Raw genomic sequence first — 41,142 nt, 5'->3', positions numbered from 1 at the left:
CTGAGCCATGATCAAACTCTTCAATTTAAAAGTTTGATGCTCAAAGAATTAAACTTCGTAATGAATTACGTGTTCACTCTTGAGACTTGGTATTCATTTATCGTCTTGCGACGTTAAGAATCCGTATCTTCGAGTACCCACACAGATTGTCTGATAAATTGTTAAAGAGCAGTGCCGCTTCGCTTTTTCTCAGCGGCGCGGGGTGCGCATAATACGCTTTCCCGCTACAGAGTCAAGCATTTATTTTTGCTTTCTCTGTCGGAATTCTCAGGAGAACCCCGCTGACCCGGCGGCGTGTTTGCCGTTGTTCCGTGTCAGTGGTGGCGCATTATAGGGAGTTATTCCGGCCTGACAAGAGGAAATTTAAAATAATTTTCTGACCGCGCAACATTCAACCAAATCAGCCTAAAACTGCCAGTTTTTCGAGCGTTTCGAAGCCGTAACGCTGTAAAACGGGCAATAATTGTTCAGCTTCTGGCGTCATTGCCATACAAAAGGCAATATTCGCATCGGCAGATTTTGCATCCGGGGCTTCATGTTCTAACAACCAGGCCGTTCGGCGAGCAATCGCTGCGCCAGAATCCACTAGCCGGGTTCCCTCTGGCAGCACTTGTAACAGTTCTTCTTGTAGTAGAGGGAAATGGGTGCAACCCAATACAACGGTATCTGGCGGCTCTTTCATTCTTAACCACGGGCGTAGGATACGTTTTAGTGCATCCAGAGAAACATCTTCGCCATGTAGCTTCGCTTCAGCCAACTCAACCATCTCTGCCGAGCCCAGCATTTCTATCTGGCATTCATTAGCGAAACGCGCGATCAGCTCATGAGTATAGGAACGTTTAACTGTTCCGCGGGTTGCCAGTAATCCGACAATGCTATTTGCCGTCAGACGTGCAGCAGGTTTAATCGCCGGCACGACACCAACAACCGGAAAGTCGAACTTTTCGCGTAATGCAGGAAGTGAAACGGTACTGGCAGTGTTGCAAGCGACCACAGCCAGCGCAAGGGGATAACGTTCTTGCACCGCGGTGACAATTGCCACCACTCGCTCAACAATAAACGCTTCGCTTTTTTCGCCATACGGGAAAGCGACGTTATCGAAAGCATAAATGTAATGGAGATCCGGTAAGAGATGCCGGATCTCGTCATAGACCGACAACCCACCGACGCCGGAGTCAAACACCAGCACGGTGGGACGTGGTTCAGAAGGTGTAGCTGCCAGACAAGGTGTATTCCCGTCCTGCAGTTTGGTAGCCATAGACTGTCTCATAATCTTTGTCGAACAGGTTGGCTATTTTACCACGAACTGTCAGGTGAGAGGTGACCGGATACGCAACCGCAAGATCCCACAAGCTCACACCGCCCATTTTAACGGTTTGATAAGGATAAGATGAGTAATCCTTATCATAGCGAGTGCCTAAATACTGATAAGTAATACCCCAGTCGAAGTCATACAACTGCCAGTCGAGCTGGTATTTCACCTGCTGTTTAGCACGGCGTAACAACGGCGTGTCGGTAATCGCATTGCGCGCATCGACATAATCATAACTCACAGTATGCGTCAGTGGTCCGGTATCAAAATTGGCGGTCGCCTCGACGCCCTTAATCCGCGCTTTCCCTTCGTTGTAATATTTCAGGGTGTGATCATCATAATCGATCAAGTCACTGACATCGTTACGATATCCGGAAATACGCCAGTTCACCCCAGCGGTTAAGCCTTCAAACGCGCCTTCCCACTGTTTGCTTTTCTCCGGGTCCAGATTCGGATTTCCGTAGAAGCCATACAGTTGCCCCAAATTTGGTGCCTTATAAGATGTCCCGTAGGAAGCAATGAAGCGATAACCTTCGATGAATTCCCAACCGGCGCTGGTTTGCCAGGTTCCATGACGACCAAACTGTGAGTTATCGTCACTGCGTGCTGCGCCTTCAAAGGTAAAATCGCCGACTTGTTGCAGCCCGGTCAGATAGATGCCGGTATTACGTTGATCATATCCATCCTCAACATAACCTGTACCCGGCGTCGTAGTCTGTTTCTGCCAGTCGACACCCGCACCAATACTACCGTGACCAACGATGACATTGTTTGCCCACTGGACGGTGTATTGCTTCATCTCATCGAGCGTCGCCGACGAATCATAACGACCATAATGGGGATCGTAGTTGTAATCTTTGCTATGGCTATAGCTGGTAATGAGTTGTGATTTAATCAGTTCGCCGTTATAGCGCAGCCCGGCGTCCCAACTTTGGCTATAGAGTTTACGGGTATCGAGCAACGGTGAACCGGGAGAATAATACGCGTCATAATTGGTACGGTTATCATAGCCATAGCCGCGCACAAAGCCGCTCCAGGCATCAGTAAAGTTATGCTCCAGCGCGCCATAAAGCGTTTTACTTAAAAAACCATCGTTATCTGTCTGCGCTTGCGTTCCGGTATTACCATAGGCAACAACATCATAACCATGAGTATGGGCATAATCGCCCAACAGCGTTACCCGTGTCTTATCCCCCAGTTGTTGCTGCGTAGAGACATCATAGTTCTGATAACTATTGCTTCCCCACCCTGCTGAAATTTCCGTTCCGGGTTCATCGCGCGTCGTGATGATATTCACCACCCCGCCTATTGCATCGGAACCATAAACAGCGGAGCGCGGCCCACGGATATATTCAACACGCTGGACAAGCGCACGCAATAGGGAACTGGCTAAGGTCGGCAGAACCACTCACCCCCGCCAGATTCAGGCGTACGCCATCAATTAACACCAACACATGACTGGCATTTGTACCGCGAATAAAAATAGATGAGAGCTGACCTGAACCGCCGTTTTGGGTGATATCGACGCCCGGAAGACGGCGCAGCACATCATTGACCGAGGTCGACTGCCAGCGGTCGATATCCTGACGGGTCACAACGGTGGTTGGTGCAAGCACAGTGCTGCGCGGCTGTTCAAAACGGTTAGCAGTAACGACGAGAGTATCCGGGCTGGTATCCTGTGCCCAAGCGGAAAAGGCTGTGACAGAACACGCCGTCAGCAGCGAAGCTTTTTTAATCATTGTAAAGCATCCACAATAGAAGAAGGATGCCGCAGGTTTCATCAATATTACGCGATGATGAGACGTTGGCCGGCAGGTCTTCGGGCTTGGAGGGGTATCTAAGATACTAAGAGATGATGACTTCCCACCGGATGGCAGTGTCCGCATAACGCAATCATCGCACCTTTCCTTACCGCTGCGCGTCAGCTCCAGATTCGCACTGGATTCCCTATTAACTCACAGGACCGGCAAGTGGATGCTACAGGTTGTAACAAGTTACTGTCCAGACGTAGCTCACAAATAGGAATTCATCAAGATCTGGACATCTGATGAGCAATCCCTACAATCGCCGCGTACTTTAATTTTTCAGGATACATCATGACCCCCGAACACCTTCCAACAGAACAGTATGAAGCGCAGTTAGCCGAAAAAGTGGTACGTTTGCAAAGTATGATGGCACCGTTTTCTGACCTGGTTCCGGAAGTGTTTCGCTCGCCGGTCAGTCATTACCGGATGCGTGCGGAGTTCCGCATCTGGCACGATGGCGATGACCTGTATCACATCATTTTCGATCAACAAACCAAAAGCCGTATCCGCGTGGATAGCTTCCCCGCCGCCAGTGAACTTATCAACCAGTTGATGACGGCGATGATTGCGGGTGTGCGTAATAATCCCGTTCTGCGCCACAAGTTGTTCCAGATTGATTACCTCACCACGCTGAGTAATCAGGCGGTGGTTTCCCTGCTATACCATAAGAAGCTGGATGATGAGTGGCGTCAGGAAGCGGAGGCCCTGCGCGATGCACTGCGCGCGCAGAATCTGAATGTGCATCTGATTGGTCGGGCAACGAAAACCAAAATCGAGCTGGATCAAGATTACATCGACGAGCGTCTGCCGGTCGCAGGGAAAGAGATGATCTACCGTCAGGTAGAAAACAGCTTTACCCAGCCGAACGCGGCGATGAATATTCAGATGCTGGAATGGGCGCTGGACGTAACCAAAGGCTCAAAAGGCGATTTACTGGAGCTGTACTGCGGCAACGGTAACTTTTCATTAGCGCTGGCGCGCAATTTTGATCGGGTATTAGCCACCGAAATCGCTAAGCCGTCGGTTGCTGCTGCGCAATACAACATCGCAGCTAACCATATTGATAACGTACAAATTATTCGTATGGCGGCAGAAGAATTTACTCAGGCGATGAATGGTGTGCGCGAGTTTAACCGCCTGCAAGGGATCGACTTAAAGAGTTATCAGTGCGAAACCATTTTTGTCGACCCACCGCGCAGCGGTCTGGACAGTGAAACCGAGAAAATGGTGCAGGCGTATCCGTGTATTTTGTACATCTCCTGTAACCCGGAAACGTTATGCAAGAATCTGGAAACATTAAGCCAGACGCACAAGGTCGAACGTCTGGCTCTGTTTGATCAGTTCCCCTACACGCACCATATGGAGTGCGGCGTATTACTGACCGCGAAGTAAAACCCATGCCGATGCGCCAGCATCCGGCATAATACCGATTACTCAGCAACTTCCTGCTTACGGTTACGCATCTTCGCGCCAATCCAGAACACCATAATGACGGAGAGTACTGCCGGGAAGAAGTTAGAGCCGATATCCGGATATTCCGCACGAACTACCGTGCTGTACAGCAGTACGCCGAGAATAAAACAGGCAGCTGCCAGACCCGGCAAGCCTACCGGCATAGTGCGATTAAGATAACGTTGATGCAGGCAGTAAACCGTCAGCACCAGGGAAATAATCGGGAATACAGAAAATGGCACAATGGAGCTAAACAGCGCTGCGAAAGTACCATTAATCGATAAGCCAGCAACTAACGCCAGCAGCAGCGTACCTCTATCTTGATTTGCTTGTTTCATTACTCGTCCTTCACATTTCCCGGAATAATTGCGGTTTTCTCTTGTTCACGGCGATACCAGTAATAAGCCCCTTTCGAAATCATTCGCAGTTGCAGTACCAGTCGCTCTTCTAATTGCCGACGTTGTTCGACGCCGACGTCCAACGCCTCGGCACCCGCACTGAAGACAATTGTCACCATTGCTTCGGCTTGCGCTTCAGTAAACGCACGCGGCATATGGTTTTCGAGTTCCAGATAGTCCGCAAGTTCCGCAATGAAGTGCTGAATTTCACGCGCAACGGCGGCACGAAACGCAGCGGAGGTGCCGGAGCGTTCCCGCAATAATAACCGGAAGGCGTTAGGATTATTACCGATGAACTCCATAAATGTGGAGACCGAGGTGCGGATCACACTCCCGCCTTTGGCGATACGCTGACGCGCCTGGCGCATGAGTTGGCGTAGCATTAAACCGCTCTCATCAACCATGGTCAGACCCAGTTCGTCTACGTCGCGGAAATGCCGATAAAAAGAGGTGGGAGCAATGCCCGCTTCACGCGCCACTTCACGCAAACTCAGGCTGGCGAAGCTGCGTTCAGCACTTAATTGGCTAAATGCGGCTTCCACCAGCGAACGGCGGGTTTTTTCTTTTTGTTGCGCTCTTATGCCCATCACGATGTCTGAATCCTTGCCAAAAGTACTGCTGGCACTATACCAGAGAATGAACATACTGGATTGCTCCAGTATTGTGAATGAACGGTAACGCAATAAAACATATTTACTGGCCGGTTCTTTTACGTACAGCGGAAACCTGCCGCTTAAACGGAGAGTATCGTCGATAAAAATCCAATAAAACGTCAGGGCAAAAGTAAGAAACAGACAAAGCAAAGGCCGCTCAGGATATAGCCAGATAAATGACGGGGATCAATTGGCTTACCCGCGATAAAATGTTACCATTCTGTTGCTTTTATGTATAAGAACAGGTAAGCCCTACCATGCCACATTCCTACGATTACGATGCCATAGTAATAGGTTCCGGCCCCGGCGGCGAAGGCGCTGCAATGGGCCTGGTTAAGCAAGGTGCGCGCGTCGCAGTTATCGAGCGTTATCAAAATGTTGGCGGCGGTTGCACCCACTGGGGCACCATCCCGTCGAAAGCTCTCCGTCACGCCGTCAGCCGCATTATAGAATTCAATCAAAACCCACTATACAGCGACCATTCCCGACTGCTCCGCTCTTCTTTTGCCGATATCCTTAACCATGCCGATAACGTGATTAATCAACAAACGCGCATGCGTCAGGGATTTTACGAACGTAATCACTGTGAAATATTGCAGGGGAACGCTCGCTTTGTTGACGAGCATACGTTGGTGCTGGATTGCCCGGACGGCAGCGTCGAAACACTAACCGCTGAAAAATTTGTTATTGCCTGCGGCTCTCGTCCATATCATCCAACAGATGTTGATTTCACCCATCCACGCATTTACGACAGCGACTCAATTCTTAGCATGCACCACGAACCGCGCCATGTACTTATCTATGGTGCTGGAGTGATCGGCTGTGAATATGCGTCGATCTTCCGCGGTATGGATGTAAAAGTGGATCTGATCAACACCCGCGATCGCCTGCTGGCATTTCTCGATCAAGAGATGTCAGATTCTCTCTCCTATCACTTCTGGAACAGTGGCGTAGTGATTCGTCACAACGAAGAGTACGAGAAGATCGAAGGCTGTGACGATGGTGTGATCATGCATTTGAAGTCGGGTAAAAAACTGAAAGCTGACTGCCTGCTCTATGCCAACGGTCGCACCGGTAATACCGATTCGCTGGCGTTACAGAACATTGGGCTGGAAACTGACAGCCGCGGACAGCTGAAGGTCAACAGCATGTATCAGACCGCACAGCCGCACGTTTACGCGGTGGGCGACGTGATTGGTTATCCGAGCCTGGCATCAGCGGCCTATGACCAGGGGCGCATTGCCGCGCAGGCGCTGGTAAAAGGCGAAGCCACCGCACATCTGATTGAAGATATCCCTACCGGCATTTACACCATCCCGGAAATCAGCTCTGTGGGCAAAACCGAACAGCAGCTGACCGCAATGAAAGTGCCATATGAAGTGGGCCGCGCCCAGTTTAAACATCTGGCACGCGCACAAATCGTCGGCATGAACGTGGGCACGCTGAAAATTTTGTTCCATCGGGAAACAAAAGAGATTCTGGGTATTCACTGCTTTGGCGAGCGCGCTGCCGAAATTATTCATATCGGTCAGGCGATTATGGAACAGAAAGGTGGCGGCAACACTATTGAGTACTTCGTCAACACCACCTTTAACTACCCGACGATGGCAGAAGCCTATCGGGTAGCTGCGCTAAATGGCTTAAACCGCCTGTTTTAACACTTTATCGAAATGGCCATCCATTCTTGCGCGGATGGCCTCTGCCAGCTGCTCATAGCGGCTGCGCAGCGGTGAGCCAGGACGATAAACCAGGCCAATCGTGCGGCGAGGTTCCGGCTTAATACACGGCAAATAAACAACCCCATCGCGTTTGCGCTCCGGCGGCACAGCCAGCGCAGGCAGTAAAGTGATCCCGCTACCTGCCGCCACCATGTTACGCAGTGTCTCCAGGCTGGTCGCGCGGAAGTGTGTATCTTCATCCGCCCCGGCTTCAAAGCAGAAACCCATTGCCTGATCGCGCAAACAGTGACCATCTTCCAGCATCAGCAGTTTTTCCCCTGCCAGATCGGCCATCGGTACGCATTCGCGGTTCGCCCACGGGTGATCTTCATAGATAGCCAGCAACATTGGCTCATCAAACAACGGCACTTCAATGAATGCTTCGCTCTCTTTCACCAGCGCGAGGATCACGCAATCGAGTTTGCCGCTGTCCAGTTGCGCCAGTAACTGGTGGGTCTGTGCTTCATGCAGATACATTTCCAGCTTTGGAAATGTCTGGTGCAGCATCGGGATAATATGCGGCAGCAGGTACGGTCCAACCGTAGGAATCAAACCAATATGCAGCGGTCCGGACATCGTCTCGCCCTGCTGGCTTGCCATCTCTTTAAGGACTTTCACCTCACGCAGCACGGTACGCGCCTGATCCACCAGCAGCATTCCCGCCTGGGTGAACAACACTTTACGGCTGGTCCGCTCCAGCAACATCACGCCCAGCTCATCTTCCAGCTTACGAATTTGGCCGCTAAGCGTCGGCTGGCTAACGTGGCAGGAATCTGCCGCACGCCGAAAATGGCGGTGTTCAGCCAATGCCACCAGGTACTCAAGATCACGAATATTCATTATCCATCCTCCATCGCCACGATAGTTCATGGCGATAGGTAGAATAGCAATGAACGACTATCCCTATCAAGCATTCTGACTGATAATTGCTCACAGAAACGGAGCGGCACCTCTTTTAACCCTTGAAGTCACTGCCCGTTTCGAGAGTTTCTCAACTCGAATAACTAAAGCCAACGTGAACTTTTGCGGATCTCCAGGATCCGCTTTTTTTTGCCATAAAAAAGCCCGGCGATAAGCCAGGCTCAAATTTGTACATATAAATGTTCTTACCCCAACCGCGCCTGCGCAAAAGCAATCGCTTGGGCCACCTGCTGCGGTGAGACACCGCCTTTTGCCGCACGCTTGTCGAGGCACGATTGTAGCGACAGAATCGGATAGACATCTTCGCCAATCACGTGGCTGAATTTCTGCAACTCGTCGAGCGGCAGATCTTCCAGCGGTTTGCCCTGACGAATGGCTTCCACCACCGCTTCACCCACGATATGGTGCGCCTCGCGGAAAGGTACGCCTTTCGCCACCAGGTAATCCGCCAGTTCGGTGGCGTTGGCGTAACCCTGCTGAGCCGCTTCCTGGCAACGTGGACGTTTCACCTGAATGCCGTCCAGCACCAGCGCCGCCATATGCAGGCAGTCCAGCCAGGTATCGAGCGCGTCGAACAGACCTTCTTTGTCTTCCTGCATATCTTTGTTGTAAGCCAGCGGCAAACCTTTCAGCGTCATCATCATGCCGGTTAACGCACCCTGCACCCGACCGCATTTACCGCGAATCAGCTCCAGCGCATCCGGGTTTTTCTTCTGCGGCATTAATGATGAACCGGAAGTCACGCGGTCAGAAAGCTCCACAAACCCCGCTTCGCCGGTGTTAAAGAAAATCAGATCTTCAGCAAAACGCGACAGATGCACCATGCCGATAGCGGCAGCCGACAGCAGTTCCAACACATGGTCACGGTCAGAAACGCTGTCCAGACTGTTACGGGTCGCCGAAGCAAAGCCCAGCCAGCCTGCTAACTGTTCACGGTCGATTTCATAGGCCGTTCCCGCCAGCGCGCCACAGCCTAATGGGCTGACATCCAGACGCTTAAGCGCATCCTGCAAACGGCTTTCATCACGCGCCAGCATCTCAACATAGGCCAGGCACCAGTGCGCGAACGTCACCGGCTGGGCGCGTTGCAGGTGAGTGTAACCTGGCATTACCGCGTCCTGATTGTTTTGTGCGGTTTCCACCAGCGCCGATTGCAGCTGCCGGTTAGCCGTCAGTAACTCGCTAACGGTATCTTTGCACCACAGTTTCAGGTCAGTCGCTACCTGATCATTACGGCTACGCCCGGTATGCAGCTTTTTGCCTAACTGGCCCACTTTGTCGATCAGTTTGCCTTCCACCCAGCTATGGATATCTTCGGCGTCGCTTTCAAGGATTTGTTGTGGCCTGGCGCGAACATCTTCCAGCAACACGTTCAGCGCCTCTTCCAGTTGCGCCTGCTCTTCTGCGGTTAACACGCCGACCGTTACTAGGGCTTTGGACCAGGCCACAGAGCCAACAATATCCTGCTCCGCCAGACGGTAATCAAAGCGCAGTGAGTCGTTGAATTGTTTGAACCGTTGATCTGCTGCCTGGGTAAAACGCCCGCCCCAAAGTGCCATAACTCTGTTTCCTTATTTTGAAATTCAATGCCGGAAAGCTGCGCCTCCGGCTAACAAAACTTAAGCTAAAATCCGCGTACCCATCGGCATACCGTTAAACAGTGCCGGAAGCTGCTCCGCATGACGCCAGGAGGCGATATCTACCGGACGGCCCAGCGTGCGGGCCGCATCCAGCGCCGCGTTCACTTTCACTATCATGCCGTCAGTAATAATGCCCTGCTCAATCAGTTGTTCTGCTTTCGCGGCGGTCATTTCGGCAATGCGTTGCCCTTTGCCGTCGAGAATGCCGCTGACGTCGGAGAGCAAAATCAGATCCGCGCCCAGCGTTGCCGCCAGCGCCGTTGCCGCCTGGTCGGCATTGACGTTCATCAGTTGCCCTTCGTCTGTTACGCCAATGGAGCTGACCACCGGCAGATAACCGTTCTCCAGCAAGGAGTTGATAAGCTTAGGCGAACCTGGCTGCGCCAGTCCAACATGACCTAACTCTTCATCAAGCTGGGTCACTTTGACGCTGTCGCCATCACCGAGAAACAAACCTACGGCCGCAATCTGATGTTTCTTCGCCCATGCCAACAGGGTTTTATTTGCCGTTCCCGCCAGTGCTCCGGTGATAATGTCTATCTGATCAGCAGGCGTCACCCGCAGGCCGTTTTTCTTTTTCACCGGCAGATTCAGCCCTTTCATCAGCTCATCCACCACGCAACCGCCGCCGTGCACAATCACCAGCGGACGCTGATGTGACTCACGATAATTCACCAGTGCGCTAAACAGACGTTCCAGCGCCTCTTCACTATCCAGCAGTACGCCGCCCAGTTTGATAATTAATGGATTCATCATTGCACCCTTAAATAAGAGACTGCGTTTCCGCATAGCCGAAACGAATATTGGCGCACTGTACCGCTTGTGCCGCCGCGCCTTTCAGTAAGTTGTCTTCGGTCGCCACAATAATCAGATGCTCGCCCTGAACGGCAAACCCGATATCGCAAAATGGCAGCCCAACGACATTTTTCAGCGCCGGAACGCCTTTGTCATACAGCCGCACCAGCGGTTTATGGGCATACGCCTGCTGTAACACTTGCGCGACTTGCGCCTGGGTCACACCCGATTTCAGGCGGCAGGTAATGGTTTCGAGAATGCCGCGCGGGAAATTGCCCAGATGTGGGGTGAAGATAACGTCAGCACCGAGGTGTGTGGCGATCTCTGGTTGATGGCGATGAGTAAAGACGCCATACGGTTGCAGGCTAACTTCACAAAAACTATTTGAAATCGCTGCCTTACGTCCTGCACCGCTCACGCCGCTGGTGGCGTTGATCGCCGGCCACTGATTGAGGTCAAGAAGATCGGCATCAATCAACGGTTTCAGCGCCAGCTGTGCCGCCGTCGGATAACAGCCTGGCACCGCAATCAAATTCGCTTCTTTTAATTTATTACCGCACCACTCCGCCAGACCGTAGGCTGCCTGTTCCAGCTGTTCCGGGTATTGATGGGTAAAGCCGTAATATTTTTCATAGAAGGTGGCGTCGTTAACACGAAACGCGCCGGAAAGGTCGAACACCACGCAGCCCGCTTCAAGAAACTGCGGCGCTAAATCGTGGCTAACTTCATGGGCGGTGGCGAGAAACACTACGTCCACCCCTGGGCTAAACTCGCTGATATCCGACATCGGCTGCAACGGCAGCTCAACGATGCCTTTTAGCTGCGGATGCAAATCGGAGATTAACTTTCCCGCATCATTGCTTTGCGCTGAAACAGTCAAAGCGGTTATGTTCATATGCGGATGGCGATTTACATAGGTCACTAGCTCTGCGCCAGCGTAGCCGCTGGCACCCACAATCAGCGTATTCAACATCGGGGCTATTCACCTTCTTATGTCTGGTTGCCAGGTTAAACGTAAAACATTCACCTTACGGCTGGTGGGTTTTATTACGCTCAACGTTAGTGTATTTTTATTCATAAATACTGCATGAATATTGATACTATCATGACCAGAGGTGTGTCAACAATGAAAAACAAATTACCGCCATTTATCGAGATTTACCGCGCTCTGATTGCCACACCTTCAATAAGCGCTACGGAAGAGGCACTCGATCAAAGCAATGCAGATTTAATCACTCTGCTGGCGGACTGGTTTAAAGATTTGGGCTTCAATGTGGAAGTGCAGCCTGTTCCAGGAACTCGCAACAAATTCAATATGCTGGCAAGTATCGGACAGGGGGCTGGCGGCTTGTTGCTGGCGGGGCATACCGATACGGTGCCATTTGATGACGGTCGCTGGACGCGCGATCCGTTTACACTGACGGAGCATGACGGCAAGCTTTACGGCTTAGGCACCGCCGACATGAAAGGCTTTTTTGCGTTTATCCTTGATGCGCTACGCGATGTCGACGTCACGAAACTGAAAAAACCGCTCTACATTCTGGCGACTGCTGATGAAGAAACCAGTATGGCCGGAGCGCGTTATTTTGCCGAAACTACCGCCCTGCGCCCGGATTGCGCCATCATTGGCGAACCGACGTCACTACAACCGGTACGCGCACATAAAGGTCATATCTCTAACGCCATCCGTATTCAGGGCCAGTCGGGGCACTCCAGCGATCCAGCACGCGGAGTTAACGCTATCGAACTAATGCACGACGCCATCGGGCATATTTTGCAATTGCGCGATAACCTGAAAGAACGTTATCACTACGAAGCATTTACCGTGCCATACCCTACGCTCAACCTCGGGCATATTCACGGTGGCGACGCTTCTAACCGTATTTGCGCTTGCTGTGAGTTGCATATGGATATTCGTCCGCTGCCTGGCATGACATTCAATGAACTTAATGGTTTGCTCAACGATGCATTGGCTCCGGTGAGCGAACGCTGGCCGGGTCGTCTGACGGTCGACGAGCTGCATCCGCCGATCCCTGGCTATGAATGCCCTCCGAATCATCAACTGGTTGAAGTGGTTGAGAAATTGCTTGGAGCAAAAACCGAAGTGGTGAATTACTGTACCGAAGCGCCGTTTATTCAAACGTTATGCCCGACGCTGGTGCTCGGTCCGGGTTCCATCAATCAAGCTCATCAGCCTGATGAATATCTGGAGACGCGGTTTATTAAACCCACCCGTGAGTTGATTATCCAGGTAATTCACCATTTTTGCTGGCATTAAAACGTAGGCCGGATAAGGCGCTCGCGCCGCATCCGGCACCGTTGCCAAACTCCGGTGCCGCAATAATGTCGGATGCGATGCTTGCGCATCTTATCCGACCTACACCTTTGGTGTTATGTATGGCGATTTTTTAACATTTCCATAAGTTACGCTTATTTAAAGCGTCGTGAATTTAATGGCGTAAATTCCTGCTATTTATTCGTTTGCTGAAGCGATTTCGCAGCATTTGACGTCACCGCTTTTACGTGGCTTTATAAAAGACGACGAAAAGCAAAGCCCGAGCATATTCGCGCCAATGCGACGTGAAGGATACAGGGCTATCAAACGATAAGATGGGGTGTCTGGGGTAATATGAACGAACAATATTCCGCATTGCGTAGTAATGTCAGTATGCTCGGCAAAGTGCTGGGAGAAACCATCAAGGATGCGTTGGGAGAACACATTCTTGAACGCGTAGAAACTATCCGTAAGTTGTCCAAATCTTCACGCGCTGGCAATGATGCTAACCGCCAGGAGTTACTCACCACCTTACAAAATTTGTCGAACGACGAGCTGCTGCCCGTTGCGCGTGCGTTTAGTCAGTTCCTGAACCTAGCCAACACCGCCGAGCAATACCACAGCATTTCGCCGAAAGGCGAAGCTGCCAGCAACCCGGAAGTGATCGCCCGCACCCTGCGTAAACTGAAAAACCAGCCGGAACTGAGCGAAGACACCATCAAAAAAGCAGTGGAATCGCTGTCGCTGGAACTGGTCCTCACGGCTCACCCTACCGAAATTACCCGTCGTACACTGATCCACAAAATGGTGGAAGTGAACGCCTGCTTAAAACAGCTCGATAACAAAGATATCGCTGACTACGAACACAACCAGCTGATGCGTCGCCTGCGCCAGTTAATCGCCCAGTCATGGCATACCGATGAAATCCGTAAGCTGCGTCCAAGCCCGGTAGATGAAGCCAAATGGGGCTTTGCCGTAGTGGAAAACAGCCTGTGGCAAGGCGTACCAAATTACCTGCGCGAACTGAACGAACAACTGGAAGAGAACCTCGGCTACAAACTGCCCGTCGAATTTGTTCCGGTCCGTTTTACTTCGTGGATGGGCGGCGACCGCGACGGCAACCCGAACGTCACTGCCGATATCACCCGCCACGTCCTGCTACTCAGCCGCTGGAAAGCCACCGATTTGTTCCTGAAAGATATTCAGGTGCTGGTTTCTGAACTGTCGATGGTTGAAGCGACCCCTGAACTGCTGGCGCTGGTTGGCGAAGAAGGTGCCGCAGAACCGTATCGCTATCTGATGAAAAACCTGCGTTCTCGCCTGATGGCGACACAGGCATGGCTGGAAGCGCGCCTGAAAGGCGAAGAACTGCCAAAACCAGAAGGCCTGCTGACACAAAACGAAGAACTGTGGGAACCGCTCTACGCTTGCTACCAGTCACTTCAGGCGTGTGGCATGGGTATTATCGCCAACGGCGATCTGCTCGACACCCTGCGCCGCGTGAAATGTTTCGGCGTACCGCTGGTCCGTATTGATATCCGTCAGGAGAGCACCCGCCATACCGAAGCGCTGGGCGAGCTGACCCGCTACCTCGGTATCGGCGACTACGAAAGCTGGTCAGAGGCCGACAAACAGGCGTTCCTGATCCGCGAACTGAACTCCAAACGTCCGCTTCTGCCGCGCAACTGGCAACCAAGCGCCGAAACGCGCGAAGTGCTCGATACCTGCCAGGTGATTGCCGAAGCGCCGCAAGGCTCCATTGCCGCCTACGTGATCTCGATGGCGAAAACGCCGTCCGACGTACTGGCTGTCCACCTGCTGCTGAAAGAAGCGGGTATCGGGTTTGCGATGCCGGTTGCTCCGCTGTTTGAAACCCTCGATGACCTGAACAACGCCAACGATGTCATGACCCAGCTGCTCAATATCGACTGGTATCGCGGCCTGATTCAGGGCAAACAGATGGTGATGATTGGCTATTCCGACTCAGCAAAAGATGCGGGCGTGATGGCAGCGTCCTGGGCGCAATATCAGGCACAGGATGCATTAATCAAAACCTGCGAAAAAGCGGGTATTGAGCTGACGTTGTTCCACGGTCGCGGCGGTTCCATTGGTCGCGGCGGCGCACCTGCCCATGCGGCACTGCTGTCACAACCGCCAGGAAGCCTGAAAGGCGGCCTGCGCGTAACCGAACAGGGCGAGATGATCCGCTTTAAATATGGTCTGCCAGAAATCACCGTCAGCAGCCTGTCGCTTTATACCGGGGCGATTCTGGAAGCCAACCTGCTGCCACCGCCGGAGCCGAAAGAGAGCTGGCGTCGCATTATGGATGAACTGTCAGTCATCTCCTGCGATGTCTACCGCGGCTACGTACGTGAAAACAAAGATTTTGTGCCTTACTTCCGCTCCGCTACGCCGGAACAAGAACTGGGCAAACTGCCGTTGGGTTCACGTCCGGCGAAACGTCGCCCAACCGGCGGCGTCGAGTCACTACGCGCCATTCCGTGGATCTTCGCCTGGACGCAAAACCGTCTGATGCTCCCCGCCTGGCTGGGTGCAGGTACGGCGCTGCAAAAAGTGGTCGAAGACGGCAAACAGAGCGAGCTGGAGGCTATGTGCCGCGATTGGCCATTCTTCTCGACGCGTCTCGGCATGCTGGAGATGGTCTTCGCCAAAGCAGACCTGTGGCTGGCGGAATACTATGATCAACGCCTGGTAGACAAAGCACTGTGGCCGTTAGGTAAAGAGTTACGCAATCTGCAAGAAGAAGACATCAAAGTGGTGCTGGCGATTGCCAACGATTCCCATCTGATGGCCGATCTGCCGTGGATTGCAGAGTCTATTCAGCTACGGAATATTTACACCGACCCGCTGAACGTATTGCAGGCCGAGTTGCTGCACCGCTCCCGCCAGGCAGAAAAAGAAGGCCAGGAACCGGATCCTCGCGTCGAACAAGCGTTAATGGTCACTATTGCCGGGATTGCGGCAGGTATGCGTAATACCGGCTAATCTTCCTCTTCTGCAAACCCTCGTGCTTTTGCGCGAGGGTTTTCTGAAATACTTCTGTTCTAACACCCTCGTTTTCAATATATTTCTGTCTGCATTTTATTCAAATTCTGAATATACCTTCAGATATCCTTAAGGAATTGTCGTTACATTCGGCGATATTTTTTTCAAGACTGGTTCTTACTATGCATTCCACAGAAGTCCAGGCTAAACCCCTTTTTAGCTGGAAAGCCCTGGGTTGGGCACTGCTCTACTTTTGGTTTTTCTCTACTCTGCTACAGGCCATTATTTACATCAGTGGTTATAGTGGCACCAACGGCATTCGCGACTCGCTGTTATTCAGCTCGCTGTGGTTGATCCCGGTATTCCTCTTTCCGAAGCGGATTAAAATTATTGCCGCAGTAATCGGCGTGGTGCTATGGGCGGCCTCTCTGGCGGCGCTATGCTACTACGTCATCTACGGGCAGGAGTTCTCGCAGAGCGTTCTGTTTGTGATGTTCGAAACCAACACCAACGAAGCCAGCGAGTATTTAAGCCAGTATTTCAGCCTGAAAATTGTGCTTATCGCGCTGGCCTATACGGCGGTGGCAGTTCTGCTGTGGACACGCCTGCGCCCGGTCTATATTCCAAAGCCGTGGCGTTATGTTGTCTCTTTTGCCCTGCTTTATGGCTTGATTCTGCATCCGATCGCCATGAATACGTTTATCAAAAACAAGCCGTTTGAGAAAACGTTGGATAACCTGGCCTCGCGTATGGAGCCTGCCGCACCGTGGCAATTCCTGACCGGCTATTATCAGTATCGTCAGCAACTAAACTCGCTAACAAAGTTACTGAATGAAAATAATGCCTTGCCGCCACTGGCTAATTTCAAAGATGAATCGGGTAACGAACCGCGCACTTTAGTGCTGGTGATTGGCGAGTCGACCCAGCGCGGACGCATGAGTCTGTACGGTTATCCGCGTGAAACCACGCCGGAGCTGGATGCGCTGCATAAAACCGATCCGAATCTGACCGTGTTTAATAACGTAGTTACGTCTCGTCCGTACACCATTGAAATCCTGCAACAGGCGCTGACCTTTGCCAATGAAAAGAACCCGGATCTGTATCTGACGCAGCCGTCGCTGATGAACATGATGAAACAGGCGGGTTATAAAACCTTCTGGATCACCAACCAGCAGACGATGACCGCCCGCAATACCATGCTGACGGTATTTTCGCGCCAGACCGACAAGCAGTACTACATGAACCAGCAACGTACGCAGAGTGCGCGTGAATACGACACCAACGTGCTGAAGCCGTTCCAGGATGTGCTGAATGACCCTGCGCCGAAGAAACTGATCATCGTTCATCTGCTGGGTACGCATATCAAATACAAATACCGCTACCCGGAAAATCAGGGCAAGTTTGATGGCAATACCGATCATGTTCCGCCAGGATTAAGCGCAGAAGAGCTGGAATCATATAACGATTATGACAACGCTAACTTGTATAACGATCATGTGGTTGCCAGCCTGATTAAAGACTTTAAAGCGGCAGACCCGAACGGATTCCTTGTTTACTTCTCTGACCACGGTGAAGAGGTTTACGACACGCCGCCGCACAAAACTCAGGGGCGTAACGAAGACAACCCGACGCGCCACATGTACACCATTCCGTTCCTGCTGTGGACGTCGGAAAAATGGCAAGCGACTCATCCCCGTGATTTCTCACAGGATGTCGATCGTAAATACAGCCTGGCGGAACTGATCCACACCTGGTCAGATTTGGCGGGCTTATCTTACGACGGTTACGATCCAACCCGTTCAGTGGTGAATCCGCAGTTCAAAGAAACTACCCGCTGGATTGGTAACCCGTACAAGAAAAACGCGCTGATCGATTACGACACTCTGCCGTATGGCGACCAGGTAGGTAATCAGTAATTATCAGCCAGGCGCTATTTGCCGGATGCGACGCTTGACGCGTCTTATCCGGCCTACAGATCGCGGCGGTAGGCTGGATAAGGCGTTTACGCCACATCCGGCAATACAACTGCCGCAATGTTTACATCGAACTCCCCTCAGGCCACACTTTTCAGGTGGCCTTTTTTAATAATGCCAGTTACTGTTTTCCCGTCTACATACCTAAGGGAATAACATGTATCACGACATCAGCTATCTGCTCTCCCGCCTGATCAACGGCCCGCTGTCCCTGCGCCAGATTTACTTTGCCAGCAGTAACGGCCCGGTGCCCGATCTTGCGTATCAGGTCGATTTTCCACGGCTGGAAATTGTGCTGGAAGGTGAGTTTGTTGATACCGGCGCTGGAGCAACGTTAGTTCCCGGCGATGTGCTGTACGTTGCCGCTGGTGGCTGGAATTTCCCACAATGGAAAACACCCGCTACCACCTTTAGCGTGCTGTTTGGCAAATAGCAACTCGGCTTCAGCGTCGTGCAATGGGATGGCAAACAATATCAAAATCTGGCGAAGCAACACGTCGCCCGACGCGGCCCACGTATAGGTTCTTTTCTGCTACAAACGCTCAATGAAATGCAAATGCAGCCGCAGGAGCAGCAAACGGCAAGGCTTATCGTAGCCAGCCTGCTTAGCCACTGCCGCGATTTGCTCGGCAGCCAAATCCAGACCGCCTCACGCAGCCAGGCACTATTTGAAGCTATTCGCGATTATATCGACGAACGCTATGCCTCCGCGCTTACCCGCGAATCTGTCGCACAGGCATTCTATATTTCACCAAACTATCTCTCGCACCTGTTTCAAAAAACGGGGGCCATTGGTTTTAACGAATACCTGAATCACACGCGACTGGAGCACGCTAAGACGTTATTGAAAGGCTATGACCTGAAGGTAAAAGAAGTGGCGCACGCCTGCGGCTTTGTCGACAGCAACTACTTCTGCCGTCTGTTTCGTAAAAACACCGAACGCTCGCCGTCGGAATATCGCCGGCAGTACCACAGCCAACTGACAGAAAAACCGACTACTCCAGAATAAGATGGGTTTGCTGCGGCGCAGAAAGCACTTTGCGCACCGCGCTCATTACCCGCTGCGGCTCACGCAGGAATGCGTAGATGCTGCATTGCACATAGCGGCAATGTTCAAATCGCTCGGCACCGGCAAGCTCGATATCCGTAATCAACAGAGCAACATCCGCCCGACGGATATCCTCGTCCGCTAAACGATTCTCCGTTCCCAGCGCGCCCTGAGTTTCAATGCTGACGCCCCACTTCTCTAACTGGCACAACTTTTCCAGCCGTTCCGCCGCCATATAAGTATGCGCCACGCCGCTTACGCAGGCGGTTACTGCCACCAGGTATGCCATTTTAACCTCCCACGGTAACCTGAAATCCGGCCCGTTCTGCCATTTCGCGCATCGTTGCCACATCGGCTGATGACGGCGCAGCAACATCCTTCATCGACCATGTTTTCCCCAGCAGGCGGTATTTCGGCTCGCCGTACTGATGAAACGGCAACAGATGGATCTGCCTGATATTCAGCGGGATCAGCACGTCCAGCGCCTGCTGCATATTCTCCCGGCTGAGTGTGAAACCGGGGATCAGCGGCAAACGCGGGATCACGTTGACACCCTCACTCACCAGCAAACGCAGGTTCTCCAGTACGCGTGGCAGGTTCATCTTCACCACATCCCGCGCCTGAGTCGCGTCCATAATTTTTAAATCGAACAACACTTCATCGCACAATTTCGCCAGCGGTAACAGCTTGCTGACTGGTGCGTCTCCGGCAGTTTCAATGGCACATGAGACACCCCACAGCCGCAGTCGCTGTAAAAAACGGGTAGCAAACTCCGCCTGCATTAACACTTCGCCGCCAGAAAGCGTGACGCCGCCGCCGGACGTGCGAAAAAAAATGTCATCTTTCATCACTTCCCGTTCCAGAGCGTCAAGGCTGATATCGCGACCAATCCGTTCAAACGCCCCGGAGGGGCATTCATCCGCATCACGCAAACATTTCGCACAGTGCAGACATTTCGCCTCTCTGCGTACCGTCTGGATTTTGCCGGAGATCGACTCCGGATTAGCACACCACGGGCAAAGATGCGGACAGCCTTTAAAAAAGACCACCGTACGAATGCCCTCGCCGTCATTCAGTGAATAACGCTGAATGTTGAAAATGCGCGCCACATCATTGCGGCGCGTTTCCACAACGTTACAGCTGATGCGCTGTCCGGCGGATGATGTCATCCTGGATCTCCTTCGACAGTTCGACAAAGAAGGCGCTGTATCCGGCAACGCGCACCACCAGCCCGGCATAATCTTGTGGGCGCTGTTGCGCTTCCCACAACGTGTCGGCGTTCACCACGTTAAACTGAATATGCTGCAACTTAAGCTGGGTAAACGCCCGTAAGAAGTCGGCCAGTTTGCGTAATCCCGCTTCACCTTCCAGGGTCGCCGGAGTGAATTTCACGTTCAGCAACGTACCGTTAGACAGCAGCGTATTATCGAGCTTACTGACTGACTTCAGTACCGCTGTTGGCCCTTGTTCGTCCTGGCCCAGCATAGGTGACAAGCCGCCGTCTGCCAGCTGTTCTCCGGCAAAACGACCGTCTGGCGTCGCGCCAACCACCGATCCCAACGGGACGTGAGCAGAAACGGTATACGATCCCGGCGTGAAGTAACCACCGCGCGGGTTCTGGTATTTTTCCACTTCTTTGCAGTAGTGGCGCAACAGTTCGGCGCTAATGTTATCCACCTCGTCGATATCGTTACCATATTTCTCAAAGCGGTTAATTAAGCGAGCGCGGACTTTTTCGCCTTCTGGCGTTGCAAAGTTGGCTTTTAATACCGACAGCAATTCGTCAAAACTTAAACGCTGTTGCTCAAAAACCATCCCTTTCAACGCATGGAGAGAATCGCTCAGGTTGGCGATACCGATCCCCTGTACGCCGGAGAAGTTATAACGCGCGCCGCCATCGGTAATATCGCGACCTTTTTCCAGACAATCGCTGATAAAAGACGAGAGCAGCGGTACAGGTGCCCAGTCGCGATGGCCGATATCACAAATATTGCTGCCCTCAACCATCAGGGTGATGTAGTGGCTGATCTTGGCGCGGATCTGCTCCAGTAAACCTTCATAAGTCAGCGCAGCATTGCCTTCATTTTCATGCAGGCAGATTTCCATCACTTTCAGCAGATTAAACATCGCGATGTCATGCAAGCCGTAGGTTCTGCCGGGAATAGATAATTCCACACAGCCCACTACGGAATAGTCGCGCGCATCTTCCAGCGAAACGCCACGGTTGAGGAACGCTGGTACCACCACTTCATCGTTAAAGATTTGCGGAATACCGGTGCCGAGGCGAATGGTTTCGGCGGTTTTCATCAGGAATGGCGTGTCGATCAAGGCGTTAGTGCGCACGCCGAGGTTCGGTTGCGGTAATTGCACGCTTTGATAGGCGTCAAGGCAAAGGAACGAAAGCACGTTCACCGCGCTACGTCCGTTCTCGGTTAACCCGCCGAGCAGTGCGGTATAGCCGGTCGGGAAACCTGCGAAATAACGCGCGCTGCTGGTGGAGCGCAACAGCACGATGTCGTTGCATTTCACCCATAAAGATTCGAGCAGTTCTTTCAGGAACGCCGGATCTTCGCCCTGGGTTAAAGATGCCTGATAGAACGGCAACATATACTGGTCGAAGCGCCCTAAAGACAGCGAACTGGCGTTGGATTCGTATTGCAGAATGATGTTCATGTACCAGAATAACTGGCACGCCTGCCAGAACGTCTGCGGCTTATGTTCGGCGTTATGGCGAGAGATCTCCGCAATAGTCAGCAGTTCTTCGCGACGCTGGGCATCTGTGCAGTTTGCCGCCATCGTTTCCGCCAGTACGGCGTAACGCAAAATGTGTTTCTGCGAGGCTTCCAGCAGTAACAGCGCTGCCTGATAAAAGTGATTCTCCGGCTGTTGCTGACAATGTTGCTGCATCTGTGCCACCAACTCCCCCAGCCCGTGATTCAACAGGCGTGGGTAATCAATAATAATGTGCCCCTGGCCTTTATCCGTCTGGTTAATGCTGAAAATCTGCGTGCTGGTCGCGGCTTTTACTTCATCCGTCATCTGCCCGTTGATGAAATCTTTCATCGAACGTTTTTCCCAGTACGGGAACAACTCTTCACGATAGATACGTTTATCTTCTTCGCTGATAGCAAAGCGGTCCTGCGGACGCGTCGGGAATTGATCCAGCTCTTTCAGCAGCCAGTAAGGGTCCATTTCCGGCGACATAATCCCGGCGCGCGGTTTTACGGTGCGGTTACCGGCAATCAGTTCTTCATCACGAATCGAAATTTCAACATGTTCAAGGATATACGCTGTTGCTTTCGCCCGGCGCAATATCACCGGTTCGCCTTCGGTTTGCCGATGGCTGGCGGTATAAAGCAGCGCCCGCTCCAGCGAGATTTCACGGGTATTGGCAAACAGTGCAGTTTTGAGGCGAGAGATACGATTCGTCATGAGGAACTCCTGTGGGAAAGCGAACCCGCCCTTGCGAGCGGGAGAAGAACTTAAGCGGTTTGCGCCAGGTGAGCTTCAATTTTGCTCATAATGGCGTCAGCACGTTTTACTGCATCGCTGATGTTGACGCGCACGATGGTCTTGCCAGCAAAACGCTCTTCAAACTTGATGCCGATATCTTTGGTCAGAATCACCATATCAGCGCTCGCCACATCTTCCGCAGTCAGTTCATTTTCCAGACCAATTGACCCCTGGGTTTCTACTTTCACTTCCCAGCCTTTCGCTTTCGCGGCACTTTCCAGCGCCTCTGCTGCCATATAGGTATGGGCAACACCTGAAGGACATGCGGTTACTGCAATAATTTTCGTCATGGCTCGTTCCTCAATTAATTAATTTCAAAATCCAAATCCAGGTCGTCTTCTTTTTCATCAGTCGAAGACCCATTTTTACGCGCCAGACTTTTCAGCACGTTCACACAAACAGCCGTCACCACTGCTCCGACAGCCACTGCTGCGATATAACCCAGCTTGCCTTCAACCACCGGCAGCACAATCAGACCACCCCAGCCTGCATAGCACTGCGCACCGACCAGCGCCGCAGTTACTGCACCACAAACTGAACCGACCATGATGGAAGGAATGACACGCAGCGGATCGGCAGCGGCGAAAGGAATCGCCCCTTCAGTAACGCCAACACAGCCCATCACCAGTGCCGCTTTGCCGGTTTCGCGCTCTTCTGCGGAGAAATTTTTACGACCAATCAGCGTCGCCAGCCCCATCCCCAGCGGCGGGATACAAATACCCACGGCAGCGATGACCACCACGGTATAAACACCCTGAGCAACGCAAATCAGCATGAAGGCATAGGCCACTTTGTTAACCGGACCGCCCATATCGAACGCCAGCATCAGACCCATGATCACCGCCAGCATAACAATGCTGCCCTGCTGCATCCCTTGAAGCCACTGAGTCAGGCTGTTGGTCAACGCCCCTACAGGCTCGCCCAAGCCCCACATCATGATGCCTGCGGTAATCAGTGTGCCGACGATAGGAATAATGAAGATAGGCATCACCGAGCGCAGAACTTTATGCACCGGAATTTTCTTCAGGTAATGCACCACGATGCCGCCGATAATCCCGGCGATCAGTGCACCAAAGAAGCCCGCACCAAAGCTGTTACCAACCTAGGCACCGATAGCGCACGGAGCCAGCGCAGAACGCTCTGCAATGGAGTAACCAATGTAAGCGGCGAGGAAAGGCACCATCAGCGTCAAACCTGCAACGCCGATATCAAACAGTTTTTTCAAATTCGGATCGGCTACGGCATCCGGCACTGCGCCTTTGCCATACAACATGACGGAAACCGCCAGCAAAATACCGCCCGATACCACGAAGGGAATCATGTGTGAAACGCCCGTCATTAAATGCTGACGGGTATTTTTCAGGATCTGCACCAACTCATTCATAAGCTGCTCCCGGGCTTGCGAAAGCCCATGTCCATATTTTTGATGGAGGAAACAATAGGCAATCGCAGGCGGAGCAAACAGTGGATAAAAAGGCCATTTACTGGACTTTTGTAATATCAGTACAAAAATGCGATCCGCCTCATAACTTGCGATAAACCGGAAGCATGCCGCAAAACGCGTCTTGTGAGACGCGTCGCAAATTGACGGTTACATTACATTTGTCCAGCTTTTGGCAGATTTGTCACATGGCAGGCCGTTGCCGTGCGCTCTTATCCTGTAAACAGAAAACCGTACCGGGAGAGAGGCAATGGCCCTGATTGTGGAATTTATTTGTGAGCTACCTAACGGCGTACATGCGCGTCCGGCAAGCCACGTTGAAACGCTGTGTAATACTTTTTCATCACAAATTGAGTGGCATAACCTGCGCACTGACCGCAAGGGCAACGCCAAAAGCGCCCTTGCGCTGATTGGCACCGATACGCTGGCGGGCGATAACTGCCAGTTACTGATTTCCGGGGCCGACGAACAGGAAGCGCACCAGCGTTTAAGCCAATGGCTGCGCGATGAATTCCCCCACTGCGATGCGCCGCTGGCGGAAGTTAAATCTGACGAACTGGAACCACTGCCGGTTTCACTGACCAATCTGAATCCGCAAATTATCCGCGCCCGCACCGTGTGCAGCGGTAGTGCAGGCGGCATTCTGACGCCGATCTCTTCTTTAGATCTCAATGCGCTGAGTAATCTTCCCGCAGCCAAAGACGTTGACGCCGAGCAATCCGCACTGGAAAATGGCCTGACGCTGGTACTGAAAAACATTGAGTTTCGTCTGCTGGATAGCGACGGTGCTACCAGCGCGATACTGGAAGCTCACCGATCCCTGGCTGGCGATACATCTTTACGTCAGCACTTACTGGCAGGCGTCAGCGAGGGATTAAGCTGTGCCGAAGCGATTGTCGCCAGTGCGAATCACTTTTGCGAAGAGTTCGCCCGTTCCAGCAGCAGCTACCTGCAAGAACGTGCCCTGGACGTACGCGACGTCTGCTTCCAGTTACTCCAGCAAATCTACGGTGAGCAACGCTTCCCGGCACCGGGCAAACTGACGCAGCCCGCCATTTGTATGGCTGATGAACTGACTCCCAGCCAGTTCCTCGAACTGGATAAAAATCACCTCAAAGGTCTGTTACTGAAAAGTGGCGGCACCACCTCACATACCGTAATTCTTGCCCGTTCGTTCAACATTCCGACACTGGTTGGTGTAGATATTGATGCCCTTACTCCGTGGCAGCATCAAACGATTTATATCGACGGCAACGCCGGGGCGATTGTGGTTGAGCCAGGGGAAGCCGTGGCCCGTTATTATCAGCAAGAAGCCCGCGTACAGGACGCCCTTCGTGAGCAACAGCGTGTCTGGCTGACCCAACAAGCCCGTACCGCTGACGGTATCCGCATTGAAATTGCCGCTAACATCGCTCACTCCGTGGAAGCGCAGGCCGCATTCGGCAATGGTGCGGAAGGCGTTGGTTTGTTCCGCACTGAAATGCTCTATATGGATCGCACCAGTGCACCGGGCGAAAGCGAGCTGTACAACATTTTTTGTCAGGCGCTGGAGTCTGCCAACGGACGCAGCATTATTGTGCGCACTATGGACATTGGCGGCGACAAACCCGTTGATTATCTGAACATTCCGGCAGAAGCTAACCCGTTCCTCGGTTATCGCGCTGTGCGTATTTATGAAGAATACGCCTCGCTGTTCACCACACAACTACAGTCGATCCTGCGCGCCTCCGCTCACGGCAGCCTGAAAATCATGATCCCGATGATCTCCTCAATGGAAGAGATCTTATGGGTGAAAGAAAAACTGGCGGAAGCCAAACAGCAACTGCGTAACGAACACATTCCGTTTGATGAGAAGATCCAGCTTGGCATTATGCTGGAAGTACCGTCGGTGATGTTCATCATCGATCAATGCTGCGAAGAGATTGATTTCTTTAATATTGGTAGTAATGACCTGACGCAATATCTGCTGGCAGTGGATCGCGATAACGCTAAGGTTACTCGTCACTACAACAGCCTGAATCCGGCATTCTTGCGGGCGCTCGATTACGCCGTGCAGGCGGTGCATCGCCAGGGCAAATGGATTGGTCTGTGCGGTGAGCTGGGAGCGAAAGGTTCCGTGCTGCCGTTGCTGGTCGGCTTAGGGCTGGATGAACTCAGCATGAGCGCACCATCAATTCCGGCGGCGAAAGCGCGGATGGCGCAACTTGATAGCCTTGAGTGCCGCAAGTTGCTCAACCAGGCAATGGCCTGCCGTACTTCGCTGGAAGTGGAACACCTGCTGGCGCAATTCCGCATGACCCAACAGGACGCACCGCTGGTCACCGCCGAGTGCATCACGCTGGAAAGTGACTGGCGCAGCAAAGAAGAAGTGCTCAAAGGCATGACCGATAACCTGCTGCTGGCGGGCCGCTGCCGCTATCCGCGTAAACTGGAAGCCGACTTATGGGCGCGCGAGGCCGTTTTCTCTACCGGTCTGGGCTTTAGTTTTGCCATTCCACACAGCAAATCAGAACACATTGAGCAATCCACCATCAGCGTGGCGCGTCTGCAAGCGCCGGTGCGCTGGGGCGATGATGAAGCGCAATTCATCATTATGTTAACCCTGAACAAACACGCTGCGGGCGATCAGCACATGCGCATTTTCTCGCGCCTCGCTCGCCGCATCATGCACGAAGAATTCCGTAACGCGCTGGTTAACGCCGCCTCTGCCGACGCTATCGCCAGCCTGCTGCAACATGAACTGGAACTGTAAAAGGAAACATCATGGAACTGTATCTGGACACCGCTAACGTCACAGAAGTCGAACGTCTGGCACGCATATTCCCCATTGCCGGGGTGACAACTAACCCGAGCATTATCGCTGCCAGCAAGGAGTCCATCTGGGAAATTCTGCCGCGTCTGCAAAAAGCGATTGGTGATGAGGGCATTCTGTTTGCTCAGACTATGAGTCGTGACGCGCAGGGTATGGTGGAAGAAGCGAAGCGCCTGCGCGACGCCATTCCGGGCATTGTGGTGAAAATCCCGGTGACTTCCGAAGGTCTGGCCGCCATTAAGATGCTGAAAAAAGAGGGTATTACTACGCTTGGCACCGCAGTGTACAGTGCTGCACAAGGGTTACTGGCCGCGCTGGCAGGGGCAAAATACGTTGCTCCGTATGTTAACCGCGTAGATGCCCAGGGCGGGGACGGCATTCGTACGGTTCAGGAGCTGCAAGCGCTGTTAGAAATGCACGCACCAGAAAGCATGGTGCTGGCGGCCAGCTTTAAAACGCCGCGTCAGGCGCTGGACTGTTTACTGGCAGGATGTGAATCCATCACCCTGCCCTTAGATGTAGCGCAACAAATGCTCAACACCCCTGCGGTAGAGTCAGCTATAGAGAAGTTCGAACACGACTGGAATGCCGCATTTGGCACTACTCATCTCTAAAGGAGCAATTATGGACCGCATTATTCAATCACCGGGTAAATACATCCAGGGCGCTGATGTGATTAATCGTCTGGGCGAATACCTGAAGCCGCTGGCAGAACGCTGGTTAGTGGTGGGTGACAAATTTGTTTTAGGTTTTGCTCAATCCACTGTCGAGAAAAGCTTTAAAGATGCTGGACTGGTAGTAGAAATTGCGCCGTTTGGCGGTGAATGTTCGCAAAATGAGATCGATCGTCTGCGTGGCATCGCGGAGACTGCGCAGTGTGGCGCAATTCTCGGTATCGGTGGCGGAAAAACCCTCGATACTGCCAAAGCACTGGCACATTTCATGGGTGTTCCGGTAGCGATCGCACCGACTATCGCCTCTACCGATGCACCGTGCAGCGCATTGTCTGTTATCTACACCGATGAGGGTGAGTTTGACCGCTATCTACTGTTGCCAAATAACCCGAATATGGTCATTGTCGACACCAAAATCGTCGCTGGCGCTCCTGCACGTCTGTTAGCGGCGGGTATCGGCGATGCGCTGGCAACCTGGTTTGAAGCACGCGCCTGTTCCCGTAGCGGCGCTACCACTATGGCGGGCGGCAAGTGCACCCAGGCGGCGCTGGCACTGGCAGAACTGTGCTACAACACTCTGCTGGAAGAAGGCGAAAAAGCGATGCTTGCCGCCGAACAGCATGTAGTAACCCCTGCGCTGGAACGCGTGATTGAAGCGAACACCTATTTAAGCGGTGTTGGTTTTGAAAGCGGCGGACTGGCGGCGGCTCATGCGGTGCATAACGGCCTGACCGCTATCCCGGACGCGCATCACTATTATCACGGTGAAAAAGTGGCATTCGGTACGCTGACGCAGCTGGTACTGGAAAACGCGCCGGTTGAGGAAATCGAAACCGTAGCTGCACTTAGCCATGCGGTAGGTTTGCCAATAACTCTCGCTCAACTGGATATTAAAGAAGATGTCCCGGCGAAAATGCGAATTGTGGCAGAAGCGGCATGTGCAGAAGGTGAAACCATCCACAACATGCCTGGCGGCGCGACGCCAGATCAGGTATACGCCACTCTGCTGGTAGCCGACCAGTACGGTCAGCGTTTCCTGCAAGAGTGGGAATAACCTACTCCAAACTCCCGGCTTGTCCGGGAGTTTGAACGCAAAATTGCCTGATGCGCTACGCTTATCAGGCCTACGCAATCTCTGCAATATATTGAATTTGCGTGCTTTTTAGGCCAGATAAGGCGTTCACGCCGCATCCGGCACTCTGTGCCAGTAATCTGAAACTCCTACGTTGTTCAGGAGTTTTTTATCCGCTTCTGGACATTTTCTCTACAGAACAATCGTTAGCCCGGAAGGTCGAATCTGTGACTCTTATTTTCACGGACGAACCAGATGAAAGCTTCACTGGCGCTGCTCAGCCTGCTAACGGCATTTACCAGCCACTCCTTAAAATCTCCCGCCGTTCCACCAACCGTGGTACAAATCCAGGCCAATACCAACCTTGCCATCGCAGACGGTGCCAGACAGCAAATCGGCAACACGCTATTTTACGATCCGGCGTATGTGCGGCTTACCTATCCTGGCGGTGATGTCCCGCAAGAACGCGGTGTATGTTCCGATGTGGTGATCCGTGCATTGCGCAGCCAGAAGGTCGATTTGCAGAAACTGGTTCACGAAGATATGGCGAAGAATTTTGCCGAGTACCCGCAAAAATGGAAGTTAAAGCGCCCGGACAGCAACATCGATCACCGTCGGGTGCCTAATCTGGAAACCTGGTTTAGCCGCCACAACAAAACACGCCCCATCAGTAAAAATGCCGGTGACTATCAAGCGGGCGATATTGTCTCCTGGCGATTAGATAACGGGCTGGCGCATATTGGGGTGGTGTCAGATGGCTTCGCCCGCGACGGTACGCCACTGGTGATACATAACATTGGCGCAGGCGCGCAGGAAGAAGATGTGCTGTTTAGCTGGCGGATGGTGGGGCATTATCGTTATTTTGTTAAATAAGCGATCGCCCCACATGAAGAAAAAATTCAGATGCTTTTTACACTGACAGCTTCTTTTTTCTTACGGCTCACCAGCGCCAGTGCCAGCACAATCAGCACAATCAGCACAATACCGCTACCTTCAACGGCCCCCGGATTCTCACCGAGCAGCCACCAGGAAAAGAGTACGCCGCAAACGGGAACGGCCAGCGTGCTTAAGCTGGCAATACTGGCAGGCAAGTTTTTCAATACAAACAACCATAAGCTCCACGCCAGCGCCGTCGCCAGAATCGCACTGTAGGCCAGCGCCCAGAACACGGTGGGCTGCCAGTCAATTTCACGTTGCGGCACCAGTAAAGCGACCACACTCATCACCAGCGCCGCATAGAGCATCTGCCAGGATGTTAACGATAATAAATCCACGCGCGGATGACGGGTGTATAGGCGTTTAGCAACAATCGCGCTCGCCCCCCAACTAACACCGGAGAGGATTGCCAGCATGGCACTTTTCATCGAAGAGAAATCGAGTTGCCACGGCTGCAACACCAAAAATAAGCCGAAAGCGGCAATCAGAATCGCGAAATATTGCCCACGTCGCAGGCGTTCACCGAGAAACAACGCGGCGAAAATCACCACCCAGAACGGCATGGTATAGCTCAGGATCGCCACCTTCCCCGCACCTCCGCTGACCAACGCCCACTGCGCCAGACCAACCATCCCGCAGGTTTGTAACAGGGCAATGGCTAAGGTGTATTTAAACGGCGTCGGGTGCATTCCGCGACCACGTAATAAAAGGACGATGAATAAAACGAGAGCGCCGAAAATGCAGCGTAAGGCGGTAAAGTCGAAGGCACCGATGTAACTGGTGACTTGCTTCATGAAAATCCAGCTATAACTCCAGATAAGTGTGAGCACAACCAGGCCACTGATTGCCAGTGGGTTGCTCTTTCCTGCGGCAGACATGAGAGATCCAGTGTGTAGTTTTCCTGTGGACACTATACGCCGGTAAAGAAACTTCAGCGACTGCCTGAAAGACAGTCACTGAAGAAGGTCAGATTACAGCAGGTCGAAACGGTCGAGGTTCATCACTTTCACCCATGCCGCTACGAAGTCTTTAACAAACTTCTCGTGGGCATCGCTGCTGGCGTAAACTTCCGCTACCGCACGCAGGACAGAGTTAGAACCAAATACCAGATCCGCACGGCTGGCTGTGTATTTCACTTCGCCGGTTTCGCGGTCACGTCCTTCGAACAGCTCTTTCGATTCGTCAGTCGCTTTCCACTCGTAACGCATATCCAGCAAGTTCACGAAGAAGTCATTGCTCAATACGCCAACGCGGTCAGTGAAGACGCCGTTTTTGCTGCTATCGAAGTTGGCACCCAGTACACGCATCCCGCCCACCAGCGCAGTCATTTCCGGCGCGGTCAGCGTCAGTTGCTGTGCTTTGTCGATCAGCAGTGACTCGGTGGTGGAAACGTCCAGACGAGCGCGATAGTTACGGAAACCGTCAGCAATTGGCTCCAGCAGCTCAAACATCTCAATGTCAGTCTGATCCTGACGCGCATCAACGCGACCCGGCGCAAACGGTACATGAATGCTCAAACCTGCGGCGCTTGCGGCTTTCTCAACACCAACCACACCAGCCAGCACGATGATATCCGCCAGCGAGGCTTTACCAGACTCTTTCTGGATTTTCTCCAGAACAGGCAGAGCACGAACGGCTGCGGCGTTCACATCCCAGTCGCGCTGCGGCATTAATGCCAGACGCGCACCGTTGGCACCACCGCGTTTGTCGCCACCACGGAAGGTAGAAGCAGATGCCCAGGCCACCGATACCAGCTCACTAACAGACAGACCAGAATCCGCAATCGCGAATTTCAGATCGATAATGTCCTGCTCGGTCGGGTTGTAGATCGGCTGCGGCAGCGGATCTTGCCAGATCAGATCTTCTTTCGGCACTTCCGGCCCGATGTAGCGAGATTTCGGCCCCATATCCCTGTGCGTCAGTTTGAACCAGGCACGGGCAAAGGCTTCGTTGAACGCCTGCGGATCGTTGAGGAAACGACGAGAGATCTTCTCGAACTCAGGATCAAAACGCAGCGTCAGGTCGGTCACCAGCATTGTCGGTTTACGTTTCTTCGACGGATCGAACGGATCCGGGATAATTTCCGGTGCGTCTACCGCGTCGAACTGGATTGCTCCAGCCGGACTGCGGGTCTGTACCCACTCATATTTGAACAGGTTCTCGAAGAAATAGTTGCTCCACTGGGTCGGCGTCTGGGTCCAGACAACTTCCAGACCAGAGGTAATGGCATCTGCGCCAACGCCGCTGCCGTAAGTGCTCGCCCAGCCTAAACCTTGTTCTTCAATCGGTGCAGCTTCTGGATCAGGACCTACATTTGATGTCGGACCGGCACCGTGAGTTTTACCCAGCGTATGACCACCCGCAATCAGCGCCACGGTTTCTTCGTCGTTCATGCCCATGTTGCCGAAGGTCGCACGGATAGCTGCTGCCGCAGAAAGCGGTTCGCCGCTGTGATCCGGGCCTTCCGGGTTAACGTAAATCAGACCCATCTCGGTTGCACCCAGCGGTGCTTTCGCCAGCGCTTCCGGATGACGGTGAGTCAGCCAGGCTTTTTCATCACCCCAGTTAACATCCAGATCCGGTTCCCAGACGTCTTCACGACCGGCACCAAAACCGAAGGTACGGAAGCCGGAGTTTTCCAGCGCCACGTTACCTGCGAGGATAAACAGGTCGGCCCAGGAGATTTTCTGACCATATTTCTGTTTGATTGGCCACAACAGGCGACGCGCTTTATCGAGGCTTACGTTATCCGGCCAGGAGTTCAGCGGTGCAAAACGTTGCTGACCACGACCCGCGCCGCCGCGTCCATCGATTGAACGGTAAGTACCTGCGCCGTGCCAGGCCATACGAATAAACAGACCGGCGTAGCTGCCCCAGTCGGCTGGCCACCACGGCTGAGATTCTGTCAGCAGGGCTTTCAGATCTTTTTTCAGGCCGTAGTAATCTAATTTGCTGAATTCTTTGCGGTAGTCAAAGTCCTCACCCAGCGGGTTAGAACGATTAGAATGTTGGTTTAACAGGTCAACACGGAGTTGATTTGGCCACCAGTCGCGAGTGGTTGTGCCCGCCCCCGCGCTCTGGTCGTGACCGCCCTGATGGAACGGGCATTTGCCAGTGGCTGTCGTGTTATGGATATCGTCTGACGTGCTCATCAATGTGCTCCCCTCTACAGTGTTACCGTTACGATACACAGCGTTAGAGAGAAGTTATAATTGAATTAATCCACGGATGCGATAGTTGAGATCTTACATATTGTTGGTTAAAGAGATGTAGGTCAAATTGATCGTAATTAAGCTTTTTTGATTATGTCCGAATTCGACAAATGCTTTATAAAAAAGGGTTTTAGCTTCATATCCTTCAAGTAATGAGGGAGAAAACAAGGCTGACAACCTTATTTTCCCGCCCTCATTTCGAGGCAGCATTTTGTGCTCTGTTTAAAATTTGTGATCACTGTGTGATTTTCACAAAAGCCACACTATTTATAAACCAGGTCGAACACCCAGCGTATGGCAAATCGCGTAACTCATTTCAGCGCGGTTAAGCGTATAGAAGTGGAAATCTTTCACTCCTTCACGGCTTAAAATCTTCACCATATCCATGGCAATATTCGCGCCCACCAGTTTGCGGGTTTCGGCATCATCATCTAGGCCGTCGAACATTTGCGCCATCCACGCCGGAATACGCACGTTGGTCATATCGGCAAATTTCTTCGCCTGTTTAAAGTTAGATACCGGCAAAATTCCCGGAATAATTTCCACATCAATGCCCGCCGATACACAGCGGTCACGAAAACGCAGGTAGCTTTCGACATCGAAGAAGAACTGAGTAATCGCGCGGTTGGCTCCGGCATCGACTTTACGTTTCAGATTAAGCAAATCCGCCTGAGCGCTTTTTGCTTCCGGGTGAACTTCCGGATACGCCGCCACGGAGATATCGAAATCTGCCACTTCTTTTAATAGCGTCACCAGGTCAGAAGCATACATTTCTGGCTTACCACTTCCCGGCGGCAGATCGCCACGCAGCGCCACGATATGACGAATACCGTTATTCCAGTAGTCGCGTGCAATGGTGCGCAACTCGTCGGGCGTCGCATCAATGCAAGTAAGATGCGGTGCCGCTTCCAGACCAGTGCGATCTTTAATGCCTTTAATAATGCTGTGCGTACGGTCGCGCTCGCCGGAGTTCGCGCCATAGGTCACCGATACAAACTTCGGTTTCAGGCTGCTAAGGCGATCGATGGAGTTCCACAGGGTCTGCTCCATTTCACTGGTACGCGGCGGGAAAAACTCGAACGAAACGTTAATCTGCCCCTGGACTTCTGCCAGGCTCTGATTCAGGGCATCCCGCTGGCTGGCGTGAAAAAAGCTCATACCTTACCTCATCAATCGCTTGTAGTTATATGTTGTGCTGTGCACATCTATCCGTTTAGACGTCCAGATGTAAAGATGAAGGAAAAGCCGAAGGGCGTCAACCGAAAAATGACCAATGATGGTGAGGAAAAATCAGGGAAGATGAAAAAACTTCAGGATGGTAAGAAAAAGAAAATCCGGTATGCAAAGCAAACCGGACTGCAAATATAAACTAACCATGTACTTATTGCTTCTTGCCGGATTCGTCGTAAACGCTTAATCCGGCCTAATCCTATGATAATTCAATATATTTCATTAGAAACCATAAACCCGAAAACATGAGTACCGGGCATTATTAAATTTCTGAAATTACAACAACTGTGCCAGCCGGTTGATATCCGACTGAATCGCCCCGGCGGTGACGTCGCGCCCCGCGCCAGGCCCACGGATCACCAGCGGGTTGTCGCGATACCAGCGGCTTTCGATGGCAAAGACGTTATCGCACGGCAGCAGTGATGCCAGCGGATGGTCTTCACGCACCGCCTCCACGCCCACACGCGCTTTGCCGTTGGCATCGAAACGCACCACGTAGCGCAGCACCAGCCCCATTTCGCGGGCCGCTTCCAGCCGTTGCACCATCTGCTCGTTAAGTTCATCGCCATTTTCAAAGAAATGGTCGATGCTGCCGCCTTCGCAATGAGCAGGCACCAGCGATTCCACACGTACCTGGTCCGGTTCAATGTTGTAACCCGCTTCACGCGCCAGAATTACCAGCTTGCGCATTACGTCTTTGCCGGAGAGGTCGTCACGCGGATCAGGCTCGGTTAAGCCCTGCTGCCACGCCTGATCCACCAGCTCGGTAAACGGCACGCTACCGTCGAATTGCAGGAACAGCCAGGAGAGCGTGCCGGAGAAGATCCCGCTGATCGACAAAATAGTATCGCCGCTGTCGATCAGATCGCGCACGGTGTGGTTGATCGGCAAGCCCGCACCGACGGTGGCATTGTACAGCCAGTGACGCCCGGTTTTTTCGAAGGCGTCGTGGATCTGGCGATATTTATTGCTGTCGCTGGCTCCCGCCAGTTTGTTGGCGCTGATAACGTGGAAACCGTGGCTGGCGAAATCAAGATACTGATCAGCAAGCTGCTGGCTGGCGGTAACGTCCAGCACCACTAAATCATCATACGGATGGGCGCGCATCCACAGGAACAACGACTCTTCATCCTGCTCAACCGCTTCATCGTTGAAGAAGGCTAACGCGCGGCTGGCGTCCAGCCCGTCATAGCTCAACAGGCTGCGGCGGCTGTCCACCACACCTGCCAGCACAAACTCAAAGCCGGTACGTGCCGAAAGCGTGCTCTGCTCACGGGCGAACAGTTCCAGCCAACGGGAACCGATATTGCCCTTACCGAACAATACCAGGCCGATGCGTTTTTCTGCGCGGAAGACGGACTGATGCAGCCCCTGAATCAGGCTTTCGGTCGGGCCGGTGCGCAGTACTGCCACCAGGCTGATGCCGTCATCGGACTGCCAGGTAAATTCGACCGGCTGGCCTTTCAGTTGCTGCCAGAAGCGGTGGCAATGCAGCGGGTTACGGGTGACGCCTGCACCGACCATCGCCACCAGCGCCAGCCCCTGACGCAGGCGCAGTTCGCCAGGTAATCCCTCTTCGTCGAGGATTTTCAGCGCACTGTCGGCCACTTCTGAGGTGTAGCAAAATTGCAGCAACTGGCGATCGTTATGTACGCCAACCGCCAGCGGGCGTACCTGCGCGCGTTTCAGGATTTGGTCGATCTCTTTATGCACCAGTTTGAAATCCTGACTGGCGGGCACCTGAAACTCAATCAAACAGACATCATCGTGGCTGGTGACAATACGCGCACCAGTACCGGAGGCCAGCACGCGTTCAATGCGCGTGGAACCTTGATCCGGCGTGTAGCTACAGCGCAGTTGCAGGTCGATTTCGCTGCCAGAAACCGGCTGTAAAGTACGGGCGTGAAGAACGGGAGCCGCCAGGCGCGCCAGTTCGCTGGCCTCATCCAGACGCAGCAACGGCAGCAGGCAGGCATCTTTCACTTTACGCGGGTCGGCACTGTATACCCCGGCGACGTCGCTCCAGATGGTTACGCGAGAAACACCCGCCAGCGCACCGATTTGTGTCGCGGAATAGTCGGAACCGTTACGCCCCAGCAGCACCGTTTCACCGGCGTTGTTGCGGCTGATAAATCCGGTCACCACCAGACGTTTGCCCGGATGTTGCACCAGCAGCTGTTGCAGCAACGGGTAAGAAAGCCCTTCATCAACCTGCGGTTGTGCGGCGCGTTCAGCGCGTAAAAACTCGCGGGCATCAAGCCAGGCCGCTGGCAGCCCTTGTTGATTAAGTACCGCAGACATCAGGCGTGCCGACCATACTTCCCCGTGGCCCACCACTTCCGCATACACTGCGTCGTTAATACCGCTGTCGAGCAGCGCCGCTAGGCGCTCAAGGTCGCTGACAAAAGCGCTAATGAGGCTATCAGCTTCTTCAGCGGGTAGCAGACCGCTAATCAGATCGCACTGATAGCGACGCTGCGTTTGTTGAACCTGATGCGCAGAGAGACGATCGGTCTGGCTTAGTTTCAACCAGTTAATCAACTGGTTAGTGGTGCTACCGGCGGCGGAAACCACCATCATATCGTCAGGCTGAGAGTACTCCGCCATAATGCCCGCAACACGCAAATAACACTTCACATCAGCCAGACTACTGCCACCAAATTTATGCAGTTGACGACCTTTCGCCCCTGCCTGCGCAATCACACTCATTTTTACCCCTTGTTTGCAGCCCGGAAGCCATTTTCCAGGTCGGCAATTAAATCTTCGCCATCTTCAATACCGGTGGAGATACGCAGCAGCGTCTCGGAGATCCCGGCGGCAGCACGCGCTTCTGGTGCCATGCCTGCATGTGTCATGGTTGCGGCGTGAGAGATTAAACTTTCCACTCCCCCTAATGATTCCGCCAGCGTAAACAACGACAGCCCGCCCAGGAAACGACGCAGCGTCTGCTCATCTCCATCCAGTTCAAAACTCAACATTGCGCCAAAGCCTTTTTGCTGGCGCGCGGCAATTTCATGCCCCTGATTTTCCGGCAGCGACGGGTGATACAGTTTTTTCACCAACGGCTGGGTTTGCAGATATTTCACAATCGCCTGCGCGTTGCGCTGGGCCAGCTCCATACGCGGCACCAGCGTTCGCAACCCGCGTAGCAGCAGATAGCTGTCAAACGCGCCGCCCGTCACGCCAATATTGTTTGTCCACCAGGCAAGTTCAGTGACAACGTCCGGGTCTTTAGCAATCACCACGCCAGCCACCACGTCAGAGTGACCGTTCAGATATTTCGTACATGAATGCAACACCAGATCGGCACCCAATGCCAGCGGATTTTGTAATGCCGGGCTTAAGAAGGTGTTATCCACCACGCTCACCGCCCCGACTTCCCTTGCCAGATGGCAGATTTTCGCAATATCCACGACGCGTAACAATGGATTACTTGGGCTTTCTACCAGTACCAGTTTGGGTTTTTCTGCCAGCGCTGCCCGTAATGCCTGTTCATCGCCTTGATCAACAAACAACACGCGATAGCAACCGCGTTTCACCAGACTGTCGAACAGGCGATAGCTACCGCCGTAGCAGTCGTGCGGCGCAACCAGCAGATCGCCAGGTTTCAAAAAGACGGTCGTGACCAAGTGAATCGCGGACATGCCGGTATTAGTAAGTACTGCGCCAGCACCGCCTTCCAGTTCTGCCAGCGCACGCTGAACCACATCGCGCGTTGGGTTGCCGCGACGCGAGTAATCATGCGCGCGCGGTTCATTAAATCCGGTAAAGTTATAGGTGCTGGAAAGATGGATGGGAGGGACAACGCAACCATACTGTTCGTCGTCATTTAACCCGCTACGCACTGCGATGGTGGCCTGTTTACGCGTCATGTGATGAAGTTTCCTGGGCTTTGTCGGTGAAATGTCAGGCACCAGAGTAAACATTGTGTTAATGGACGTCAATACATCTGGACATCTAAACTTCTTTGCGTATAGATTGAGCAAATCCCAAATAGCCGTTAAAATTATATGCATTATCACGCCGACAGGTGCATTACACGATGTCACGGTAACGCCTGTACGGTAAACTATGCGGGTTTACGGTCAGTACCCACATAAATTGTGTGGTCTGGTCTCAATTTATTGACGAAGAGGATTAAGTATCTCATGGCTGAATGGAGCGGCGAATATATCAGCCCATACGCTGAGCACGGCAAGAAGAGTGAACAAGTCAAAAAGATTACGGTTTCCATTCCTCTTAAGGTGTTAAAAATCCTCACCGATGAACGCACGCGTCGTCAGGTGAACAACCTGCGTCACGCTACCAACAGCGAGCTGCTGTGCGAAGCGTTTCTGCATGCCTTTACCGGGCAACCTTTGCCGGATGATGCCGATCTGCGTAAAGAGCGCAGCGACGAAATCCCGGAAGCGGCAAAAGAGATCATGCGTGAGATGGGGATTAACCCGGAGACGTGGGAATACTAAAGCAAAAAAGAGCGGCGCGGAGTGGAATCGCCTGATGCGCTACGCTTATCAGGCCTACGTCATATTGCAATTTATTGAATTTGCACGAACTTGTAGGCCGGATAAGGCGTTCACGCCGCATCCGGCATAAACAACGAGCACGTTGTCTGCGACCCACCGCTTTTTATACATGGACGTTTAACTATGAAAAACAGGCTGCTGATCCTCAGCCTGCTGGTTTCTGTACCTGCCTTTGCCTGGCAGCCACAAACCGGCGACATCATCTTTCAGATCTCTCGCTCATCGCAAAGTAAAGCGATCCAACTGGCGACCCATTCCGATTATAGCCACACCGGTATGCTGGTGATACGCAACAAAAAGCCCTACGTTTTTGAAGCGGTCGGCCCGGTGAAATACACCCCGCTCAAGCAGTGGATCGCCCATGGTGAAAAGGGCAAATACGTTGTTCGCCGCGTTGAAGGCGGACTGAGTGTTGAACAACAGCAAAAACTGGCGCAAACGGTAAAACGTTATCTCGGTAAACCGTATGATTTCAGCTTCTCATGGAGCGACGATCGCCAGTACTGTTCGGAAGTGGTGTGGAAGGTTTACCAGAACGCGCTGGGAATGCGCGTGGGCGAGCAGCAGAAGTTGAAAGAGTTCGATCTCAGCAACCCGCTGGTCCAGGCTAAGCTCAAAGAACGCTACGGCAAAAATATTCCGCTTGAGGAAACGGTAGTTTCACCACAAGCCGTTTTCGACGCGCCACAACTCACCACGGTTGCCAAAGAGTGGCCGCTGTTTTCGTGGTAATGGATGATGAAAAAAATAATTCCCGCCGTAGTCTGTTTGTTGCTTTGTAGTTGCACGACCTTTCCGCAAACTGTCGCTCCGGTAAACGGTGATGCCTCCAATTAGTTGAATTAAGGATATAATACTCGCTTTTAAGGTTGTTTCATGGTCACAGTTAACCTTCATTGCCCCCGTTGCCAGTCCGTTCAGGTTTACCGTCACGGGCAGAACCCAAAAAGACATGATCGATTCCGCGGCCGTGACTGTCACCGGGTATTTCAGCTCAGTTACTGTTACGAGCCCCGTAAACCGGGAGTTAAAGACCAAATCGCTGAAATGACTTTCAACGGTGCCGGGGTTCGCGATACTGCCCGTACGCTGAAAATCGGCATTAATACAGTCATCCGAACTTTAAAAAACTCTCGCCACGAAGAATAACGTCATCCCCGGTCGCTCATGCTGATGTGGCACTCATCTGCGAACTTAGTCAGCAATGGAGCTTTGTCGGCAGTAAAGCGCGACAGCACTGGCTCTGGTACGTGTACAACACGAAAACTGGTGGTGTTCTGGCCTACACTTTTGGCCCCCGGACTGACGAAACCTGTCGTGAATTGCTGGCGCTGCTTACCCTTTTACCATCGGCATGTTGACCACTGACGAATGGGGTAGTTACACCAGAGAGTTACCGAAGGAAAAGCATCTGACTGGTAAGATTTTTACTCAGCGCATTGAGCGCAACAATCTGACCCTGAGAACCCGAATCAAACGTCTGGCCCGCAGAACCATCTGTTTCTCGCGCTCTGTAGAACTTCATGAAAAAGTCATCGGTGCTTTTATCAAAAATATATGTTCTACTAATTGGAGTCATCACCCTTCTGATGAGCTTTCCTTGGATGATTACCAGACTGAATACACAGCCAAAGATTTTTACCTCATTCTGCTCTTTTTTCTCAAATGACATATATTATATTTTACATCATATTCATAGGCATATGACATTCCCCCGCCCCCATTATGTCATTGTGGGTTGGTGTTGGGCTTTCATAAAAAAAACATCTTTTTTTGAACTAGCATTAATTATATTTACTTTATATATTAAAATATTTTCTCCATCTGGAAATATTTTAGCCACACAATATAAAACAGCTGAATCCGAATTACTTAAAAATATATTATCATTACCCATAACTCCAGCCATTAAATTACTGGAGACTAAAGCAAGGAAATAACAACATTGTATTGCCTTCATTTTAATTACTCCCTTGTCTGATAATTGTAACTCCATTCCCTTTAGCTTTGGGATTATATTTTAGATAGGTATTATTTGGTGTTCCCAAGTAACTACTGTATTCTTTTTTTCCCATTCCATTCATATAAGAATTCGTTAAATCTTTGCTTGAAAAATTTAGACTATCATAAACATCATTTTCTTTTGTTACTTTATTTCCTTTATCGTCAGAGTAAAAACCGTGAGTGTGATAATCGCCTACTCTCTCTGAACCTTCAGGGCATTTTATATTTCGCAAGTCTACACTATCATTATCATTTGAACTTATCGGATTCATGGGGAAATATTCACCTTGCTTCTTACATATTAGTCCACCATATTATTTATTCTCGTTAATTGATTCTCCATTACACATTGCCAATGCAAATATTCCAATATCATCTATATTTTTTGATTTAAATTCATATAATCCTAATGGATCCATGCTATTCACCGGGCTCAGCGGATACTGATAAAAATTCCATCCCCCCTTCAGCCCAATCGGATCCTGAGTGATATATCGCCCCTGCAGCGGGTCATAATAGCGGTGGCGGTTGTAATACAGGCCGGACTCCTCATCATACTGCTGCCCCGGCAGGCGAATGAGCTGCTGCAGATGATGCGGGTTCTCTTCATTCAGCAGGTTGCCCCACTCATCATATTCTGCGCACCACGCTGTTGCCCCTTCCGTGCTGATGAGCGCCAGCGGCAGGCCGCGATGGTCGCAGTGGTACAGGTGGATTTTTCGCGCC

28 protein-coding genes, 6 pseudogenes and 1 riboswitch are annotated in these 41,142 nt (G+C 52.3%); of the genes and pseudogenes, 14 read left to right on the top strand and 20 right to left on the bottom strand.

The features are described 5' to 3' along the window. Positions 1 to 400: 400 nt before the first annotated feature. Entirely contained in the window at positions 401 to 1,258 is an 858-nt protein-coding gene (murI, locus tag BFF42_RS24585) for a glutamate racemase (protein WP_000201824.1), read from the bottom strand. Beyond that, positions 1,203 to 3,051: pseudogene (gene btuB / locus BFF42_RS24580) on the bottom strand (TonB-dependent vitamin B12 receptor BtuB). Before btuB ends, murI begins: the two are co-directional and overlap by 56 nt. Positions 3,052 to 3,105: 54 nt before the next feature. Next, a riboswitch (cobalamin riboswitch) is annotated at positions 3,106 to 3,295 on the bottom strand. 113 nt (positions 3,296 to 3,408) lie between these two features. On the opposite strand from btuB, the gene trmA reads away from it, so the two are divergent. Next, complete coding sequence (gene trmA / locus BFF42_RS24575; protein WP_000187019.1) at positions 3,409 to 4,509, top strand: tRNA (uridine(54)-C5)-methyltransferase TrmA; 1,101 nt, start codon at positions 3,409 to 3,411, stop codon at positions 4,507 to 4,509. Positions 4,510 to 4,547: 38 nt separating this feature from the next. Here trmA and BFF42_RS24570 read toward each other — a convergent pair whose 3' ends face one another. Both BFF42_RS24570 and fabR read right to left on the bottom strand, forming a co-directional pair. Then, positions 4,548 to 4,907 carry a YijD family membrane protein gene (locus tag BFF42_RS24570; RefSeq protein WP_000806411.1) on the bottom strand — a complete coding sequence of 120 codons (360 nt, stop codon included), beginning with the start codon at positions 4,905 to 4,907 and terminating at the stop codon, positions 4,548 to 4,550. Continuing rightward, entirely contained in the window at positions 4,907 to 5,557 is a 651-nt protein-coding gene (gene fabR / locus BFF42_RS24565) for an HTH-type transcriptional repressor FabR (RefSeq protein ID WP_122988064.1), read from the bottom strand. Before fabR ends, BFF42_RS24570 begins: the two co-directional genes overlap by 1 nt. Before the next feature lie 320 nt (positions 5,558 to 5,877). On the opposite strand from fabR, the gene sthA reads away from it, so the two are divergent. Continuing rightward, on the top strand, positions 5,878 to 7,278 hold the full coding sequence (gene sthA, locus BFF42_RS24560) for a Si-specific NAD(P)(+) transhydrogenase (RefSeq protein WP_001120824.1): 1,401 nt from the start codon (positions 5,878 to 5,880) through the stop codon (positions 7,276 to 7,278). Here sthA and oxyR read toward each other — a convergent pair. From oxyR to argC, 4 genes are all read right to left on the bottom strand, one after another. Beyond that, a complete protein-coding gene (gene oxyR / locus BFF42_RS24555; protein ID WP_001025939.1) occupies positions 7,261 to 8,178 on the bottom strand; it encodes a DNA-binding transcriptional regulator OxyR in 918 nt (305 codons plus the stop codon). The two genes, sthA and oxyR, sit on opposite strands and share 18 nt — an antisense overlap. 266 nt (positions 8,179 to 8,444) lie before the next feature. Continuing rightward, a complete protein-coding gene (gene argH / locus BFF42_RS24550) occupies positions 8,445 to 9,818 on the bottom strand; it encodes an argininosuccinate lyase (RefSeq protein ID WP_001230080.1) in 1,374 nt (457 codons plus the stop codon). 60 nt (positions 9,819 to 9,878) lie between these two features. After that, complete coding sequence (gene argB / locus BFF42_RS24545) at positions 9,879 to 10,655, bottom strand: acetylglutamate kinase (protein WP_001302318.1); 777 nt, start codon at positions 10,653 to 10,655, stop codon at positions 9,879 to 9,881. A 7-nt stretch (positions 10,656 to 10,662) separates the two neighbouring features. Then, positions 10,663 to 11,667: an N-acetyl-gamma-glutamyl-phosphate reductase gene (argC, locus tag BFF42_RS24540; protein WP_000935392.1), complete on the bottom strand. Its 1,005-nt coding sequence runs from the start codon at positions 11,665 to 11,667 to the stop codon at positions 10,663 to 10,665. A 153-nt stretch (positions 11,668 to 11,820) separates the two neighbouring features. Between argC and argE the strand changes: the two genes are divergently transcribed. The 4 genes and pseudogenes from argE (at position 11,821) to BFF42_RS24520 (ending at position 18,957) form a co-directional block, all read left to right on the top strand. Next, entirely contained in the window at positions 11,821 to 12,972 is a 1,152-nt protein-coding gene (argE, locus tag BFF42_RS24535; protein ID WP_012421546.1) for an acetylornithine deacetylase, read from the top strand. 351 nt (positions 12,973 to 13,323) lie between these two features. Beyond that, on the top strand, positions 13,324 to 15,975 hold the full coding sequence (ppc, locus tag BFF42_RS24530; protein ID WP_001005586.1) for a phosphoenolpyruvate carboxylase: 2,652 nt from the start codon (positions 13,324 to 13,326) through the stop codon (positions 15,973 to 15,975). Positions 15,976 to 16,157: 182 nt separating this feature from the next. Continuing rightward, positions 16,158 to 17,891: a phosphoethanolamine transferase CptA gene (locus tag BFF42_RS24525; protein WP_000556295.1), complete on the top strand. Its 1,734-nt coding sequence runs from the start codon at positions 16,158 to 16,160 to the stop codon at positions 17,889 to 17,891. A 214-nt stretch (positions 17,892 to 18,105) separates the two neighbouring features. Beyond that, positions 18,106 to 18,957 (top strand): annotated as a pseudogene (locus tag BFF42_RS24520) (helix-turn-helix transcriptional regulator). Here the strand turns inward: BFF42_RS24520 and BFF42_RS24515 are convergent. The 5 genes and pseudogenes from BFF42_RS24515 to BFF42_RS24495 form a co-directional block, all read right to left on the bottom strand. Further along, the gene (locus BFF42_RS24515) at positions 18,944 to 19,285 is read right to left on the bottom strand and encodes a PTS fructose-like transporter subunit IIB (protein WP_000323849.1); all 342 of its coding nucleotides are present in this window, start codon (positions 19,283 to 19,285) and stop codon (positions 18,944 to 18,946) included. The pseudogene BFF42_RS24520 and the gene BFF42_RS24515 sit on opposite strands and share 14 nt — an antisense overlap. A gap of 1 nt (position 19,286) precedes the next feature. After that, the gene (locus BFF42_RS24510; protein WP_000204152.1) at positions 19,287 to 20,165 is read right to left on the bottom strand and encodes a [formate-C-acetyltransferase]-activating enzyme; all 879 of its coding nucleotides are present in this window, start codon (positions 20,163 to 20,165) and stop codon (positions 19,287 to 19,289) included. After that, positions 20,131 to 22,428: a formate C-acetyltransferase gene (locus BFF42_RS24505; protein ID WP_000184840.1), complete on the bottom strand. Its 2,298-nt coding sequence runs from the start codon at positions 22,426 to 22,428 to the stop codon at positions 20,131 to 20,133. Before BFF42_RS24505 ends, BFF42_RS24510 begins: the two co-directional genes overlap by 35 nt. A gap of 50 nt (positions 22,429 to 22,478) precedes the next feature. Next, positions 22,479 to 22,799, bottom strand: coding sequence for a PTS fructose-like transporter subunit IIB (locus tag BFF42_RS24500; protein WP_000161265.1), 321 nt, complete (start codon positions 22,797 to 22,799; stop codon positions 22,479 to 22,481). Between the two features lie 14 nt (positions 22,800 to 22,813). After that, positions 22,814 to 23,893, bottom strand: a pseudogene (locus BFF42_RS24495) (PTS fructose transporter subunit EIIC). Between the two features lie 307 nt (positions 23,894 to 24,200). Between BFF42_RS24495 and ptsP the strand changes: the two are divergent. From ptsP to BFF42_RS24475, 4 genes are all read left to right on the top strand, one after another. After that, positions 24,201 to 26,702: a phosphoenolpyruvate--protein phosphotransferase gene (ptsP, locus tag BFF42_RS24490; RefSeq protein WP_001174100.1), complete on the top strand. Its 2,502-nt coding sequence runs from the start codon at positions 24,201 to 24,203 to the stop codon at positions 26,700 to 26,702. Positions 26,703 to 26,713: 11 nt separating this feature from the next. Further along, the gene (gene fsa / locus BFF42_RS24485) at positions 26,714 to 27,376 is read left to right on the top strand and encodes a fructose-6-phosphate aldolase (RefSeq protein WP_000424883.1); all 663 of its coding nucleotides are present in this window, start codon (positions 26,714 to 26,716) and stop codon (positions 27,374 to 27,376) included. A 10-nt stretch (positions 27,377 to 27,386) separates the two neighbouring features. After that, a complete protein-coding gene (gene gldA, locus BFF42_RS24480) occupies positions 27,387 to 28,490 on the top strand; it encodes a bifunctional L-1,2-propanediol dehydrogenase/glycerol dehydrogenase (RefSeq protein ID WP_000374006.1) in 1,104 nt (367 codons plus the stop codon). A gap of 273 nt (positions 28,491 to 28,763) precedes the next feature. Further along, a complete protein-coding gene (locus BFF42_RS24475) occupies positions 28,764 to 29,381 on the top strand; it encodes a DUF1287 domain-containing protein (protein ID WP_000647869.1) in 618 nt (205 codons plus the stop codon). 26 nt (positions 29,382 to 29,407) lie between these two features. Here BFF42_RS24475 and yijE read toward each other — a convergent pair whose 3' ends face one another. From yijE to metF, 3 genes are all read right to left on the bottom strand, one after another. Beyond that, positions 29,408 to 30,322, bottom strand: coding sequence for a cystine transporter YijE (gene yijE, locus BFF42_RS24470; RefSeq protein ID WP_012421320.1), 915 nt, complete (start codon positions 30,320 to 30,322; stop codon positions 29,408 to 29,410). 93 nt (positions 30,323 to 30,415) lie between these two features. Further along, positions 30,416 to 32,596 (bottom strand): catalase/peroxidase HPI, encoded by a 2,181-nt coding sequence (katG, locus tag BFF42_RS24465; RefSeq protein WP_012421241.1) that lies wholly within the window; start codon positions 32,594 to 32,596, stop codon positions 30,416 to 30,418. Positions 32,597 to 32,923: 327 nt separating this feature from the next. After that, entirely contained in the window at positions 32,924 to 33,814 is an 891-nt protein-coding gene (gene metF, locus BFF42_RS24460; RefSeq protein ID WP_000007523.1) for a methylenetetrahydrofolate reductase, read from the bottom strand. Between the two features lie 75 nt (positions 33,815 to 33,889). Here metF and BFF42_RS28120 point away from each other — a divergent pair, with 75 nt between their 5' ends. Next, positions 33,890 to 34,024 carry a hypothetical protein gene (locus tag BFF42_RS28120; RefSeq protein ID WP_000660586.1) on the top strand — a complete coding sequence of 45 codons (135 nt, stop codon included), beginning with the start codon at positions 33,890 to 33,892 and terminating at the stop codon, positions 34,022 to 34,024. A 138-nt stretch (positions 34,025 to 34,162) separates the two neighbouring features. On the opposite strand, the gene metL is transcribed toward BFF42_RS28120, so the two are convergent. Both metL and metB read right to left on the bottom strand, forming a co-directional pair. Beyond that, on the bottom strand, positions 34,163 to 36,595 hold the full coding sequence (gene metL / locus BFF42_RS24450; protein WP_039060459.1) for a bifunctional aspartate kinase/homoserine dehydrogenase II: 2,433 nt from the start codon (positions 36,593 to 36,595) through the stop codon (positions 34,163 to 34,165). Positions 36,596 to 36,597: 2 nt separating this feature from the next. Further along, positions 36,598 to 37,758: a cystathionine gamma-synthase gene (metB, locus tag BFF42_RS24445; RefSeq protein WP_012421282.1), complete on the bottom strand. Its 1,161-nt coding sequence runs from the start codon at positions 37,756 to 37,758 to the stop codon at positions 36,598 to 36,600. Between the two features lie 276 nt (positions 37,759 to 38,034). Between metB and metJ the strand changes: the two genes are divergently transcribed. From metJ to BFF42_RS24430, 3 genes and pseudogenes are all read left to right on the top strand, one after another. Continuing rightward, positions 38,035 to 38,352 carry a met regulon transcriptional regulator MetJ gene (metJ, locus tag BFF42_RS24440; RefSeq protein WP_000852812.1) on the top strand — a complete coding sequence of 106 codons (318 nt, stop codon included), beginning with the start codon at positions 38,035 to 38,037 and terminating at the stop codon, positions 38,350 to 38,352. Between the two features lie 183 nt (positions 38,353 to 38,535). Continuing rightward, positions 38,536 to 39,144, top strand: coding sequence for a YiiX family permuted papain-like enzyme (locus BFF42_RS24435; RefSeq protein WP_000797345.1), 609 nt, complete (start codon positions 38,536 to 38,538; stop codon positions 39,142 to 39,144). Positions 39,145 to 39,288: 144 nt separating this feature from the next. Then, positions 39,289 to 39,981 (top strand): annotated as a pseudogene (locus tag BFF42_RS24430) (IS1 family transposase). Between the two features lie 69 nt (positions 39,982 to 40,050). Here BFF42_RS24430 and BFF42_RS24425 read toward each other — a convergent pair. Together BFF42_RS24425 and BFF42_RS28050 are read right to left on the bottom strand one after the other, a co-directional pair. Beyond that, positions 40,051 to 40,372: pseudogene (locus tag BFF42_RS24425) on the bottom strand (RHS element protein dsORF-f3). Position 40,373: 1 nt separating this feature from the next. Beyond that, positions 40,374 to 41,142 (bottom strand): annotated as a pseudogene (locus BFF42_RS28050) (RHS repeat-associated core domain-containing protein); the annotation flags it as partial.

It is taken from the genome of Shigella sp. FC1661 (genome assembly GCF_001712525.1).
In the GTDB taxonomy this organism is placed as follows: Bacteria; Pseudomonadota; Gammaproteobacteria; order Enterobacterales; family Enterobacteriaceae; genus Escherichia; species Escherichia coli.
Note: the sequence above shows the minus strand (reverse complement) of the source record. Positions and strands in the feature narration are given on the sequence as shown.

Coding starts and splice junctions, on each gene's coding strand:
- sthA (WP_001120824.1), top strand. CDS start 5,878: ATGCCACATTCCTACGATTACGATGCCATAGTAATAGGTTCCGGCCCC.
- trmA (WP_000187019.1), top strand. CDS start 3,409: ATGACCCCCGAACACCTTCCAACAGAACAGTATGAAGCGCAGTTAGCC.
- argC (WP_000935392.1), bottom strand. CDS start 11,667: ATGTTGAATACGCTGATTGTGGGTGCCAGCGGCTACGCTGGCGCAGAG.
- oxyR (WP_001025939.1), bottom strand. CDS start 8,178: ATGAATATTCGTGATCTTGAGTACCTGGTGGCATTGGCTGAACACCGC.
- argB (WP_001302318.1), bottom strand. CDS start 10,655: ATGATGAATCCATTAATTATCAAACTGGGCGGCGTACTGCTGGATAGT.
- ppc (WP_001005586.1), top strand. CDS start 13,324: ATGAACGAACAATATTCCGCATTGCGTAGTAATGTCAGTATGCTCGGC.
- BFF42_RS24510 (WP_000204152.1), bottom strand. CDS start 20,165: ATGACATCATCCGCCGGACAGCGCATCAGCTGTAACGTTGTGGAAACG.
- argE (WP_012421546.1), top strand. CDS start 11,821: ATGAAAAACAAATTACCGCCATTTATCGAGATTTACCGCGCTCTGATT.
- BFF42_RS24525 (WP_000556295.1), top strand. CDS start 16,158: ATGCATTCCACAGAAGTCCAGGCTAAACCCCTTTTTAGCTGGAAAGCC.
- metF (WP_000007523.1), bottom strand. CDS start 33,814: ATGAGCTTTTTTCACGCCAGCCAGCGGGATGCCCTGAATCAGAGCCTG.
- BFF42_RS24475 (WP_000647869.1), top strand. CDS start 28,764: ATGAAAGCTTCACTGGCGCTGCTCAGCCTGCTAACGGCATTTACCAGC.
- murI (WP_000201824.1), bottom strand. CDS start 1,258: ATGGCTACCAAACTGCAGGACGGGAATACACCTTGTCTGGCAGCTACA.
- metL (WP_039060459.1), bottom strand. CDS start 36,595: ATGAGTGTGATTGCGCAGGCAGGGGCGAAAGGTCGTCAACTGCATAAA.
- BFF42_RS28120 (WP_000660586.1), top strand. CDS start 33,890: ATGAAGGAAAAGCCGAAGGGCGTCAACCGAAAAATGACCAATGATGGT.
- BFF42_RS24570 (WP_000806411.1), bottom strand. CDS start 4,907: ATGAAACAAGCAAATCAAGATAGAGGTACGCTGCTGCTGGCGTTAGTT.
- BFF42_RS24515 (WP_000323849.1), bottom strand. CDS start 19,285: ATGGCATACCTGGTGGCAGTAACCGCCTGCGTAAGCGGCGTGGCGCAT.
- yijE (WP_012421320.1), bottom strand. CDS start 30,322: ATGTCTGCCGCAGGAAAGAGCAACCCACTGGCAATCAGTGGCCTGGTT.
- BFF42_RS24500 (WP_000161265.1), bottom strand. CDS start 22,799: ATGACGAAAATTATTGCAGTAACCGCATGTCCTTCAGGTGTTGCCCAT.
- BFF42_RS24435 (WP_000797345.1), top strand. CDS start 38,536: ATGAAAAACAGGCTGCTGATCCTCAGCCTGCTGGTTTCTGTACCTGCC.
- BFF42_RS24505 (WP_000184840.1), bottom strand. CDS start 22,428: ATGACGAATCGTATCTCTCGCCTCAAAACTGCACTGTTTGCCAATACC.
- ptsP (WP_001174100.1), top strand. CDS start 24,201: ATGGCCCTGATTGTGGAATTTATTTGTGAGCTACCTAACGGCGTACAT.
- fsa (WP_000424883.1), top strand. CDS start 26,714: ATGGAACTGTATCTGGACACCGCTAACGTCACAGAAGTCGAACGTCTG.
- metJ (WP_000852812.1), top strand. CDS start 38,035: ATGGCTGAATGGAGCGGCGAATATATCAGCCCATACGCTGAGCACGGC.
- gldA (WP_000374006.1), top strand. CDS start 27,387: ATGGACCGCATTATTCAATCACCGGGTAAATACATCCAGGGCGCTGAT.
- katG (WP_012421241.1), bottom strand. CDS start 32,596: ATGAGCACGTCAGACGATATCCATAACACGACAGCCACTGGCAAATGC.
- argH (WP_001230080.1), bottom strand. CDS start 9,818: ATGGCACTTTGGGGCGGGCGTTTTACCCAGGCAGCAGATCAACGGTTC.
- metB (WP_012421282.1), bottom strand. CDS start 37,758: ATGACGCGTAAACAGGCCACCATCGCAGTGCGTAGCGGGTTAAATGAC.